Annotated in this window: 43 protein-coding genes (1 of these 43 running past the window's edge); 14 read left to right on the top strand and 29 right to left on the bottom strand. The window is 47.8% G+C overall.

Annotation, left to right across the window (positions count from 1 at the left end; genetic code table 11):
- Window positions 1-1,305, bottom strand: partial view of a staphylopine-dependent metal ABC transporter substrate-binding lipoprotein gene (gene cntA / locus AC0YN3_RS29160; protein ID WP_475778417.1) — the 5' portion only. Its footprint begins 303 nt before the window's first position; 1,305 of the gene's 1,608 nt are visible here — the first part of the coding sequence; it begins with the start codon at window positions 1,303-1,305; the stop codon falls past the left edge of the window.
- 231 nt (window positions 1,306-1,536) lie between these two features.
- Here cntA and AC0YN3_RS29155 point away from each other — a divergent pair, with 231 nt between their 5' ends.
- Genes AC0YN3_RS29155 through AC0YN3_RS29145 form a run of 3 tightly spaced genes read left to right on the top strand, consistent with a single transcriptional unit; the run spans window position 1,537 to window position 4,528 of the window.
- Entirely contained in the window at window positions 1,537-2,406 is an 870-nt protein-coding gene (locus AC0YN3_RS29155) for a histidine racemase CntK family protein (protein WP_475778416.1), read from the top strand.
- 56 nt (window positions 2,407-2,462) lie between these two features.
- Window positions 2,463-3,221 carry an SAM-dependent methyltransferase gene (locus tag AC0YN3_RS29150; protein ID WP_475778415.1) on the top strand — a complete coding sequence of 253 codons (759 nt, stop codon included), beginning with the start codon at window positions 2,463-2,465 and terminating at the stop codon, window positions 3,219-3,221.
- Complete coding sequence (locus AC0YN3_RS29145) at window positions 3,218-4,528, top strand: opine metallophore biosynthesis dehydrogenase (RefSeq protein WP_475778414.1); 1,311 nt, start codon at window positions 3,218-3,220, stop codon at window positions 4,526-4,528. The genes AC0YN3_RS29150 and AC0YN3_RS29145 overlap by 4 nt, the downstream gene beginning before the upstream one ends.
- Before the next feature lie 104 nt (window positions 4,529-4,632).
- Here the strand turns inward: AC0YN3_RS29145 and AC0YN3_RS29140 are convergent, their stop codons facing one another.
- The 6 genes from AC0YN3_RS29140 to AC0YN3_RS29115 form a co-directional block, all read right to left on the bottom strand.
- The gene (locus AC0YN3_RS29140) at window positions 4,633-4,764 is read right to left on the bottom strand and encodes a hypothetical protein (RefSeq protein ID WP_475778413.1); all 132 of its coding nucleotides are present in this window, start codon (window positions 4,762-4,764) and stop codon (window positions 4,633-4,635) included.
- Between the two features lie 76 nt (window positions 4,765-4,840).
- Window positions 4,841-5,992, bottom strand: a complete 1,152-nt coding sequence (locus AC0YN3_RS29135; protein ID WP_475778412.1) for a response regulator — start codon at window positions 5,990-5,992, stop codon at window positions 4,841-4,843.
- Window positions 5,973-7,802: a sensor histidine kinase gene (locus tag AC0YN3_RS29130; protein WP_475778411.1), complete on the bottom strand. Its 1,830-nt coding sequence runs from the start codon at window positions 7,800-7,802 to the stop codon at window positions 5,973-5,975. The genes AC0YN3_RS29135 and AC0YN3_RS29130 overlap by 20 nt, the downstream gene beginning before the upstream one ends.
- 739 nt (window positions 7,803-8,541) lie before the next feature.
- The gene (locus AC0YN3_RS29125; RefSeq protein WP_475778410.1) at window positions 8,542-9,150 is read right to left on the bottom strand and encodes a TlpA family protein disulfide reductase; all 609 of its coding nucleotides are present in this window, start codon (window positions 9,148-9,150) and stop codon (window positions 8,542-8,544) included.
- Window positions 9,151-9,282: 132 nt separating this feature from the next.
- Window positions 9,283-9,990, bottom strand: a complete 708-nt coding sequence (locus tag AC0YN3_RS29120; RefSeq protein WP_475778409.1) for a hypothetical protein — start codon at window positions 9,988-9,990, stop codon at window positions 9,283-9,285.
- A gap of 356 nt (window positions 9,991-10,346) precedes the next feature.
- The gene (locus tag AC0YN3_RS29115) at window positions 10,347-14,279 is read right to left on the bottom strand and encodes an S-layer homology domain-containing protein (RefSeq protein WP_475778408.1); all 3,933 of its coding nucleotides are present in this window, start codon (window positions 14,277-14,279) and stop codon (window positions 10,347-10,349) included.
- A gap of 576 nt (window positions 14,280-14,855) precedes the next feature.
- Here AC0YN3_RS29115 and AC0YN3_RS29110 point away from each other — a divergent pair.
- On the top strand, window positions 14,856-15,485 hold the full coding sequence (locus AC0YN3_RS29110; protein WP_441944460.1) for a YfbR-like 5'-deoxynucleotidase: 630 nt from the start codon (window positions 14,856-14,858) through the stop codon (window positions 15,483-15,485).
- Window positions 15,486-15,836: 351 nt separating this feature from the next.
- Here AC0YN3_RS29110 and AC0YN3_RS29105 read toward each other — a convergent pair whose 3' ends face one another.
- Both AC0YN3_RS29105 and AC0YN3_RS29100 read right to left on the bottom strand, forming a co-directional pair.
- Complete coding sequence (locus AC0YN3_RS29105) at window positions 15,837-18,221, bottom strand: polyprenyl synthetase family protein (protein WP_475778407.1); 2,385 nt, start codon at window positions 18,219-18,221, stop codon at window positions 15,837-15,839.
- A 269-nt stretch (window positions 18,222-18,490) separates the two neighbouring features.
- The gene (locus AC0YN3_RS29100; protein WP_475778406.1) at window positions 18,491-18,853 is read right to left on the bottom strand and encodes a DUF423 domain-containing protein; all 363 of its coding nucleotides are present in this window, start codon (window positions 18,851-18,853) and stop codon (window positions 18,491-18,493) included.
- A 190-nt stretch (window positions 18,854-19,043) separates the two neighbouring features.
- On the opposite strand from AC0YN3_RS29100, the gene AC0YN3_RS29095 reads away from it, so the two are divergent.
- The gene (locus AC0YN3_RS29095; protein WP_475778405.1) at window positions 19,044-20,297 is read left to right on the top strand and encodes an MFS transporter; all 1,254 of its coding nucleotides are present in this window, start codon (window positions 19,044-19,046) and stop codon (window positions 20,295-20,297) included.
- Here the strand turns inward: AC0YN3_RS29095 and AC0YN3_RS29090 are convergent.
- The 3 genes from AC0YN3_RS29090 to AC0YN3_RS29080 form a co-directional block, all read right to left on the bottom strand.
- Window positions 20,271-20,780, bottom strand: coding sequence for a TlpA family protein disulfide reductase (locus AC0YN3_RS29090; RefSeq protein WP_475778404.1), 510 nt, complete (start codon window positions 20,778-20,780; stop codon window positions 20,271-20,273). The genes AC0YN3_RS29095 and AC0YN3_RS29090 overlap by 27 nt on opposite strands.
- Before the next feature lie 209 nt (window positions 20,781-20,989).
- Window positions 20,990-22,267, bottom strand: a complete 1,278-nt coding sequence (locus AC0YN3_RS29085; RefSeq protein ID WP_475778403.1) for a BNR-4 repeat-containing protein — start codon at window positions 22,265-22,267, stop codon at window positions 20,990-20,992.
- Between the two features lie 396 nt (window positions 22,268-22,663).
- On the bottom strand, window positions 22,664-23,161 hold the full coding sequence (locus AC0YN3_RS29080) for a DUF2798 domain-containing protein (RefSeq protein ID WP_475778402.1): 498 nt from the start codon (window positions 23,159-23,161) through the stop codon (window positions 22,664-22,666).
- 281 nt (window positions 23,162-23,442) lie between these two features.
- Here AC0YN3_RS29080 and AC0YN3_RS29075 point away from each other — a divergent pair, with 281 nt between their 5' ends.
- The 4 genes from AC0YN3_RS29075 to AC0YN3_RS29060 all read left to right on the top strand — a co-directional run bounded on the left by AC0YN3_RS29075 (window position 23,443) and on the right by AC0YN3_RS29060 (window position 27,361).
- Complete coding sequence (locus AC0YN3_RS29075; protein ID WP_475778455.1) at window positions 23,443-24,120, top strand: response regulator transcription factor; 678 nt, start codon at window positions 23,443-23,445, stop codon at window positions 24,118-24,120.
- The gene (locus AC0YN3_RS29070; RefSeq protein ID WP_475778401.1) at window positions 24,117-25,493 is read left to right on the top strand and encodes a sensor histidine kinase; all 1,377 of its coding nucleotides are present in this window, start codon (window positions 24,117-24,119) and stop codon (window positions 25,491-25,493) included. The genes AC0YN3_RS29075 and AC0YN3_RS29070 overlap by 4 nt, the downstream gene beginning before the upstream one ends.
- 66 nt (window positions 25,494-25,559) lie before the next feature.
- Complete coding sequence (locus AC0YN3_RS29065) at window positions 25,560-26,684, top strand: ABC transporter permease (protein WP_475778400.1); 1,125 nt, start codon at window positions 25,560-25,562, stop codon at window positions 26,682-26,684.
- A complete protein-coding gene (locus AC0YN3_RS29060) occupies window positions 26,681-27,361 on the top strand; it encodes an ABC transporter ATP-binding protein (RefSeq protein WP_475778399.1) in 681 nt (226 codons plus the stop codon). Before AC0YN3_RS29065 ends, AC0YN3_RS29060 begins: the two co-directional genes overlap by 4 nt.
- 154 nt (window positions 27,362-27,515) lie before the next feature.
- Here the strand turns inward: AC0YN3_RS29060 and AC0YN3_RS29055 are convergent, their stop codons facing one another.
- The 7 genes from AC0YN3_RS29055 to AC0YN3_RS29025 form a co-directional block, all read right to left on the bottom strand.
- Window positions 27,516-30,335: a sugar-binding domain-containing protein gene (locus AC0YN3_RS29055; protein WP_475778398.1), complete on the bottom strand. Its 2,820-nt coding sequence runs from the start codon at window positions 30,333-30,335 to the stop codon at window positions 27,516-27,518.
- Between the two features lie 33 nt (window positions 30,336-30,368).
- A complete protein-coding gene (locus AC0YN3_RS29050; RefSeq protein WP_475778397.1) occupies window positions 30,369-31,967 on the bottom strand; it encodes a response regulator transcription factor in 1,599 nt (532 codons plus the stop codon).
- On the bottom strand, window positions 31,967-33,754 hold the full coding sequence (locus tag AC0YN3_RS29045; protein ID WP_475778396.1) for a sensor histidine kinase: 1,788 nt from the start codon (window positions 33,752-33,754) through the stop codon (window positions 31,967-31,969). Before AC0YN3_RS29045 ends, AC0YN3_RS29050 begins: the two co-directional genes overlap by 1 nt.
- A 90-nt stretch (window positions 33,755-33,844) precedes the next feature.
- Complete coding sequence (locus AC0YN3_RS29040; RefSeq protein ID WP_475778395.1) at window positions 33,845-35,545, bottom strand: type 2 periplasmic-binding domain-containing protein; 1,701 nt, start codon at window positions 35,543-35,545, stop codon at window positions 33,845-33,847.
- Between the two features lie 75 nt (window positions 35,546-35,620).
- Window positions 35,621-36,517, bottom strand: coding sequence for a carbohydrate ABC transporter permease (locus AC0YN3_RS29035; protein WP_475778394.1), 897 nt, complete (start codon window positions 36,515-36,517; stop codon window positions 35,621-35,623).
- Window positions 36,518-36,520: 3 nt separating this feature from the next.
- The gene (locus AC0YN3_RS29030) at window positions 36,521-37,414 is read right to left on the bottom strand and encodes an ABC transporter permease (protein ID WP_475775028.1); all 894 of its coding nucleotides are present in this window, start codon (window positions 37,412-37,414) and stop codon (window positions 36,521-36,523) included.
- Window positions 37,415-37,585: 171 nt separating this feature from the next.
- Window positions 37,586-38,320, bottom strand: coding sequence for a suppressor of fused domain protein (locus tag AC0YN3_RS29025; protein ID WP_475778393.1), 735 nt, complete (start codon window positions 38,318-38,320; stop codon window positions 37,586-37,588).
- Between the two features lie 298 nt (window positions 38,321-38,618).
- Between AC0YN3_RS29025 and AC0YN3_RS29020 the strand changes: the two genes are divergently transcribed.
- Both AC0YN3_RS29020 and AC0YN3_RS29015 read left to right on the top strand, forming a co-directional pair.
- Complete coding sequence (locus AC0YN3_RS29020; protein WP_475778392.1) at window positions 38,619-39,428, top strand: DNA-primase RepB domain-containing protein; 810 nt, start codon at window positions 38,619-38,621, stop codon at window positions 39,426-39,428.
- A 522-nt stretch (window positions 39,429-39,950) separates the two neighbouring features.
- Window positions 39,951-44,540: an endo-1,4-beta-xylanase gene (locus AC0YN3_RS29015; protein ID WP_475778391.1), complete on the top strand. Its 4,590-nt coding sequence runs from the start codon at window positions 39,951-39,953 to the stop codon at window positions 44,538-44,540.
- Between the two features lie 166 nt (window positions 44,541-44,706).
- On the opposite strand, the gene AC0YN3_RS29010 is transcribed toward AC0YN3_RS29015, so the two are convergent.
- From AC0YN3_RS29010 to AC0YN3_RS28975, 8 genes are all read right to left on the bottom strand, one after another.
- A complete protein-coding gene (locus tag AC0YN3_RS29010; RefSeq protein ID WP_475778390.1) occupies window positions 44,707-45,525 on the bottom strand; it encodes an SDR family oxidoreductase in 819 nt (272 codons plus the stop codon).
- Window positions 45,526-45,652: 127 nt separating this feature from the next.
- On the bottom strand, window positions 45,653-46,264 hold the full coding sequence (locus AC0YN3_RS29005) for a TetR/AcrR family transcriptional regulator (protein ID WP_475778389.1): 612 nt from the start codon (window positions 46,262-46,264) through the stop codon (window positions 45,653-45,655).
- Between the two features lie 155 nt (window positions 46,265-46,419).
- Window positions 46,420-46,923, bottom strand: coding sequence for an N-acetyltransferase family protein (locus AC0YN3_RS29000; protein ID WP_475778454.1), 504 nt, complete (start codon window positions 46,921-46,923; stop codon window positions 46,420-46,422).
- A gap of 224 nt (window positions 46,924-47,147) precedes the next feature.
- On the bottom strand, window positions 47,148-49,175 hold the full coding sequence (locus tag AC0YN3_RS28995) for an AraC family transcriptional regulator (RefSeq protein ID WP_475778388.1): 2,028 nt from the start codon (window positions 49,173-49,175) through the stop codon (window positions 47,148-47,150).
- Window positions 49,176-49,410: 235 nt separating this feature from the next.
- Window positions 49,411-50,049 carry a hypothetical protein gene (locus AC0YN3_RS28990; RefSeq protein ID WP_475778387.1) on the bottom strand — a complete coding sequence of 213 codons (639 nt, stop codon included), beginning with the start codon at window positions 50,047-50,049 and terminating at the stop codon, window positions 49,411-49,413.
- 295 nt (window positions 50,050-50,344) lie between these two features.
- Window positions 50,345-50,914, bottom strand: coding sequence for an RNA 2',3'-cyclic phosphodiesterase (gene thpR, locus AC0YN3_RS28985; RefSeq protein WP_475778386.1), 570 nt, complete (start codon window positions 50,912-50,914; stop codon window positions 50,345-50,347).
- Between the two features lie 253 nt (window positions 50,915-51,167).
- Window positions 51,168-51,929 carry an SDR family oxidoreductase gene (locus AC0YN3_RS28980; protein ID WP_475778453.1) on the bottom strand — a complete coding sequence of 254 codons (762 nt, stop codon included), beginning with the start codon at window positions 51,927-51,929 and terminating at the stop codon, window positions 51,168-51,170.
- 223 nt (window positions 51,930-52,152) lie between these two features.
- A complete protein-coding gene (locus tag AC0YN3_RS28975) occupies window positions 52,153-52,821 on the bottom strand; it encodes a TetR/AcrR family transcriptional regulator (protein ID WP_475778385.1) in 669 nt (222 codons plus the stop codon).
- A gap of 183 nt (window positions 52,822-53,004) precedes the next feature.
- Between AC0YN3_RS28975 and AC0YN3_RS28970 the strand changes: the two genes are divergently transcribed.
- Window positions 53,005-54,372: an MFS transporter gene (locus AC0YN3_RS28970; RefSeq protein ID WP_475778384.1), complete on the top strand. Its 1,368-nt coding sequence runs from the start codon at window positions 53,005-53,007 to the stop codon at window positions 54,370-54,372.
- 138 nt (window positions 54,373-54,510) lie between these two features.
- Here AC0YN3_RS28970 and AC0YN3_RS28965 read toward each other — a convergent pair whose 3' ends face one another.
- Both AC0YN3_RS28965 and AC0YN3_RS28960 read right to left on the bottom strand, forming a co-directional pair.
- On the bottom strand, window positions 54,511-54,894 hold the full coding sequence (locus tag AC0YN3_RS28965) for a VOC family protein (RefSeq protein WP_475778383.1): 384 nt from the start codon (window positions 54,892-54,894) through the stop codon (window positions 54,511-54,513).
- A 94-nt stretch (window positions 54,895-54,988) separates the two neighbouring features.
- Window positions 54,989-55,267, bottom strand: coding sequence for an ArsR/SmtB family transcription factor (locus AC0YN3_RS28960; RefSeq protein ID WP_475778382.1), 279 nt, complete (start codon window positions 55,265-55,267; stop codon window positions 54,989-54,991).
- Between the two features lie 479 nt (window positions 55,268-55,746).
- Here AC0YN3_RS28960 and AC0YN3_RS28955 point away from each other — a divergent pair, with 479 nt between their 5' ends.
- Both AC0YN3_RS28955 and AC0YN3_RS28950 read left to right on the top strand, forming a co-directional pair.
- Window positions 55,747-56,358, top strand: a complete 612-nt coding sequence (locus tag AC0YN3_RS28955; protein WP_475778381.1) for a class I SAM-dependent methyltransferase — start codon at window positions 55,747-55,749, stop codon at window positions 56,356-56,358.
- Window positions 56,359-56,362: 4 nt separating this feature from the next.
- Window positions 56,363-57,538 carry an ATP-grasp domain-containing protein gene (locus AC0YN3_RS28950; RefSeq protein WP_475778380.1) on the top strand — a complete coding sequence of 392 codons (1,176 nt, stop codon included), beginning with the start codon at window positions 56,363-56,365 and terminating at the stop codon, window positions 57,536-57,538.
- The last annotated feature ends 133 nt before the right edge of the window (window positions 57,539-57,671 follow it).

The following is a 57,671-nucleotide window of genomic DNA, read 5'->3' as shown; positions in this document are numbered from 1 at the left end:
TCCCCAAGTCTGGTTAAATAGCAGCTCATAATCGCCTGTTGAACGCCTGTTGGCTATCGCAGGAGATTCCTCGCCAACGAGTTCCAGCTTCATCCCAATCTTGGTTGTCTCGCTCTGCAGCAGCTCCGCCTGCGTTTTCTGCGATGCCGAGTTGACATCGTAATACAGCTTGATCGATAGCTGACGTCCGCCTTTTGTCCGAACCTCTGCGTCTCCATCCTTTGTCCAGCCTGCCTCCTCCAGCAGCTTGGCGGCCGCTTCAGGGTTGTACTCCCGCTTCTGCAGTCCAACATCGGCGTAATTCACGTTTAAAGAAAACAGCGTCTCCGCAGCGGTTTCCGTTTCATTGAATATCGTGCGGCTGATGGTCTCACGGTCGATTGATTGCCAGATCGCCTCCCTTACTGCCTTCTCGCTCACAGCGCTTGCGGCATTACTGCTATTTGCCACGATCATCTTCGTATTCATTGACTTACTTCGAACAATTTGGTAATCACCTGAATTAGCGAGCCGCTGCATGGCGTCTACGTCAATGCTATCGGCGCCTCGATCGTCAGTGAACACGAAGTTGACTTCACCCTTCTGCAACGCCAACAGCGTCGTCTCGCCCGCCGGCAGTACCTTTGCCGTGATCGTCTTTACTTGGGGGACTCCGTTCCAATATTGTTCATTTGCAGTAAACCTGGCGAATTGCTCCGTCACTTGCTCGTCAAGCTTGTAAGGACCTGTGCCGTTATAACCTGTTACGCCGTCTTTTGTCTCTCCGTTTAGAAAGTCCTTTGGTGAGAGGAACACATATGGACGCGTCATCGACAGTTCAAGCAGCGTTGGATAATAAGGCTCTTTCAGCTCAAATTGAACGGTGTACTCGTCGATTGCGACGACGTGATCAAGCTTGGAAGAAAGCTTAATCCACGCATGTTTGGCCGCGTTGCGCTGCACAGCTTCGATGTTCAGCTTGACCGCTTCGGCATTAAATGGCTCCCCATCATGAAACTTCACGTTCTTCCGCAGTTGGAAGGTATATACCTTGCCGTCCTCCGAGATGCTCCATGATTCCGCCAGTAGGGGCTTGATGCCTTCCGGTGTATTCTCTACCAGGGATTCGTATACAATGCCTTGCGCTGCCAACGATCCCGGATACAGATGCGGATTCATGTCGTTAACGTCTTTCGCGGTGGCATACACCAGCTCCGGCGCTTGCTCCTCCCCCGCCTTTTTACTGTTGTTGCCTTCACCGCATCCTGCCAGCAGCACGATGGCTAGAAGGAATGCCAGCAGCACGGCTGCTCTGCTTCTTATCATTTTTTTGACGCTCCTTTTTAAATAGTAATAGTTACGAATAACAACCACTTGATTGTAATAATAACTATTATCATTGTCAATTCATTTTTTTTGTTAGCTTCTACACCAAAAAGAGGTTGACTGGTTTCCAATATCTTACTATGCTATAATCAGGTTTATTCGTAATTATTACAATTAAATATGGATGCTATGCCGTCCGTATTCTGTATGACTTAACGGAGGATTGTCCGCATGAATCATGAAATGGATTTCGTCAAATGCAATCCCGCGAACAACATGACGATTCTCGTCATGGGCGAGTTCCCGGCAGAACAGCATCCCCGAATCGCCTCGCAAATGATGGATAACAGCCACCTGTGCGCCGAACAGGTCGGGTTTGTCGAAAAACCTACGCGTTCTGGCTTTGATGCTAAGCTCCAGATGGCGGGAGGCGAATTCTGCGGCAATGCCTGCTTGGCGCTGGCCGCTTGCCTCGCATCTGAGCGAACGATGAAGACGGGCGAGACGATGGAGCTATCGCTGGAGGCTTCCGGTTCGGAGCTTCCTGTGCTCTGCCGCGTGGAGAAATTGGAAAACAAATATTTGTGCGAGGCTGGCATGCCGGTCCCCAAAGAAGTGAAGGAAGCCGTCATCCCTTTCGAAGGTATGATGCTGGAGCTAGGCATTGTCCGTTACGCTGGCTTCTTCCATCTCGTGATTGACTGTGAAAGATTCGGAATCGAACGGGCATCGGCCGAACGCCTGGCGAAGCTGCTTGGTGTCGCTTCGGGAGATGCACTGGTCGGTGTCATGCTGTACAGCCCATCGACGCATGAGCTTACTCCACTTATTTACGTCCCTGCACTAGGCAGCTTGATTTGGGAACAAGGTTGCGGTTCGGGAACGGCTTCGCTGGGCTGTTATCTCGCATCAAGTAGACGTTGCACCGTAGACATGCCCGTGCGTCAGCCCGGAGGCAGCATTCATGTAAACGTTGGTTGGAGCGTGGGAGAAATAGTCGGCATCACGATAAAATCCGCCGTCAGCATCGTTGCCCGAGGCAAGGCCTATATAGACGATTGCATCCACTATTCTTTACAAGGAGGACGATCATCATTATAAATCGATTCTATCCATCACTCCTTCTATTCCGTGACCGATTCGTACAAGCAGCCGCCTTGTATGATGGTACTATCCTTAATAGCTCGGAGCTGCAGCACACGATAGACGACTACGCCGCCTTTATAACCGACGAGAAAAATCAACGGTTATGGTCTGAGCTAAAAGCAGGCGACATCGAGGAGTTCCATCCGCTTATTAAGCAGTTGCGAGATACCTCCGCTCATTGCGTCGCCATTATGGAGAAGTATCGCGCGCTCAAGCTGCTGCGTGATGGCGATGGCATGCATGAGTACTTTCACCATATCGAAGCTTCAATCGAGAAGGAGTTCGGCAGCTTTACTGTGACAGCAAATTCCAAGGTGCTGCTAATCGGCTCAGGCTCGTTCCCGATGACGCCGCTGCTCATAGCGAAGCGCACGGGTGCGAAGGTGACGGGAATAGACATTGATAGCGAAGCTGTGGAATTAGGCAAGCAGGTAATCGACCGGTTAGGACCGGAACTTCCTATCTGGCTGGAGAACCTTCCACTGGAGCGGTTGCCTGATATCGGCACGGTTAGCCACATTATTTTCAGCTCCACCGTACCAGTCAAATATGCGCTCCTCGATTGGCTATATGATGTGGCCTGCCCCGATGTCATTGTGGCTATGCGTTATGGAGATGGCTTGAAAGCACTCTTCAATTACCCTATGAAATCAGTTGATGAGCACAAATGGCAGCTCTCCGAAACGGCGGTTCGGCCGGGACATGTGTTCGATGTCGCTTTGTATCGCAAAACGTTGTCACCCGCCTGGGTAAGGGAGGCTGCGGAATGAACCTGCTTCGCAAAGTCCTTATTGCTGGAACGGGCCCTGCTGCCGTGCAGCTCGCCGTGCTGCTTAAACGATTGCGAAGCAGCCGTGTCGGCATAGCCGGACGAAGGTCCGTCCGCTCCGAGCCATTCTTTAATGCGCTTCGTCAGAGCGCTGGCGCCGTTTCCGTCGAGGTGAGCCATTCGAGGCTGGAAGTGCTTAAAGGCGAGTGCTTCGTAGACGCAGTGTTCCATGACTATAGGAGCATTGAAGGACAGTGGGATACGCTCATTCTGTCAGTGACGGCAGATGCATACATGCCTGTGTTGGCGCAGCTACGGACTGAGCTTGTGCAAAACCTGTGCTGCGTGGCACTCCTCTCCCCGACGTTTGGTTCCAACGCGCTTATTCGGAATTATCTAAGGGAACAAGGCTGCAACGCCGAGGTAATTAGTTTCTCCACCTACTTGGGAGACACCCGCTGGATAGAGGGCAGAGAGCCGAGTCATGTGCTGACAACTGCTAAGAAGCGCAAGGTGTACGCCGGAGCGGCAGGAGGCTCTTCCGAATCCGTAGAGATGTTTTGTCAACTCTACGGCGAGGCGGGCATTACGCTGAAAGCGCTGGATACGGCGCTCGAAGCCGAGACGCGCAACATCTCCCTGTACGTGCATCCGCCTTTATTTATGAACGAGTTCTCCCTAGATGCCATATTCGGCCGACCAGCCGTTCCAAGGTTTGTTTACAAGCTGTTTCCGGAAGGCCCGATTACTCCGGTCCTCATACGGGAGATGCTGGAGCTGTGGAAGGAAATCTCTTTACTGGTAGGGAAGCTAAACTTGAAGGCTGTTAACCTTCTTCGGTTCATGGTCGACGACAATTATCCGGTTAGGCCGGAAAGCCTGGCACGTCATGATATCGATGCATTTCCAGAGCTTCATCCTTCTCACCAGCAATATTGTTTGTATGTCCGTTACGCATCGCTGTTAATCGACCCGTACTCGGAGCCTGATCGGAATGGTCGATACTTTGACTTCTCGGCCGTTCCGATTCGGCCTGTATTTCTCAACCACGAAGGAGCTTGGGAAATTCCCCGAATGCCGAAGGAAGATTATTACCGAATCAAAATCATTCAAGGCATCTCCCGCTCGAGCCGCGTGTCTTGCCCTACCATCGACACGTTTCTCGCGCGTTACGAGCGGTATCTGCTAAACGCTGCGGGATCGCTGACGGGCAATTCCCTATCGGAAGCCTTTACGCCCCAAAGCTTCGAAGAGGATATTAGGCGAATTTGTACGGAGTTGCAGCTTACTCACGCTTTTGAAGCGTGAACGGATTGTCATGGATCGGATCAAACTTGCATAACAGAAGCATGGCCGCTCATGATGAACGGCCATGCTTTTTTTACTTTGCCCTCGCCGTCTCCATCCAACTGCTATCGGCAGGCTTCCAGCCAATTTTTTTCCTTTTCTTGTAAATCGCTAAATAAGCTTCCGTCCAGCGCAAAAATAAAAATGCCCTCTACCTCGGTACGCTCATAAAAGACCGAGCTTATCAATTGCGACATTTTGAACAGCTCGTCTGATCGCAAGTAGCTGTTGTCATTAGCGCTTTCATTCGAGCATGCTCTTAAGCTTTAGCCTTTATGTAATGCTCTCGGATAAACCGCTAATGAGTGAATCATACAGGAGAAGCAAGTCCATTGACGGACGAATGCCAAGCTCCCGCTTTAGAAGCTTGACGTAATCCGTATATTGAGCGGTTAACGCTTTCTTGTCGCCGACCTGCGCGTGCTTCCTCATAAGCAGCGCAACGACGGGCTCGTCCATCGGATTGCGGGCATTTAGCTTTAAAAGCAGCTTCGCCGCGGCTGCCGTGTTTGCTAAGGCGAGAAGCGCCTCGGCCAATTGCTTAACGAAGCGCGCATACCGTTCAGCTAAACGATCCGTTTCGTATATCGCCCACACATAGGCTTTGCTGCCAAATAGGTCTCCTGTATACAGTCTTTCGACAGCCAGCGCTTCCTCTACATTGTCAGCCCGTATGCTTCCGAGCTTGTCGAACAGCCGCTCAAATTCCACGTAATCAATAACCGCATCGCTTAACTCGAGCGCATAACCGTCATTTTCTGATCGAATGGCCTCCCGAAGACCAATGGGCTCCAATGACTTGCGAAGCTGATAAACCGTCGTATTTAAATATTTTTCGGCATTGGCGCTTGCCATTCCCGCGAATATATCCATAATCAAGCGAGAGCGCGAAATCCATTTGCCGCGGCTAAGAAGCAAGTAGGCGAATAGCTCGGCGCTCTTGCTGGATATCCACTTTACGCGTCCCTTTTCGTTTCTCACGAAGAAATCGCCTAACGTCGCTATGCTAACCCGGCTACTTGCTTGATTGGCGGAATCCGTGGAATCTATCGTTTGCGTACTTTTCCTGCTCTCAAGCGCTCGGCGAACCGTCCGCTCCAATCGCTCCTGCGTAACGGGCTTCACCAAATAATCGAGCACGGACAGATCGAATGCTTCCACGGCATAATCCTTATGGGATGTCACGAACACGATTTGTGCTTTGCACCCCGTTTCCTCCAGCTTGGCTGCAAATGCCAGCCCGCTGCCGCCTGGCATGGAGATGTCTACGAACGCTAGCTCCACATCGGGGTTATCGCTTAGGAAAGCGGCCGCGGCATGCGTATCCGCAAAAGTGCCCGATACTTGCAGCTCCGCGTATTTAGCTAACATTTTCCGCATAATTAAGTGCATGACCGGCTCATCATCAACCAATATGACTTTCATTCGCTATCACCGCCGACCTCTCGTTTTCATTCAGCACCTCGCGGCCCATTGATCCTGGCAGCGTAAATATAAAGGTTGATCCTTGCCCAGGCAAGCTATTAAAGCTTAGGCTGCCGCCGTGCATACGAAGAAACTCACGGGTCAGTACAAGGCCGAACCTCATATTGCCGCTGTCTTCCCGGCTAGCAAAACCCGGCTCCTTGAAGTACATCTCATCGTGGCGCAGCATCTCTGCCGTTTCTTCATCAATTCCGCTTCCATTGTCGCTTACCGACACCGTAACCCAATCGCCTTCCAAGGAGGCGCTCAGCTCGATCCGACCGCCGATATCCGTATACTTGATCGCATTCGACAATAAATTTCGGAATATAAGATCGAGCATTTCTTTATCCGCATTCACCGTTAGCCGCTCATCGATTTGTTCTGCAATGCGGATATTCTTCATCGCTGCCCTTGCTCCGGCTATTGATAGAGCTTGCCTGACCACCTGCTGCAAATTCCAAGCTACCGGTCGAAACGCCACCTCTCCGTTCTGGCTGCGATACCAATCGAGCAGGTTGTCGACTAACAGGAACGTGTCTCGCACTTGCCGCCTTATTTCCTGAAATACTTCAGCACTTGCAATGTCACTATCTGTCGGTTCTTCAACGAGAAGCTCCGTGAGGCTGACAATCAGCGCAATGGGATCGCGAATATCATGAGCCATTACAGTGAACAACTTGTCTTTGAAGGTGTTTAGCCGGGATAGATGCTCCGACTTCTCATGCAGTCTTTCCTCATTTTCCTTCAGCTCCGTGATATCGTTAAACATAACCATTTTACCGATTGGACCTGCTCCGGTATCGTAAATATAAGTCAAGCTGCATATATAATGCCGCTGCTGGCCGTTCAGTGAACGTTGGAGCGAAAACCGGTCATCCCGGTATTCCCTTGACACGATGCGAGTAAGCAGTTCAGGGCAAGCCGACAGCACATCCGCGCTAAGCACCGGCAGAAGCTTCGCTAAACCCAGCTCGGGGAATACCTCTTCGGCAGCATGGTTGTGGTTCACGATTTGATCCTCATAATCCAACAGGATGACGCCATCGCGTATCGTATCGAACATTTTGGCGTAGGCAAGCGGAGTGAGGCGGAGCAGTCTAAAGCGGAAAATACCCCAAGCATAGACAACGCCCGATACCGCGAAGCCAAACGGCGTAAAGTCGATAATTTGTCCGAACATATACACAATATTTAAGAGCATCGGGGCAGCCGCTCCTAGAATAAGGGCGACGATTTGCTTGCGTACGATAGGCAGTGCCCGCATGTACATCGGAATAAACAGCAAAATGCCAAGCAGCAATATCGTGTAATTATAGATGGCGTGTACGGCATACCAAGGACCTTTTATTGTCGTAAACAGAGGTATCGAATGGTTTGTGCTCGGGATATACTCTAAATAAACCAGATGATGCCACTCGTTCGTGAGATGCAGGAGAAACGTTACGGTGGGGACGAGAAATACGAGAAACGTTAGCCACTTCCGATAACGGGCAGCGAGCCCGGTAAACTGGATAACGAGCAGAAGCCAAAATGCAGAAACAAAGGGAATACCCAAATATTCAATCTGAAGCGACAGCTTTACGCCGCTCAAGCTTTCACTTACAATCTCGAACGCGTAGCCGAGCGAATAGCAGGAGGCCGTTATCATCATGTAAATCATCGTTCTGGCCACCTGCAGATGTCGTTTCCGGTAGGATAGAAAGGACACAAACAGCATGATTGCCGTCGCGAAGCATAACAGTATAGACATCCATTGCTTTGTATCCACGACGGTTCCTCCCCACTTCTGATCTGTCTAACATTCGACAAAATAACTGAAAATCCTTGTAAACACAAGCCTTTATCACCTATTCGCTGCATTTGCAGCGGATTATCGGCTTATTGGGAAAAAGCTGCGGAACCTACTCTTTCATATCTATGAGCCATAAGCCTGTTTTGAGGATGACGCGAGCAAATGCAATGAATGACCAAATTCTGTTTCTGCAGATGTAATACTTAGAAACACTTAGTAACACTTTACAGATCATATAGGTGCTTACAGCCCCCTTTAATGCTCACTGCTACACCAATCTGGCACCATAAGAACACATGTGTGCTTACAGATCACTCAATAAAGTTACTTGGCTGTTGTGAGAACATATAGGTGCTTACAGCCCCCTTTAATGCTCACTGCTACACCAATCTGGCACCATAAGAACACATGTGTGCTAACAAGTCACTCAATAAGGTTACTTGGCTGCTGTTAGAACATATAGGTGCTTACAGCTCCCCTTCAATCTCACCCCTACATCAATCTGGCACCATAAGAACACATGTGTGCTAACAAGTCACTCAATAAGGTTACTTGGCTGCTGTTAGAACATATAGGTGCTTACAGCTACCCTTCAATGCTCTCCCCTACGCTAATTTGGCTCCACATGCACACATGCTTGCTCACAGCTACCGGCTTTGCACCATTTCCTAAACGATAAAAAAGCCGCAAGGATACATATCCCTGCGGCAGCGAGCTAGCTGCTTATGAGCAGCCCGTCAATGACCTTCTTCAGTTCTTCCTCGTACATGGTACCGAGCTTTCGATGTGCGATTTTGCCATTCTTATCAATGAAGATTGATACCGGAAGAGCGGTGACGCCATACTCCTGTGCCACTTTTTTATCCGGGTCTACGAGGGTTGTCAGATCATAGCCATGCTCTTGCATAAAACCGCTCACCTGTTTTTGACTCTCGCCCACGCTTACGGCAAGCACTACCAGGTCTTTATCTTTGTACAAACCATTTACCTTGTTGATATCAGGAAGCTCTTTCTTGCACCACTTGCACCATGTAGCCCAGAAGTTCAAGTAAACACTCTTGCCTCTTAGGTCCTTCAAATTCACTTCGTTTCCATCGAGATCAGTCAATGTAAAATCAATCGAATCCTCTAGCGAAACGGTTTCAACCGGAGCAATGCTCTCGGCAGGCGCAGCACTTTCGCTCACTGCGTCAGCCGTTATGGCTGCGGTAGGCTGCGGAAGCTCGCTCGTTTCCGCGCCGCTAAAGCTGTATTGATTGGTTGCATAGGCTGCAATTACGAATAGCAGTAGGGCTATACCCCCTATAATCACGTTCTTTTTCATGTCATTTTCTCCTTTAGCGGTAGGGAACGCCTATCCTATGGGCGCAACTATTCTCCATTGTTTGTAGCGAAAGAATAAAAATAGGGCAGCGCATGCACTGCCCCATCCTTGAGTTTGTTAACGAGCTGAAGATTAACAGCCCTCTTCGCAGAATTCCTCATTCGACGAGGATTCTGACGACGTTGAGGATGAAGTCGCCTCAACTGCCGGTATAACCACTTTGGTTTCTTGCTTCTTGATAACGGTAATCGATTTTTTTGTCTCTTCTTGCACGGCTGGAGCTGGCGCCGCAGGCTGCTCTTTTTCCTTCTCGACAGCCTTTGTCTCCTGCTTTGGCGTCGTTTTAACAATCGGAGCAGACTCTTTGTCAGACGAAGCAGCCGCCTTGTTCACAGGCGCGCTTACTGCCTGCTCTGTCGTCGCTTCCTTCTTGCTTGCCGTGCTGCTCGATACGGCCTTTTCCGTTGCCGAGGATTTTTCTACTGTTTTCACTTCAGATGCTTTGACAGTTGTTGCCGGCTTTACTTCATCAACGACCGCTGGCTCTACTGCTTGATTTACTTCTTCAACGTCTGCTGACTCTGCTGCTGGTTTTACCTCTTTAACGACTGGCGGCTCAGCCGCTTTTACTTCTGCCGCAACCTCTACTGTCGTTGCCGTTGTTTGTACTTCGTCTGTTTTGACCGGTTCTAACCGCGGTTTTTCTTCCGTCTTCGCTGCTGGAGCCTCCACAGCGTTCCCGCTGCCTGAGTCACCCTTCTTATTGGCAGACACGACGGCATAGGTTAAGGATAACAAGGCTACGGCTGCGATTATAATAAATACAGTCAGCTTTTTCATTGATTCATAACATCCCTTCACGTTTGATGATCTTCCATTTCTTTATATGGATCCGACATGCAAATTTCACATAAAAAAAAGACACAAAACGTGTGCTCATTCGCACTCCGATTGTATCTCTGGTGGTCCAGTAGATCAGCTGGCTCTAGGCCATTGTCTCGCTATTCAGTTGAATCTGTAATCTTATTGTATGAGTACGAAATGCGTCTGTCAATGATTTTATTCTTATTTCCTATAGATTTAATCGGATTAAACGATAATGACCGAAGGATGCTCGCTTTGTTCAGCCATTAAGGAAAGAAAGGACAGCCTTAGGCTGCCCTTCCCATTCCAATATCAACATGATCCTGCGGTTCTTAACGGGATAACAGATTGTATAGAACCTGTGCGACTTCCGCTCTGCTGGACGCATTGCCTGGAAGCAGCTTTCCGTTCGTGCCCGAGATAATGCCCGCTTCAACAAGCGCTTTGAATGCCTCATCCGCATAACTTGGAACCTTCTCCGCATCCGTAAAACTCGATACTGGAGTCGATCCAGCTTGTGCGGCAGGCAGCTCTCCAAGCTCGCTCAATGCTCTGTACAGAAGCGTGAATAGTTCCTGGCGGGAAATCGTTTGATCTGGCGCGAATCGGTTTCCTTCAAAGCCGTTTGCGATACTTAGCCGTTTCGCGGCTGCTAGATAACCCGTGTAGTACGTGTTGCCAGCATCGGTGAAGTTGCTTGCACCTTCAGCCTCCGGCTCAATGCCGTAAGCTTTCAATAGCAGCACGATAAATTGACCGCGGGTTACCGTTGCTTTTGGACTGAAGTGAGTATCGTCCGTTCCGCTTGTAATATCGCGTGCTGCCAAGAAGTTAATCGCCGGAGCGAACCATGCCGACGCAGAAACATCGGAGAAGTCGATTTTGTTGTATCCAATAATATATTGGGAGAAATGCTCCGTTGCATATTCAACCGCGGCGTTCGTTTTGTTGTATTGACCTCTAATCACTTGCAGCTCGCCTTCATCCGTTACGTAGTAGACGATTACGGCATTTGGATCTTCGCCGGCTTTTAGTGTGTATGGCAACGAAACGAATACTTTCGAGCCGCCAAAGGCAGTCACGATCGTTTGTCCTGCAAATACGTTCAAGTCATATACCGGACGGTCTCCAAGCACCTCTTTATTTTCTTCCGCAAGCTCGGATTTCGAAATAATGAAGCTGATGTCGCCTGAATCGCTGTTCGCGCTGATCAATTTCAACGTGCTCGCATCAAACGAAATTGAGCCGATGCCAACCGTAACTTTCAATTCTGCGTTTGCTCCCGATACAAGTCCATTGAACGCGCTTCTCGGAATGGTCACTTGAATGTCGTTCTGCTGCTGTGAATCTTCCACTTTAATTTCTAGGACGGCTTTCTTGCCTTCGCCTTCCGCTTGTTTCGCTTTATCCAGCAAACCCGTCACGGTAGCTGCAGGTACTACTGCAACAGCTGTACCGGAAGCTTCATCCACTTTGGAAGCAATTGTAGCGACGACCGTATTACCGGATTGCGTAATGTTGCTTGGCGTCGTTGCTCCGCCGCCGCCAGTGCCGCTTCCGCCTGTTGGAGGTGCAACATATACAGGAACAACAACCGTTGCCGTTGCGCTAGGCAGCGTGCTCGCCGTTTCTTTGTACCTCACCTCGTAGCTGCCTGTCAGCAAGCCGGTAATCTCAGCGCCTGTCACAGGCAGATAGCTCGATTGGTTGCTTGAACGATACTCCAACTCCGCATTTGCGCCTGTAATTTTACCATTGTTTTGCAAAGTGCTGGTTGGCGCTACGCCTGCAAGCCCTTGTGGCGCAGCTACATTTGCTTTAATGCGAAGCTCTACAGCCGGACTTGCGCTATAGTCTTCGTAGGTTGCATAACGAACCGTGTATAGGTCAGGCGTCAAGCCTGTAAGCTTGCCTGCGCTAATTGCCGTTTCAGGAACCGTTACGTACACTTCGTCCGTGCCGTTTCCTTTTTTGTATTCCAATGTGTACTCGGACTTGTACTCAAGACCTGCTGTCAGGCCTTCAATTTGTCCATCGTCATTGGCAAGCGTGGACGGATGTACCGCATTCAATGCTGATGGAGGTCCAAGCTCCTTGTAGCCGCGAGCATACACAGTAACGAATGCGCTTGGGGCAACCGCGTTTCCGTTATCTGTTTTGGCAGCAAACCGTACAACATATTCATGGCCCGGCTCAACGCTAATTGAATCGCCTGTCACAGGCTCGTATGACGTGTCCGGATCGCCTTTCAGCTTATATTCAAGACCAGCTGGAAGAGCGACTACCTCACCGTTCACAATCCTTACGATTTTACCTTGACCAGAAGCTGTTTCAGGCGCCAAGTTAGCTAGATCGGTTGGAGCCGCTTGGAAATCCGGAACGACGATCTCTACTGTCGGCCCTGCAGCATAATAAGTTGGTGCCACGGTCGTGTAGCTGCTATTTTCTGAGTCATAACCTGGTTTGGAAGCATAGCGGAACTCATATACGCCAGCTTTTAAACCGTTGATTGAAGTACCCAGCAAAGGTGTTTCTTGTGATGCTTGGAATGGTACTGGAATGTACTCATTTGGTTGCTGTCCTTCTGCCACTTTCAATCTGTACTCTAGCGATTTGGTCGAAACCACTTGGTTTCCGCCAACCGTCGTTATTTTAGCAATCCCTTCAACTTTCGCATCCTCACCGCCAGCAGTCGTAGGAGGCACGGCAGTTAAGCCGCTCGGTTTCAATTCTGTTCTGGAAAACAGAGTTCGAAGACTGTTAACCTTCAAGCTCTTTGTAGCTGCGTTACTGTGAGTAGCACGCCAATATCCCATAATCTCAACATGCCCTAGGATAGGGGCTGGGTTGCCGTTCGCGTCTTTATTGTCCTTGTTGTACACCAATACATATGGAGCTTGTATTCTGCTCGCTTTGGTTGGCGTATTGTTTGCTTTGGCTGCGTCGTTTGCAAAGTAAGAAATATTGGTGCCGGCTTTCGTATTCTCAGAAGTAATATTGGTAAGGAAAGAATTGATTAGATTCGTGTAAATAGGCGTAATTGATAGAAAATTATCCCTTGTGTGCAGGAAATTACCACCACTGCCATCGCCCCAGGTTGGGCGGGGATTCGTCGCATACGAAGGAGCACTGCCAATACCGCCATCTAGCTTCGCATCGAAGTTATATACTTTTTCAACGCCATATTCATTTGCCACTTGGTTTACGTATTTAACGATACCTTGTGTATCTCCGCACCAAGCGCAGCCAACGAGCAGCACATACGTACCTTCCGAAGAAAGCGTATATTTCAGCTCATCAAGCGTAACCGAGTCCAGAACAATCTTGGGATCCTCATTGGTGAAAATAACAGGCGTTTCCTGGCCACCAGATGCGGCTGATCTAAACTCATTATACGAACCGGAAATATAGCCTTGGTTCGTAAGCACTTTGTATTTCGCATTTTTCGTGCCTGCTGGGGAGATTTTATCAAACACGCCCCGAAGTGCCGTTTTGTATGATTCTGCTCCGCTGCCGTTCTGCAGTGCAGTCAAGCTTCCTGCGCTGCTTATGCCCTCAAGGGAGGCAATGATAGGAGTCGGATTACCTTCAGCATCCTTGTTGTTCTTGTTGTAGATAAACAAGAACGGGGAATCCACAACGTTTACTTCCTGTACCCCCGGAGAACCTTCGCCCGAATAAGTAAAGGACAGCTTGCCTGAATTGCCGGCAGTAACATCGTTAAGGTTGGTCAAGTAACGAGCTCCCAAATCCACGTAACGTCTAGTAAAGTCCGTATTTAATTGGGTAGCGGTAGCCGCTTTGGTCGGTTCCGTCAAAGTTCCACCCGGGCTAACTTCATACGTTAATTGCGGGTTCGTTTTAGTAATGTCCAACCAACCCTCAGGACCGTCCAGCTTCGTATCAAAATTTTTGATCGACGTTACGCCGTATTCCTTAGCTACATCATTGATATAACCGATAGCGGCTTGCGTCTCCGGCTGCCATGACCCGCCGAATAGAAGGATATAGTTATCATCCGGCGCTGGTGCCGTGCCATCCGTAGCATTTCTTAGCAAATAGTCCAGCTCATAATACGTGAGTGTTTCGAATACATGGTCTTTGCCCGCAAGCGCTTCATAGCGTGAGCCAAAATAGTCCAGCTTGGCGCTGCTTCCTGCCGATTCAGGGGCAGCAACCGCGCTGCTTGCTCCGAAGACCGGCAATGCCAATACAGCGGCAAGCAGCAAAGCGATCCATCGCTGTGATTTTATTGCTTTTCTCATCTTTATACACCTCTACCTATCAGAATAGTTGGAATTATTATTGAAGAAAAAGACCTGTACTTCCTTTGCAAGCCCTTTTTCAACAAGCCCGCATACGCTCTTATGTATCTGTTAGAACGTTATTGCAACCTCTGCAAATGACGCCGCCCCTCCCTGTTACGGAATATGTGGATAAAAAAAGAGATTCGTGGCAGGTGTGCTTGCTCCTGCATCGAATCTCTGGTTGTCCAGTGGATTATTGTGCTCTTTAATTATCCGACGAAATGACTCGTAATTCATTCCATGCACCCATCATAAAACGTTGTTCCACCTGCTGTCAATGGTTTTTACTTATTTCGCATCAGATTAGTCGGAATTAATTATTTTGATATCCGCATAAGCTAATTATTCAATTATTATTTTATAGTAGGTAGTTCAATTATTGATAACTCTTTCAACTGCGATGGTGGATTAATAATTCCATTCTTCGCATATTTACACTTACCATCAAATTGATTAATCGTCCATTAACAAAACATCATTATACTAGCTGTAACACACTGCTTTATACTTGGACTATAGAGAGGATTTGCTTGCATGGGAATTCATACGTACTTTCAATCCCTTAACGATCTCGAACGCATTATCCGCTGCCCTGGTAAATTCAAATTTGAAGAGCATAGCGTATCCGCTCACTCCTGGAAGGTTGTGCAATACGCCAAAACATTGGCAGATATCGAGGAAAGCAACGGCGTCACCATCGACTGGAAGAAGCTTTATGAAATTACGAGCAGCCATGACTATGGCGAAATCTTTATTGGCGATATCAAAACGCCCGTCAAGCATTATTCAATGGAGCTGCGCGGCATGCTTCAGCAGGTAGAAGAAGGAATGATTGCTCTCTTTATTGAAGAGAATATCCCTGAGGAGCTTAAGCCTATCTTTCGCAGACAGCTGCGCGAGGGCAAGGACGATTCCGTCGAAGGACTCATTCTCGAAGTCGCTGACAAATTAGATCAAGTGTACGAGGCGCTGACCGAATTGCAAAGAGGCAACACCGAGAAGGAATTTGTCATTATGTACCGCGAAGCGCTTGTCAAAATCAAAAAAATCAAGCTGCATTGCGTGGATTACTTTTTAAAGCATATTTTACCCGACATCGTGAAGGAAAGCTCTAATTGCCCCGTCGATATCCAAAAGATTACAAAGGAAGCTTTGGCGCTTTGACCACTGCTCCCCCTTAGCACCAAACCCCTGCGTACTTCCGTCCTTTCCTTCATAACCGCATCCCGATTCACCCTGAAAGAAGTTCCGCTCCATCATCTAATCCGACATGAAGAACCCTCCTCTCTTGGACGGTTCTTTGCTGCGTCAACCTTACGATCCGTACAGGCTGGTCCTATAAATGCCGCATAACTCGTTTCCCCCATCGTAAAGAATCGATATGCCCATGGCGCCAGCCGAATGCAAATACAGCGCGCTCCCTAAGGAAACGCGCTGTATTTGTCTTTATTTACTAGCCATAGCAGCTCTATTGCTCGCGTTAGTGGCTTCAGTGCCCCCGTTGCTCTAAAAAATCTAATGGTCCCGGTGAACGATATAATTCAATAAATGCTCCAAAAAAGAGGTACGGCGCGGCATGCCCTTCAATGCGCCAATTGCAGAGCAATAGTGCTCCCACATCGCTTTTTGTGCGCCCTCTTGCCCGAGGACCGTAACGAAGCTTGACGTATTATTCTCAACATCCTGGCCGACCGGCTTGCCAAGCAGCTGCGCATCTCCTTCCAAATCAAGCAAATCGTCCTTAATTTGAAAGGCAATGCCTGCGTGGTAAGCGTATGTTTTCAGCACAGCGATTTCCCGCTCGTTCACTTGGGCAAGAATCGCGGGCATGACGAGCGCAGCCTCGAAACCAATGGCGGTTTTGTAGAAACAAATCGTATTCAATTGCTCCAAGGTAAGCGCTTTTCCTTTGGAGCTCAAATCCATTGCCTGCCCCATGCATAGATCCTCCGCCTTCTGTGCGGAGTATCGCATCAAGGCGATCACGGCTTTGGCATCAAACGCCTCTAATGACGATTGCTCCTGAATCGCCTTCTGAATGAGCACCAGGCCGGTTAATTCTGCTGTCGCGCTATCGTGCATCTGATGCAGCGTGGGGCGCCCCCTGCGGGTAGACGCATCATCCTGAGACGGAAGATCATCGAATATGAGCGATGCCGTATGCATGTATTCCAATGACCGCAGCAAAGGCATTAATGACTGTGCTTGCAAGCCATATTCTTGCACGCCCATGACCCATGACAAGATAGGACGCAGACGTTTGCCATCCCCTCCGAGACTGTAATTCGCCGCTTCGATTAGCGTTTCATTCATGGGCGGCGTGCTGCCCTGCTTAGTAATTAGCAGATTGCTGTTAATCTGCTCGCGAGCCGCTTTGATCGTCTCGAAAAAAGCTTCCTTCTCCTCGCGGTCGCTTTTGAGCGTGGTAACCAGTTCGTCCCGTAGCAGCTTATCGAAGAAATCTACGTCTACCGCTTTCTTAACCAGTTTTTGAATAAGACGGTGAAATGCCGGGTCTCCACTGGCAAATATGTTCATTATGCTGTCGTACTTTTCCGTGCCATGCTTTATTTTAAACCGTCTCAGCCCATTGATGGCACGATCCAGAATCACCTCGCGGGTGCTCGGATCGGATTGGTACACGTTATGAATGAGATGGGCAATGACCGTCCAGTATAACTCATAGGGATTAATGAGATCCTCGCGCTGATCGCGATAGGTTAAATAATACGTATAAGGAGTCACCGCGCCGTCTTGCATGTCGTCGAACATATCCGCGAAATCATCAGCAAGCTGGTTGTAGATGCCGTAATAGAAGGTTCGGTTCTCAAAGCCCTCATCCTCGGGAGCTTGAATGACGGAACGGGCGATCAAACGGGAAGAAGAGGACTTTAATATAATCGGAATATAAAGCTCATCGTTCGTATAGGACGCGTTGGATAACGCCTTGGCGCGATCCAGCTCCTGTGAGTGGAAAAAAACATAGGTCTGATCGAAAAATAGCTGCTGCGTCTCCGGTTGCTGATGCTGCTTAATATACTCAAAGGCTTCCCGCAGTTCCGCATGGATGTACTGCAGCATGGCTTTGTTGGTTGCAGCCCACTCGCCCAGCTCAGGTACCGACCCCGTCAGAAGCGCGCTGCGTATCATATCGGAATATTGGGCTTTTTCCTTGTCGGTTAACGCCTGCGAATCCAGCAGATCGTCTATGAACGGATACGTCAGACCGTAGGAATAGCCTAATCTCATCGCTTCATCCAGTTTCCTGGCACGTTCCACAGGAGACCGTTCATCGCCAAGCTCCTCGAACGCATGGAGCACTACGCCAATAATAATTTTAATGAGCTTGCGCTGGGCATGCTCGGCATTCAATTCCTCAGGAATGTTGGTCGATACCGCCTTAAGCTTATCGATCACCCAGATAGCGGCCGTTTCGATGCCCTCCTGCTGAGCCCACCTGTACAGTCCAGCCAAGCTTATGAAATCCGGCTTTTCTTCCCCCTTTGCGGCGGCGGGGGGAACCAGGCGATGTTTGATGTCGGCAACGACTCGTTGTATTCTTGCTTTCGTATCGGGGGAATTTATTGCTTTGCCAAGATCCCTCATATAGATGTAGGATATGCTTCTGTCCAAGTAATCATCTAACTTGCCTGTATGTTTCAGCCATAGCATGTAACGATTATAATTCGCTTGGTCGGCATTCTTCTTTCCGCCTGGCAAGAACGAAAGCCAAGCAAGACTTCGAATATGACTTCGTTTCCACAGCCGGATGTCTTCTGTTAAGGCGGGTACGTACTTTCTTGCCTTAGCCTGCTCGTAAAGAGAGGCGAAGTATTGCGCGGCCTTCTGCTCAGCCATCCGATAGCTGGTATTGGCCTGAACCGTTAATTCCTTATTCATAAGGTGTATGACCTCAGCTTCTATTATTAATCTAACGATAGGATCATAGGAGGAGAAGGTTCTCCACTCGTCGTTATCGACGGGAGCTCGTATCCCTTAGCGCCTCTTCAGAACCATCTTCATCTTCTACATACGGGAAATGCATTTATAGGTTACGGAAAAGCAAAATCCACAACCTCGTACGGTCATGGATTTAGGAAACGGAGTTGAAACGCAGCCATACGTTTGCTCCTGCTCGAGCGATTCCCGCTTGCGTGCGAGTGTTTGCCCTATAGCACGCCCACAGCAATGAGCACCCATCCAATCATAAAGGAAAGACCGCCTAGCGGTGTAATAGGACCAAGAAACCGGGCTTTGGCAACGCTTAGCGCGTATAGGCTACCTGAGAACAAAATAATGCCGGCTGCCAAAAACCAGCCGCCCGTAACGATAATCCGAGCGTCCGGATAATGGCTTACAAGCATACCGACCAGAATCAAGCCCAGCGCATGTGCGATATGGTATTGCACGCCCACCTCGTATACCTTCAGCTTATCCGGCGTTAATTTGCTCTTCAGTGCATGAGCGCCAAAGGCGCCAATCGCAACCGCGAGCACCATAAAAATACTGCCAAGCACAACAAAAGTTTGCATGGAAAACGTTCACCTCATTTTTCGAATCGTACCTCTAGCATATCATGATTGTAAGGGAGTGGGAATTATGATCCTGCCGGGCTTTTCTTTATGCAGGACCTGGCTATCTATTTCACATGGAATTAATTTCAATTGATTTGCGGAGGCCGGAATAGTAGAGTTGCTTTGTACATCATCAGGAGGCCCTTACATGAAATTCGTTCATTCTACCGCCGCAGAGTGGCAAAGCTGGCCGCGAAACATCCGGCTGTTCTTTCTGGCTAACATGCTCTACCAAATCGGGACGGGAATGTTCTCCGTCCTTTACAATTTATACATACATGAGCTCGGTTATCCCGATGCCATGACCGGGACAATCGTCAGCGTGCAATCACTCGCGACAGCGCTATGCTTTATCCCGATCGGGTTTTTCGGGGATCGTGCCAGCCGCAAGCGGCTGCTCGTTATCGGCGCATTATGCAGCGGCATCGTATTGGCGGGCCGCACTTTATTGGAGTCAGAGAGCAGCCTGCTTGCAATGGCCGTTCTAACTGGCTTATTTGCCGCTATTTTTCAGGTGCTCGCCATTCCCTTTCTTGCCGAAAATGTAGCAAAAGCAGACCGGCTGCGCATATTCAGCTTCTATTCCGCGTTTGTTCTCGCCTCCCAGGTGGCGGGCAGCCTAGGCGGTGGCATTATTGCCGATGTGATGCAATCCGCAGGACTAGACAAGCTGCTGTCCTTTAAACTCGTTTTGCTTGTTGGCAGCTTTGCAACCATTGCGGCGTTTCTGCCTTTGCAAGCTATTCTGGAATCAGCACCTCCCAAGCTTCAAGCCGCCAAGCCGCCCGAGCATCATCAGCAGCCGGCAAAAAATACCGCCCAATCTCATGGTGATCTGAAGTTTATTGCCAAATTTGCCGGCATACAGCTCTTGATTGGGATTGGATCGGGACTTGTGGTGCCTTACTTGAATTTATATTTCACCAACCGATTCTCGGTCTCCCTTAGCGCCATGAGTCTCTTGCTTTCGCTAGGTCAGGTAATGACCATCATCTCCATGCTCATTGGCCCCACGCTCGCTAATCGGGTTGGACAAGTAAAAGCGATCGTTATTTTCCAAACGCTTTCGCTGCCGTTTCTGCTGCTTACAGGCTTTACGAATCTGCTGATCGTCGCATCGATTAGCTTTCTCTTCCGCCAAGCGCTGATGAATGCGGCTAATCCGCTGCAATCCGCTATTCTGATCGACCGGGTCTCTGCCCCGAAGCGCAGCCTTGCTAACTCCTGCATGCAGACTGCCTTCATGCTTGGATGGGCTACCATGGGACCGGTGCACGCTCATCTCATCGCTGCCCACGGCTACTACTGGGGATATGCGATTACGTTCAGCATTACTGGACTATTATACGTCACCGCATCGCTGCTATTCTTTAAGTTATTCCGAGAGAAGACTCGCAAATGACGCATCGATCACGTCTTGATCCACAGAACCGATGATGGAATCCACTACGATGCCATCGGTATTTATGAAATAAAGCGACGGAAATCCTTCTGCGCCATAATACTCGTATACAGCTCCATCTTCATCAAGGAGGACGGGATATTCAATGCCATGCTCCTCCACGTAGCTCTCCACCTCTGATCGTTCATCACGGTTCGTAACGTTAATGCCGTATAGATTAATCCGATCCTTGTATTTCTCATGCAAATCAACCATTTTGAGTGCATCCTCATTGCAATAGGGACACCATGACGTGAATACGGATAAGACCGTTGGCTTCTCTGCAAAATCAACTTTTATTTGCTCCCCGCTGCGCAGCTCCGATAGCTCCATTTGAAAGTCGTTTGCGTTTATTCTGCTCGTATCCTGTAAGGTCAGGTAGAGCATTACACCCACTACTAGAATAAAGATCGCGCCTGTCGTTATTTTGGCTATTCTGTCCATCGCCGTTCATCCCTTCCCGCTCAGCAATCGTAAGTATATGAACCATCGCCCCATTTATCACCTATTCTAACAGAATTATGATGAAAATAAATCAAAAACCCGACCTCGCACGGTCGGGTTCTTTCCTCATATAGGCGGTAAAAAAACGACAATGCCGTTTAGCCTAAGCCGGGCGCTCAGAACGCCCGGCCGATTATTCGATCCGCTAATCAATTCCTGCCGTAATACAGCTTCCTATTGACCACGTCAACCAAATATAAAATGTCGGTTCCATTCGCGTTCCGCTCTACGCTAAGCCGCTCAATGGGTTTGCCCGAGGCTATGGATGCAAGGCTCCAGCCCGTGCTGCCCGAAGGGACGGCCATATAGGCCCGGTCCGTGCCGCTATACTTCGTATAGTATACGCGAGGTGCTGAACCCGACCACGTAATATCGATTGCTGCCCTCGTCTGCGTAAGGTCGTAGACTGTCTGCAGGCTCCAGCTGCCGGAAACGAATGAAGCATATTTGATCGAGAAGTTGGTACTGCCCTCTTCCCGGTACCGGTAGACGATCTTCGGGCTGCCCGCCGAATCGACGGCAAGCTTTGCGCTTTGGACGCCTGGTCCGCCGGGGTCCCCTCCGTTCTGTACGTAAGCCTCCGAAGGAGCAAGCGGCTGCACGATATCCGCTGTGCCAAGAGAGACGGGAACGGAAACCATGCTGCCGTCCGCTTTGTAGAAGGAGCCGTTGGAAGGCCTATATTTAATATAAGACAATTCATGGCGCAGCCCGCTCGATACGAAGGCCGACCACTCGAACAAGATATGCAGATCGCCGTTCGCATCAAACACGAGATCATCCGGATAAAATGACCGGCCTGCATGCGTACCGACAACCGCTGCCTGGCTCCAAGTCGATGCTGCGTTGTTCCAACGGAACAGCCTGCCTGAGCGGTAGCCTGCCGAGTCATCTCCTGATCGGATCAATAAGTATACATCGCCATTCGGGGCTGTGGCCAGCACCGGATAAGTCCCCTTGAACGATGCTGCGGTGGGCATATCGGCTGAGTGATTCTGCGGTGCTCCGCCTACCGTGTCCGAGCGGAAGTAGCGCCAGCCGTCGTTGTGCATGGAAGCGAACACATGAAACCTGCCGCTGCCGTCCCGTGCGATCGAAGGCTGGTTATGGCCAACATCGTCGTTGTATTCGGCCACTGCGCTGCCATTCATGACGGGAATATTCGACCACGCTCCGGTACCGTCGCGCCTGGCAATATACACTTTATGGGTACCCTCCGTGCTGCCAGGCGCATTGTATGCCATATAGGCATATTCAAGGCCGGTGCCGTACGTCTCCAGAGGTGTCCACCACCCTGCCTGATTGCTCGAATCAATCGCATACGGAACCTCCGTTAACGCTGCAGCTGCATTTCCGACGCCTGCCGGCAGCAATGAGGCCAGCAGCGCGCCTACGGCGAGTATTTTACACAACCTGCTTTTTACCATTATCATTCGCCTCCTTTGAAATGGTGTGACACGAATGGAAAAAACGGCATTGCTCTCCGGCCGGGAGAAGTGAAGCGCTTACATTTTATTTTGCTTATGGCGCCACGGCTATCATAACATAGCGATGATTTCGCGCGTCATATACAAAATCATGCTTCTAATAGAACAAAACGTTGGAATTTTCACCGCGTTATGAGCACCGATAGAACATTTACACGACGTTTTCTGCGTACACCTTCGCTAGGAAAAGACCATGCCCGTATTTACTTGCAGGTCAATAATGATAAAAACCGCTACATGGCGTCAAATCCCAAAAATCCCGACCGCGTGAGGTCGGGGTTTTCTTCGTGTGATGAAAACGAGAGATTTATTTTTTGTTCTAACGATCCTGTCATCTTATACATTCAAGCTTAAAGGATTTGCCATTGCTTTAGCTTTCATAAACTTACTAAATACATACCGGACAAGCGGCCCTATGACGATGAGCTGCAGAGGGAAAGCGAAAACCACATTTTTAAAAACGATCGATACATAGCTCTCAAACAAGGATTGTCCAACCAAACTGTTGGAAAGATATGCATTCAGTAGTCCATAGACAGACATGCAGAGAACCATTCCGATCACCATGAAAAAGGAAAGGGATAGAACCACGAGCAGCTTCTTCGACTTGTCATAAGGTAGCGAAAAAGCCAGCTTCTTGGCAATTGGACCGACAATAAATAGTTCTAATAAGAACGCAACGGCAAACCCTAGAAGCAGCTGGATAAGTATTCCTTTCAGCGATATTTTACCGATTAAATCGTTTGTGAATAAATTGTAAACGGTCATGCAGATGACCATCCCCAAACACATCATCAAACCAAAATAAAAGTTTTCTTTCTTCGTTGTTGGCATTTCCTTCATCCTTTCTCTTTACCTTTGTCATTATAACGATCGCGGCAGCCTCCGCATAAGTGAACAGTCTGTGAACATTTCCGCAAAAAAACTGCTTTCCTTCGATACGCTTCACCAACATCCCTAATCATTGCTTCAGGATGGAAGCAGCGTATTCCTCATGCCATTAAAAATGCTATAATCCTGAAAAGCATGAGCGGTACCTTGAGTAAGAGAACGACTTGAACGAAAAACAGCTGGTGCTCTCTAGCACTTAAAATGAAGGGTATGAGGGAATAATGATGAAGCAGTTGCTTCTTGTTGACGATGATGCAAATATAAGGACGCTCCTGCGGTATTTCATGAGCAAAGAAGGCTATCAATTGCACGAAGCGAAGGATGGATTGGACGCGGTCAAGCTGATGAAAGAGACCCCTATTGACCTAGCCGTTATTGATGTTATGATGCCTCGAATGGATGGTCTCGACCTGTGTGAGCATATCAGGAAAAATTACGATATTCCGATCATTATGCTCACTGCAAAGGATCAGCTGCTGGACAAAGAACAGGGTTATCTGCGCGGCACCGACGATTATGTGACGAAGCCCTTTGAGCCCGAAGAGCTCGTATTCCGGGTCAAAGCCCTTTTTCGCCGCTATAATCGCACCTCCAATGACATCATTCGGATGAACCGAATCGTGATTGACCGAAGAAATGTTGAGGTTTCCGACGGCCAATCCATCCTCTTTCTCCCGATGAAGGAATTCGAGCTTCTCTCCCAGCTCGCGCAATATCCAGGACGGCTGTTCTCGCGCGATGAACTGATTCACCTCGTATGGGGAGCGGACTACGTAGGGGATGAGCGCACAGTCGATGTCCATATTAAGCGGCTCCGCCAACGCTTTGCCGAATACGCGGACGACTTCACGATTCAGACGGTGCGGGGGATCGGCTACAAGATTGAGGTGAAGGAACGTTGAGATCGTTGTACTTCCGTGTCTTTCTCATGACCATTGCGGTTATCCTCGTCAGCAGCATGCTGAGCTTTCTATTAGCGAACACCTACTACCATGTGAAGCTGAAGCCCTTTAATGATAAGAAGCTGATCGCTATCGCGCAGCAAATGAAGGCTTATGTAGAGAGCGATCCTAACCGCTTGGAGCCCTATTTGCAAAATGCCGCGGCGCTTGGCTATCAAATCTACTTGACTGACGGTCAAGGCGATAACCGTTTTTTTGGGAGCGGCTTCCGCGAACAGGATTTGGACGAGCATGCCAGAGACCTGGTGATTAACGGAGGCTCGTACCACGGCGTTGCCGAGTTCCCGAACAAACCGTTTATATCCGGCTTTTTCGATAACCGATTAAGCAATACGGTCGGGACAGGCGTCCACGTCAATGATCGCAAGTATGCGTTGTTCATGCGCCCGGACGTGATCCTGCAGTTCGGTGAATTGCGCATATTTTTTGCCATTATCGTCCTGCTTACAATTGTCATAAGCATTATCTTATTTTTAGTCAGCACAAGGTATTTGGTCAGTCCGATCGCCCGCCTGTCTGATGCGACCAAACGCATTGCCCAAGGCAGCTACAACCTAAAGTTGCCGACCAACAGACGTGATGAGATTGGACAATTAGCCGAACATTTCATGACCATGAGCCGTGAGCTTGAGCGAGTCGACCAGTCACGCCAACAGTTTGTCTCGAATGTTTCGCATGAAATTCAATCCCCGCTCACTTCAATTCAAGGATTCGCTAAAGTACTGGCTGAGCGCGATCTCCCGAGGGAAGAGCGTGAGCATTATGCATCCATCATTGAGGGAGAAAGCCGGCACCTGTCCTTGCTCAGCAAGCAATTGCTATTGCTCTCTTCGCTGGAACAAGGACAAGAGACGATCCATAAAAAGACGTTTTCCCTGCAGGGACAAATCCGCCAAGCCGTTCAAGTGCTGCAGTGGCAGCTAGAAGAAAAGGAGCTGCTCATTAAGATTTCCGTTCCTGCTGCCATTAAGCTTCGCGGGGACGAGGTGCTGCTTATGCAGGTGTGGATGAACTTGCTTAGCAATGCAGTCAATCATATTCCAAGCGGAAGAACCATTGAGATACGTGCCGAGCAGACGCATTCGCAATGCGTGATCCATATTGCCGATACCGGCAACGGCATTGCCGTAGAGCATTTACCGTTCTTATTTGACCGTTTCTACAGGGCCGATCATTCACGTGAGCGCTCTTCCGGCCGAACGGGACTTGGACTAGCCATTGTTAAAAAAATCGTCCAACTCCACGATGGCAGCATAGAAGTGGCCAGCTCTGCCGAGGGAACGCTCTTTACGATCGAATTTCCCCAACTGTAACATGCCATTCACGCGCCGTTCATTTTCGCTTCCTATACTTAGGTCATTACGAAGGAGGGAAGCTTCATGTATTTGGCTATTCGGGAAATCAGATTCGCTAAGGCTCGTTATGCGTTAATCGCAACCATTATGGTGCTGGTAGCATTTCTTGTTTTGTTTGTGACCGGTCTTGCACAAGGGCTTGCCTATGATAATGCGGCTTCTATTAAAAATATGGCTGCCACTCATTTTGTCTTGGAACAGCATGCTGAGCACCGACTCACCCGTTCTCAGCTCAATCAGAGCCAGCTGCAGAAAGCCAGCCTGATCGTCGGGAAAGAGAACGTTGAGCCGCTTGGCGTGAGAATGACAACGGTCAGCCCTTCTGGCGATTCAGCCAAAATAGACGTCACTCTGCTCGCGGTGAATCCGGAGGGTTGGCTGGCGCCCGCAATAACGGAAGGCTCGCCGCTTTCGGATCAGCTAGCAGGTCATGTTCTCGTTGATGACAAGCTAGCTGAGGCTGGCATCACGCTTGGTACAGTCCTTGTCGATCAAGCTTCGGGCACGGAATGGACAGTGAATGGATTCGTGAGAAACGAGTCATTCAGCCATACGCCGGCCGTTTTCCTCCATAAACAGGATTGGCTTAGCCTCCAAGCACAAACCGTTACTCATCAGGAAACCGGAGACGCAGATCAACCCATTTACAATGCGATTGCTATTAAAACAGACAACGAAAACGTTCAGAAGCTACGGGCTGCGCTGCCCCGCACGGAAGTAATTAAAAAGTCTGAAGCTGTGTCCGCGATTCCCGGCTACAAAGAAGAGCAAGGCTCGCTCATGATGATGATTGTATTTTTGTTTGTTATTTCTGCTTTTGTACTGGCCGTATTCTTTTATGTCATTACGATTCAGAAAACGAGCCAATTCGGTATTCTGAAAGCGATTGGTACACAATCCGTTTATTTGGTCAGAAGCGTGGCTCTGCAAGTACTCGTCTTATCAATCGGCAGCCTAGCCATCAGCGTCCTGTTGGTGCAGCTGTTCGAGGCCGTATTGCCAAGCTCGATGCCCTTTCAATTAGGCTTCGCCACGCTCGCCATTACTTGCCTGTCCTTTGTCATCATGTCGCTGGCTGGCTCGCTGTTCTCGGTGTGGAAGGTCGCCAGAATCGATGCCCTGGATGCGATCGGGAGGACAGCCGCATGAGAAACCGACTAGAATTGCAAGCAATCACGCAGACTTTTGAAGATGGCGGTATCGAGAGGACGATTCTGAGTCAGCTTAGCCTTGAGGTTGCCGAAGGCGAGCTGGTCGCTGTAATGGGGCCTTCCGGATCGGGCAAGAGCACATTCCTATCCATTGCAGGAGCGCTTCTCGAGCCAACGAGCGGACATGTTCTGCTTGATGGGGAATCTATCGCCGGTAAAAGCAAACAAGAGCGTTCGGAGATGCGGCTTCGGAAGATAGGCTTTATATTTCAAAACGCCAACTTGATTCCGTACTTGAAGGTAGAAGAACAATTGACGCTGGTAGCCAAGCTTGCCGAGATGGATAAGGCACAGGCAGCCAAGCGAGTGGGCGATCTGCTCGATAGAATGGGGCTGTCTCATCGACGAAAGGCCTATCCCGACAAGCTTTCCGGCGGGGAGCGGCAACGGGTCGCTATTGCAAGAGCTTTGATGAATGACCCGGCTGTCCTGTTTGCAGATGAACCGACAGCAAGCTTAGATGCATCACGGGGGCTCGATGTAGTGCGCATAATCGCGAAGCAAGTCAAGGATCAGGGAGCGAGCGGGGTGATGGTCACGCATGACGACCGAGTTTTACAGTTATGTGATCGCGTGCTTTATCTAGAGAATGGGAAGCTGAACCGACAAGCGTAAACGGCTGTTGCCGTCCGCTGGCGGCTAAGCTTACGTTTCGCGTAGATATATAAGCGCATTTATAGGTAAAAACATATAAATGCGCTTATATAAATAAAACAAACCTCCACATCGCTTAAGCGTGCTGTGGAGGATTTCGATTTGATGCCGTTAGCTAGTTCGGATACGAAGGATTCATAACCGCTTGGCCGCGATGCGTCTCGCGTTCGCCCTCCACGCTCGGGTCCAGCACGCTGCGTATCTGGTCATAGCTGAGTTCAAAGGACGGTTCGAACTCGGGAGAGGCCGCATATTGCTGCAGGCTATGCAGAAGCTGGCGTACCTCCGGCTTATCTTGCTGGCCGATTAGGTCACTTGCGCATATGAGCAAGCTTCCCTTGCCCACCTTGGCTTCAACGATCAAGCCGAGCTTATGATTGCGCTCAAAGTTGTCAATGACCTGGACGAGGGGGCGGAACGCTTCCGGCCACTTATCCAGAATAAGCGAATGGGAGTGGATTAGAATCGGCCACCACTGCCAGTTGCTATGAAACTCGGTTGGAAATGCCTTGAACGCGGGATGCTTCTCATCGCATAGGATTCCGAGCGTTCCCGGTGCGGGAGCCGCGTCTTTTCCCTCACAGATGGATCTAAACATAGGATAACACCAGAAGTCCGAAGCAAACGCTCCATCGATATGGGAGGATAGCTGCTCTTGATGGGGAATGAGCAACACACGTCCGCCTTCTTCGAGAATATCGCTTGCCTCTTGATCGAACGCTCTGCGCAAGTGAAATTCAGCCTGCGGCTTGGCTTCAGCCTGCGCCGACGGATATACCCAGATCGGATAATGATTCGTAACGTCGCTTCCCTTCCATTTCAGCGTAAGCTCAAGCTTGGCGGGAGCCTCTGCTGCGGAAAGGTCGATCTGCAGCGTACCCACGTTTTCCAATGCCCCTTGCCGAACATGCTGTGCCGCCGTTAATCCAGCCTCGATTAGCCGGTCCCCTTGCTTGAGCGACCACTCCAGCTGTACGTCTTCAAGAGAGTCATATCCGTAATTCGCGATCTCCAGCTCAGCGACCAACTTCTCCTCCTGGGTATACGTAAACTTTGGAATTCTTGCCAGCAGAACGATTTCCGAGCAAAACTCGCGCCACTTCTCCGGTTCTATGAAGCCCTTGGATTCCATGAACGCGTCCAATACGCCAACCAATGCCGTTCCTTGACCCGGAAAGTCCTGCAGATCAAGCAGTTGGAACCCGCCGAAGCCAGGCGTACGCAAAGCGGCTTCAATCTCTTCGCGGTAGCATATGACCGCGAGCTGCCCGGATGCCCGGAAAAATTGATCGGCTTGGTCGAGCATTCCCGCAGCCTCAAGCCTCTCGCGAAACACTTCAAAGTTCCTTGCCTTCAAGACGCCTGTGTATTTCTCTATTTCGCCAAAGTTCGGAAAGGACTGATATTGGCCAATTTCATGGCTTATCGTAGGCGCTTGAATGTCCGGAAGGTTATCCCGATAGTCCGTTAAGGTTGAAGGGTAGCTGTCTTGCACATGTCCAAGCGGCAGGTCCGCATGGGAGAACGAAGCACGAACCATCGATTCGCCATGCCCTGTTCGCATGGTCACCCAGAAATCGGAGTCTTCCGAGAAAGCCGGCGCCCAGAAATAGTTATTCGCCCCTTCCGCGTATAAGCGCCTGTTATCCTGTTCCCGATATTCCTTCAACAGGCTCGACATGGCGTTGCGGCTTCCATGCAATTCGTTGCCTAGCGTAAACAGAGCAAATGACGGGTGATTGCCATAAGCCTTTAATATGCGTAAGCCTTCCTCCCGCAAGTAGTCCGATCTCGCCTCATCATAGTCCTCATCCGCCGGATCTTGAAATGCGCCCCAATACGGCAGCTCAGGCTCGAAATAAATACCGAGCAAATCCGCGGCCATAAATCCCGCTTCCGGCGGGCAGCAGGTGTGGAAGCGATAATGGTTAATCCCGTAGGACTTGGCGGTAGACAGCACCTTAACCCATTCTTCCACCGTCATCGGGGCATATCCGGTTAAAGGAAAGGCCAACGCGTCATGTTTTCCCCGCAAAAAGACTTTACGGCCGTTATTCGTAAACTGTGTGCCTTCCGTGCCGAACTTGCGCATCCCAAAGCTTACGAATTGCTCATTCCGATACGACTGCCCGTTGGCGCTCGCCTCCAGACTGACAAGCAAGCGATATAATACGGGGTTGAACTCATCCCACAGCATGATCTCTTCGCCAAGCTCATAGTCCAGTTCAACGGACTGGGTGCCCGGCACGGAGTGAATCATAGCCGTCTTTACTGCAGCTGCAGCGTTCCCGTTGCCTTGGATAGCCCCTATTAGGCCTGCTAATGCGATTGATAGATTAGCGTCCGCATTGCCCCTCGTATCGTTGATCACTTGAAACCTGAGCTGAACGGACTTACTCGCAGCATCGGGGAATGCCTGGACGTTTTCTATTCGGATCAAATCCGATGCCTGAATCTCGATTCTGCCGAGCAGTCCGTTCCAGTTCGTCTGCGTATCGGGTGATGTCATATGACCGCCTTTTAACGGTAGGCCGCTGTTATCGACCAATATGGTTAACGTATGCGTGCCAGGGGGCATGATCCCGAATTCATAGATATGGGGCGCGCTTACGCTGTTCTGCTTGCCTTGCAGCTCATCGCCCATCCACACCTGCGTCACTCTTGTCCGCTCCACGTATAGCTGGATATGCTTGTTCGCCCATTCCGCCTTGATTTCAATCTCGCGTTGGTACCACGCATAACCGTTTAGCGGATAAGCCTCTGTCAGATGGGCGACTTCTCTCGCCGTGTTGTATTCGCCTTTTTGATGCTCCGAGGTAGTCCCCGGCAGCTGGATGTGATCCTGCAGCCGCTCGTTATACCATTTTTGTTCGATGCCTTGCTTGGTCTCGTCCAAGCCAAATCTCCACGTTCCCGCAATTGACTCTATCATCATATTTTTCACAGCCTCCAGCTCTTAGCAGATGCTTTAACGGTAATCTCTATATTCTTGCGGCGTATAGCCCGTCGACTTCTTGAACAAATAGGCAAAATAAGCAGAGGTCTGAAATCCGACCTGTTCCGACACCTCGTACACCTTGATGCTCGGATTGTTAAGCAGCTCTTTGGCTTTGTTCATTCGCGTTTCCTGAAGAAAATCAGATATCGTTTTGCCCATTTCTTTTTTGAACAGCACGCTCAAATAACTTGCATTCAAATGATGAATTTCGGCGATTTGCTTTACCGTAATATGCTCTTGGAAATGCGCCTCCAAATACTCGGTAACCTTGCCAATTAGATTATGCCTTTGGCTCGCCTCACTCTTCTTTTCATTGACCATATGGCGTTGAACGTAATCAAGCACGACCTCGCGGATTTGAGCCTCGCTTCTGCAATCGATAAGCTTCTGCCACATCTCCAAATTCATTTCGCCGCCAAGCTCTTTGTTCCATGTCTGCTTACGGGCCAGTTCGCTGAGCAATGCCATGCCAAACGCCTGTACATACGTAAATAGCGTAGAAGATTGAGGCAGCAGCATGTCAAACACGTTATTCACGTAGTCCACAACCTTATGGGCATCGGCAGCGTCCTCCGTCAGCTGTATAATCTCGGGTATGATCTCTTCACGAAGACGAAACTGTTGAAATTCCGATTCGTCCAATCGATCGTAATGCAAGATTTGCCCGCCCTCCATTAAGCGGAATCTCGCCATCATGAATTTCACTTCCTTATACAACGACGGCACATCTTCCCAAGCCGTGCATATCCTGCTATTGCCAATGGTAACCGTTGAACCGTACTGCTCATGCATCACGTTCTGTATGAAAGCAAGCTGTTTCTCGATCGACGCTCGTTCAAGCGGGCTTAGGTTAATATGCAGGGCGACAATTTCGTCGGTGCCGGTCTTTGCGACATAAACATGGTCATAATCGCTTAAGCCAATATGGACCGTTTTCAAAAATCCGTTGCTGATCACAACCCGCTCCCTTGCATCCTGCACCGAGGAGTGAAAGTGATCATAGCCTAAAACGATTAATCCGATTTCTTGATTGCTTGCGGGAAGATCCAGCAGTTTGCCCCATGAATGCAGCATTTCGACATGAGTGTCTGCTACCCCAATTACATCGGATACGAACCGTTCTCTAACGATATCGAGGCTGCCGGATACTTTCTGCTGCAGCTCCTGTGCTTGATTCTCGATTTGCTTCAGCTTTGTTAGCGCCTTCCGAAATCCGGTTAGCTTGCTCTCAACCTCCTCCACTTTAATCGGCTTCAATACGTAGGCTTGCGCCCCAACGTTCATCGCTTCCTGAACGAATTCGAATTCGTTGTAGCCGCTGATCATAAGCACTTGAAGCTGCGGCTGAATCGCTTTAGCCTTTGCAACTAGCTCGATTCCCGTCATAACCGGCATGGATACATCGGATATCAGCACATCAATAGAAGCATTACGCAATATGTCGAGCGCTTCTTGACCGGATTCTGCAGTGAAAGGCATATCATAGCCTAGCTCTTCCCACTTGATATAACGCACAAGCCCTTGAATATGGGTTGGCTCATCATCCACGATCAACGCTGTTAACAACATTACATCACCTTCCTAATCTGCGGCTTATGAACGCTTGCAGGTATTCGGATCGTCACCGCCGTCCACTCGTTCTCTTTGCTGTCTATCGTAAATTCATGCGTATTCTCAAAATAAAGCTGGAGCCGCTCGCGTATATTAGCCGTGCCGTAGCCGTTGCCGTTCCCCACCTGTTTGCCTAATCGAATTTGTTCCAGCATCTCGCTGGTGATGCCTATCCCGTTATCGAACACCTCGAATCGAATATTATCTTGCTCCAGCTGCGCCGAAATGCGGATGACGCCGTTCTTTCTGCCTGTAATGTTGCCATGCAAATAACAATTTTCCACAATAGGCTGCAATAGCAGCTTGATCGTATAGAGCCCCAGCAGCTCCTGATCAATATGCCATTCAATGGTCACCCTGCCCGGATAACGCATCTCTTGAATGTCTAAATATGCTCTTACATGCTCAAGTTCGCCCTTTATTTGTATAACATTAATTTTATTGTCCAGCGCCAATCGGTAAAAGGCGGTCAGTGCATCTATTGTTCGCAGCTGCGTATCGTCTTGCATATCCAGCGCTCGCCATCTGAGCAGACTTAACGAGTTGTAAATAAAATGCGGATTGATCTGTGCCTGCAGCGCTTTGAACGATTGCTCGCGTTCCTTGAGCTTCGCCTGCGTGATGTCCTCAACAAGCATGCCTAGACGGCCGGACATTGAATTAAACAAAATCTCCAGATCGCCAAGCTCGTCTTTAGCCGTGTTGCGGATGCTGACATCGAATTGGCCTTGACTGACATCGTACATACGCGTTCCCAGCTTATGAATGCGCCAGACGACATTTTTCAAAACCGTCATAATCAAAAAAATGGAACAAAGCAGAAATAGAAAGATAACAGCAATAATGCCGTATAAAATCGTCTTGGACTGACTCTCCAGCTGATCCATCTGAATCAATGCGGCAACATGCCAATTCGAATCAATCGGCCTGACCATAAGCAAATTGCCATCCACAATGACGCCATCAGACAAGCCCGCTTCTTCCCAGTGATGGTTCAGCGTCGTGGATTGCACCTTTAATCCGATTTTTTCCGGATCGGAGGAAACGATAATCGTGCCGGAATCGTCAATAATCGATAATTCGCCTGAACCGCTAAACGGCTGATCGAACAGATTGCCAAAAACCGATTTATAATCTAGCAGCATATAAATAATGCCCAGCAAATTGCCGGTCGAGCTCATCACTTTATGAGAGATAACAAGCTTATCCTTATTCACGTTGCTCCATATTAAAGAGCTGGAAGCCTCGCTCGTTTGGGTAAACCAATCCGTCTCATTCAAGTCAGGCTGCAAGATCCGCCCCTCTGGCTTCCACAGCAGCCGTCCGTCCTGCACAAGCATCGGATTCGTGTGATATATCCGAAAATCATCGATACCCGGCAAGTATTTACTCGTATATACAAATGAACGGTCTACGTACTCAACCGTGTTCAACTGCTCGAACATATCCGAGTAGGTGCGGCTTAGCCTCGAGATCAACTCCCCATCCGTTGCCGTACGGGTAGCAAGCACATCGTAGCTCTGCTTGCGGAATTCTATATTTTGAACGGTTTGGCGCATCGCTTCATTAATGGTGACCAAGTAATTGTCCCTGAAGCTTTCAAGCGCAAGATAACCCGCAACAATGCCTAAAAAAATCGTTGGAACAAAAATAATGGCTCCATACAGAATTAATATTTTTCGGCGCAGGTTCATTTTCTGGGTGTACTTGATAACGATTCGTTCAAGGCTGCGGCGTATTTGCATCGTATCCCTCCTTTCCGTATTGTAATCGTATTCGTAACAATGGAAAAGGGAGCAACCTCCCAGAAGGGGTTGCTCCGTTATGGTGTACTGCTAACCTTGCTCTTCCAGCAGTACTTCATATTGCTCCTGCCATTCTTGCTTAACCTCAGTCCAGTGCCCACGTTTCTCAAGGGCATCACGGAAAGCCATCCAGGTTGCTTCGAACTGCTCGTCGCTTTTGGACATGATGAATTTCGCTCTATACTCTTTGCGAATGTTTTCGAGCTCAGGCAAATATTTCTCTAGCAGACCGCCTGCCTTCGCTTTAACCAAGTCGTAGGTTTGCGTGCTGCGCACGGCGCCCATCTGTCCTACCGCAGCCGTGAATTCCGACGTTTTCTCGTTTCCGACTTTATCGCCTGTGCCGAAATTCCACCACGGATACCAGTCGTTATTGTAGGAAGAAATCATGTACAGCTCTGGCGTTACTTTCGCTTTCTGTGCAGGCTCGCCAGAATTACGCGCTTTATCATATTCTGCATCAATATAATTCCATCGTCCTAGCGGCTGATCGATCCAGCCCCAGTACTTTCCTTCCGGTCCTTCGTTAATGACTTGCTGCTGTTCCGCTCCAGGCTTAAGCGAGTAATCAAGAAACTTCAAAACCGCCTCTAGATTTTTGGAATCTTTGCTAATGTAGACGTCATATCCTGGATACGGATTGATGACCGTGTTCGCGCCAAGCTTCTCGACGCCCTCTACCTTAGGGAATGGAACGACTTGATAGAACCAGCCTGGCTCAGTCGGGCCTTCCAGCGTCTCCCAGATCGAATTATCCACGTTAAAGAAGGAGCCTACGTTCATGGCTACGCGTCCTGCTTTGTTTTTCTCTTTGTAGCGTTCCTTTTTATCGGTTACGACCTCTGGGTCCACCAGATTGGAACGATACATTTTATTCATCCATTGGTAAGCCACTTTATACTGTGGGTCGTCATACAAGAGGACAAGGTCGTCACCCTTCTTCTCTGCCGGGATAATGCCGCCGCCCGTCGTTACGCCAAACGTACTTAAAACAGCGTTTTCATCATTCCAAGTTGCCGTATCGTTAGGATCCATTAAGAAGCTAAGCGGAATTAGCGGCTTGCCTGACGCGTCTTTTTGCGCAGCGGCTTTTTTCAAGTACGCTTCAACGCCTTCAATCGTAGCCAAATCCGCCGTGGTCATTCCCGCTTTCTCAAGCACGTCCGTACGGACAAGCCATGTTTGCGATGCCCAGCCCGGCCATGGATTCTCAGGGTTTTGGTCGAACCAGGTTGGAATGGACCAAATATGCCCATCCGCATCCTTCATTTGGTCCAAGTATTCCTTAGGAATCGCTGCAAGGTTGGGATATTGATCAGGCATATCGAAATATTGCTCGACTGACAGAATTTTATTGGAGCGAATCATCGCTGCTTTCACGATTTCACTGCGGTTGAACACCGCTGCATCTTCGAAGCCGCCCGTATTCAGCTTCAAGTTAAGCGCCGTAACGGCATCACCTTGCGTAGCTTCAAGCACAACTTCAATGCCTGGCTCCGATTCCTTCCAATTTTTTTGGACGAGGCTATCATTATTAACCGTTGCTGACCAGCCCAGCCATAGATTGAATTTGTTCGAGCCTGTTGCCGTTTCCGTACCGCCTTGTGCCACATTCGTGCTTTTCGGATCATTTTTGGATGCGTTCGAACCTGAACATCCTGCGACCACAGACAGCAATACGACCGCCGACATAGCCATTAAACCGGTCTTCTTAACCCATTTGCTCTGCATGCTTCTTTTCTCCCCTTTTCGCTTGCCTAAATAACGGTATGTGATGAAGCCCGAATACCCTCAAAGTAACGGCTCTTATCCTTTGACGGAGCCGATCAATACGCCCTTCACGAAATATTTCTGAAGGAACGGATACACACATAGAATCGGAATCGCGCTCACCATGACGGTTGCCATTTTGACCGACATGAGTGTCACGTTCTGCATTTGCGACCCTCTAGCCAGCGCTTCCTGATTCGAGTTCGAACCTAGAATGGCTGACATATCCTGCGCCGACAATAACTGCTGGAGAAACGTTTGTACCGGGATGAGATCCTGCTTAGTGACGTAAAATGCTCCGGCGAACCAATCATTCCAATGGCCGACCGCGGTGAACAATCCGATCGCCGCGAGCATCGGCTTCGACAGCGGTACGATAATTTGGAGCAGTACGCGGAACGGCCCTGCACCGTCCAGCTCCGCCGATTCGACAAGCGCCTCCGGAATGCCTTGAATGAACTTCAGCATGACAAACATATTCCAAGCCGAGAACATGCCGGGTATGATATAAACCAAGAAGTTGTTAATGAGCCCCAAATTATAAAGCTGAATATAAAGAGGTACAAGCCCGCCGCTGAATAGCATCGTCAGCAAAATATAGCTTAGAATCGATTTGCGGAATGGAACCTTCGTATACGACAAGCCGAATGCTACCATCAGCGTGACCATAAGGCCGGCTATCGTACCCGCGATCGTACGCAGGATCGTAATGAGATAAGCGTGCTGAATCACTTCGTTGCCGAGTACGATTTCATAATTGATTAGCGTAAACGCCCTTGGCCATAAATATACGCCGCCCTTCGCTGCGTCGGTTCCCTCATTTAGCGAGATCGCCAGCATATAGGCAAACGGATACAGCACGGACACACATAGCAGAATCATGAGAACGACAAGGATGCTTTGCGAGACGATTTCTCCCGTTGTACGTTTCATCGGTTACCACAACCCCTCGCCGTTCAATTTTCTAGAAACCTGATTCGTGAACACGACTAGAATAAGACTGATCACGGATGACAGCAGTCCGATAGCCGTAGCCATACCGAAGTACCCCTGCTGCAGGCCGGTTCGAAGAACATACGTATCAAGAACGTCCGCCACCTGCATGTTTGCCGGATTCAATAGCGGATAAATCTGATCCATGCCTACGGTGATCAAGCTTGGAATGCTAAGGATAAGCACGATCGAGACCGTTGGGATCATGCCTGGCAGCGTGACATGCCGAATCTGTGCCCATTTGCCCGCGCCTTCCACCTTTGCCGCTTCATACTGCTGGGGATCGATCGCCGTAATGGCCGCGAGATATAGAATCGTATTCCAGCCCACCTCTTTCCATAAACCGCTGGAGACGATCATTGGCCGGAACCAGCTCTCCGAGCCTAGGAAAAAGATAGGCTCTCCGCCCATTTTCGTAATCAAATCGTTCGCCAAACCGCCGTCTAGCGTAAGAAAGGATTGTAGAATATACGCGACGACGATCCATGAGAAGAAATGAGGCAAGTAGCTGACCGATTGAACGAATCTTTTAAAGCCTGCGCTCACCAATTCATTAATCATAATGGCCAATACGATTGGAGCCGGAAATCCGAATACGAATTTCAATACCGAAATGAACAACGTATTTTTTACGACGATCCAAAACTGAGGCTCTTGCAGAAACGTAAAGTTTTGGAACCCAACCCACGCGCTGTCCCATATAGAGGACCCGATCTGAAAATCGCGGAATGCGATTTGAATGCCCGCCATCGGAACATAGTTAAATAGAAACAAAAGCAAAACCGCCGGTAAAATCATGACATACTGCCAACGATATTTGTATAGTTGTGCTAACATGATGTCGCATCCCTCCTTCTGTTATACATTGTAAGGGGATTCAATTAGGCAAACCATATAACGATGATTGGATTTTCATCGTAATGATTTGCTCTTTGTGCGGGAACAAAAAAAACAGGCGGCCATGAGGCCACCTGTTACTGTTTCGTTTTTATGCATAAATGATTGTTGTTACCTTATCCATTTAGAAAAAAAGGACTGCTTACATGCGTTTTTTCGATTTAAATCAATTACATCATCAATTTGATTGTTTGGAAACTTTCTGGCAAGCGCTTCGGTTCCCTGATTAAGTTTAAATTTCATCTCTTCATCGAATAGTGGAGCAAGGCAGTAGAAGCGTACACTGCGTTCGTCGTCCATCTTCAGTTCATGAAAGGCCTGATCCGTATGATTGGGAGAAAGGAGAATGATGCCCGTCATCTTGGTGTTTGTAGACAAAGGTTCAGCTGGATCTCCATTAGGTATGGTATGCCCTTCTCCGAGCCATGTATGGTGTTCATGAGGCAATCTGGCCAGCATTTTTAACCAATAGATTGGCCAATAGTGATCGAAATCTTTGAATGCCTCATCCGATAGCGGCCAATTAGGCGGAAGTAACACCATTAGCTCCGCATATCGGTAATCTTCCCTGCCCTCCGGCGTATTCATGGGCAAATAGCTCATCCCCGTCGTAAACAATACATGATAGGGTTGACGCGGGGTCGGCTTAATATGATGCACATCAATGTGAATCAAATCCGACATGACTTCATGCAGAACCGTTTCTACCTCTCCGTAATACCTCTGCATATGCTCTTCGATTTTCTCGCTCCAGCCTTCGTCGCCATAAGCTGGCGCGGTCCATTCCTTCTCTTTGTCTTCGTAGCGATAGATGCGATCTCCCGCTTTCGTAAGCTCATCCGCCATTTCAAATATCTCCTTTGTTGATCGTGACTGCGTATGTACGATAATTTCCTATACTATTTGGTTATTATACTGCGGATACCGTTTCTGCAGATAGGATATTTTTCCACATTGCGGGCCTTTGTCGAAAAATGGGTACTCTCCTTTACACTCGCGACATCCCGGCAGAATATGATTGTTTAGATAAGCATCGGATATGCAACGCAAACGTAGAAGGGACTGTGATCCGTTGGCACAAAGCTCACGTTCATCTCAACCACCAAGATCATTGAGGCATTTTTCAAGCCACGCGCGCCATTTTATGAAAAAACTTGGCTGTAAGCCAAACGAGCTGCTGCATTTTATTTTGGTCTATGATCCTAAGCATAATAACAAGGTAAACAGCCGTTCTTCCCCTCCCCCCGCGATGACGCTGCATAAACCTTTAAAGCTGCTAGAAAAGCGCACGCCCCGAATGACCCTCTTTTCCAAGAGAAACGAACCCATTCATATCCTCGGCCAAAACAAAAAAGGCTACGCGGTTTTTATGGAGATTAATGATCGCGAAACCTGGAAAGGCGAGTTCAAAAAAATCAGAGCACAGTTCATCGACGTCGACTTAAATAAAATTTCAGAGAAATTTCGCACGAACGAGCAAGCCCAGCAGCGAATCGAATCGCTGCAAGCAGATCCTGAGGAGCAGTTTGCATCCATTACAGTAAAAAAAAGCAAACAAGGACAATATCGACTTTTGGCTGAGCGAACGAAAGAGAGGGTCGCCTATTTAAAAAAAGAATATATAAAAAAACATAGGCGACGCATTAAAGATACGCTGATTATCGAAACAAAAAACGGATATCATATCTACTGGGTCCTTCAAGGCGGATCGATTAACAAATTCGTTCCGATCCAAAAGGCTTTAGCCCAAAAATTCAGTTCTGACCCCGTGATTACCAATCTATCCAGAGTCATGCGCGTGCCTGGCTTCTACCATATGAAAAACCCGGAAAGCCCCTTCATGGTTCGCATTAAGCAATGGGGCAGGAAAAAATCGTTTACGCAAAAAGAACTCGTTCGCTCGCTAGCATTAAAGCCTGTTTTCACCGCGAGATCTAGGCAGAAGCCTCATTAACGCAGCATGCTTCAACGTCCATTATCTGAGTGACCATTTTGAAAAACGGCTACGCGACAAGTTGAATAGTGCAATAGGCTGTCTCAAAGGTCGGTTTTGCAGCATTCCGTGTCCGATCATTACGTAACCCCTGGTTAAAACGGGCCTTCGGCTCACTTTTAAAGTGGCGTTGAAGGCTCTATTTTTTCATTTCACAGGCTTAGCCGGCTCCTGGTTCCCGTTTTGGGACAGATTCTTGGCATACGCGAGTGAAACTTAGCCGTTATTTCCATTCCATACAAGCGTAAACGGCTGTTGCCGCCCACTGTGGCAAAAGCCGTCCTTTCGCGGAGATAGATAAGCACATTTATATGTGAAAACATATAAATGCTTATATATTAAAAAAACACAGTAGATTCTATAGTTCTTCTGGTCAAACGATTTTTGGATACGCGATATAATAAAGCTCTGGAAAGGAGAACCAATTCATTAATGTAAGCGCTTAACTTGCTTCGCCAAATTATTTTAGGGGGAATATAACCCGTGCGTACACATTTCAAAAAGGTCATCTCGATCTTGCTTGCAGCAGCTTTGCTTCTGCCTTCAGGCTGGCCCTTGCCTTCTGCGGAAGCTGCAGAGCAGGAAATACCCGTTATTTTGTATCACCGGATTGTCGCTAACGCAACGGATGATTGGACTCATACAAGTGTAGACCATTTCACAAAACAGATGAAATATTTGAGCGACAACGACTATAACACGTTGTCTGCAGAGCAATATGCCCAAATTCTCGATGGAACCGTGGATGCCCCTGAGAAGCCGATCCTGCTTACCTTCGATGATGCAACGCCAGATTTCATCACCCATGCACTCCCTGTATTGAAGCAATATGGCATGCAGTCCGTGCAATTCGTTGTAAGCGATTGGATTAACGGCGATTACAGCATGACGACGGCGCAATTGCAGGCCCTTGCGGCAGAGCCTAGCGTAAGTCTCCAGAACCATTCCCAGACGCATAACGGAGCTAACGATAGCGCAGCCGGAGAGATTTGGACGAGCATGATTACCAAAGAACAAGCTTCAGGCGAGATTGCCGCAGCGAACGCCTACCTGAAGAGCATCACGGGAAAAGACCCCGTTCTATTGGCTTATCCCTACGGTGCTTTTAAAGCGAACGCAGAGACAGCGGCACAAGAGAACGGCATTAAATATGCCTTTAAAGTTGGCTACCCGAATCAAGGCAGCTACGCTATGGGTCGTCACTACATGATGAAAAACACGACATTGAGCGAATTTGCTGCAAATGTTGGCGGACCTGCCCCGACTGAACAAGCGGATACGATTACGGTTTACCATGAAACCTTTGCGAACGGCAAAGGAGCTGCGACGCAATCAGGCGGCGCCAGCCTGTCGCAGACCACCGATAAATTATTCGCTGGCAATGATGACGGGGCTGCTTTATCGGTAAGCAACAGAAATAACGATTACGACGCGGCAGATTTCAAATTCAGCGATATCGGACTCGGCAACGGAAAAACCTACACGGTAACCGTTACGGGCTACGTAAATGCTGACGCAGTCGTGCCTGCCGGGGCACAAGCCTTTCTTCAAACGGTGAGCAGCTACAGCTGGTTGGCAGGAGCGAATTTCACGGCCGGAGAGGCTTTTACTTTAACGAAAGAATTTACGGTTGATACTGGCAAAGATACGAGCCTGCGCGTTCAATCAAACGCTGATGGGGCGACTGTTCCGTTTTATATTGGGGACATACGGATCACCGAGAAGGTAGCAATGGGTGGCGGCGAAGAGGAGACCCCTAGACCGCCGGCAGCAGACTTCGACACCATCACCTTCGAGGATCAAACGGCGAGCGGCTTTGTAGGCAGAGCCGGTACCGAAACGCTAACGGTCACCAATGAAGCCAATCATACCGAAGGCGGTTCCTATGCTTTGAAAGTAGAGAACCGATCCGATAGCTGGCATGGGCCAACCTTGCACGTGGAGAAATATGTGGACAAAGGCGCCGAATATACGATTTCGTTCTGGGTCAAGCTGATATCGCCCGCTAGCTCGCAGCTCCAGCTGTCTACGCAGGTAGGCGAAAGCAGTCCAAGCTATGTTAATCTTTCCTCCAAAACGATCAGCGCCAGCGACGGCTGGGTTCAGTTCGAAGGCACCTACCGTTATACTAACGTAGGCAACGAATTTCTGACTATCTATGTGGAAAGCTCCAATAATAAGACAGCCTCATACTATATCGACGATATCAGCTTTGAAAGCACCGGTTCGGGTCCGATCGCCATTCAAAAGGATCTAACCCCGATTAAAAATGCCTATCAGAACGAGTTCCTAATCGGAAACGCGATATCATCGAGTGATCTGGAAGGCGTTAGGCTCGAGCTCCTCAAGCTCCATCACAATGCTGCCACGGCAGAAAACGCAATGAAGCCGGACCAGATGCAGCCTACAAAGGGCAGCTTTACCTTTGCCGCCGCGGATGCACTCGTGGATAAGGCTCTGGCTGAAGGCATGCAAATGCATGGGCATGTCCTCGTATGGCATCAGCAGACGCCGGCGTGGATGACTACGTCAAACGATTCTCCTTTGGGACGGGACGAAGCGCTCGTTAATATGAAGACTCACATCGAAACGGTCATGGAGCATTACGGCAGCAAAATGATCTCATGGGACGTCGTCAACGAAGCAATGAACGACAACCCTTCTAATCCATCGGATTGGAAAGCGTCGCTTCGTCAATCTTCTTGGAAAAGCGCCATCGGATCAGACTACGTAGAGCAGGCGTTCTTAGCGGCAAGAGAAGTGCTCGACGACCATCCCGAATGGGATATCAAGCTTTATTACAATGATTATAACGAGGATAACCAGAATAAAGCCCAGGCTATTTACAGCATGGTCAAAGAAATCAATGACAAGTATGCGCTTACTCATCCTGGCAAGCTCCTCATTGAGGGCGTTGGCATGCAGGCGCACTACAATGTAAACACGAACCCGGACAACGTTAAGCTGTCCTTGGAGAAGTTTATTTCCTTGGGCGTAGAAGTAAGCATAACCGAGCTGGACATTCAAGCGGGAAGCAGCTACGAGCTCCCCGAGCAGCTTGCGAATGCTCAAGGCTACTTATATGCGCAGCTGCTTGATATCTATAAGGCTCATGCCGCTAATATCAAGCGCGTAACCTTCTGGGGATTAAACGACAGCTCGAGCTGGAGGGCCGCGAACAACCCGCTGCTGTTCGATAAGAACCTGCAGGCCAAACCGTCTTACTACGGTGTCATTGATCCCGTTGCATTTATGGAAGAGCATGCGCCCGTTACTGCAGATGCCAAACAATCAACCGCCCGTTTTGCTACGCCAACCATCGACGGTACAGTCGATGCCGTTTGGAGCGGAGCGGCCGAGATACCGGTTAATCGCTATCAGATGGCATGGCAAGGCGCGACAGGAGTCGCAAAAACGCTCTGGGATAATCAAAATCTGTATGTATTAATCCAGGTTAGCGATGCGCAGCTGGACAAGAGCAATGCAGCCGCATATGAACAGGACTCCATCGAAATCTTTTTGGACGAGAACAATGCAAAAACATCGTTCTATCAGGATGACGATGGACAGTACCGAGTTAACTTCGATAACGAAACATCATTTAATCCGTCAAGCATCGCGGAGGGCTTTGAATCCGCAACTAAAGTTTCCGGCACAAGCTACACGGTAGAAGTGAAGATTCCGTTCAAGAAGGTAACCCCAAGCAGCGATAAGAAGCTTGGCTTTGATGTGCAGATTAATGATGCAAAAGACGGTGCCCGTCAAAGCGTTGCTGCATGGAACGATACGACCGGCAACGGTTATATGGACACGTCCGTATACGGTGTGCTGACCCTTGCTGGTCTAACGGTTCATCCAGGCGAAGCAACTAGCAGCGGATCTAATTCCTCCTCAGGAAACGTAGAGGTTAAAGACGGCCTTGTTACGATCCACCCTGGATTGAAAAATGAGGGCGGCCTCGTAACGGCCTCGGTTTCCAACGAAAATCTGAGAAGAGCTTTTGAACTAGCTGCGCCAACAGCTAACGGCAAAAAAACAATCGTAATCGATGTTCCGAAGCAAACCAACGCCGATTCGTATGAAGTCCAATTGCCGGCTCAAAGCTTGAAAGGCCAACAAAGCTTTGTACTTTCAATAAAGACGGAGCATGCAGCCCTTGGAATCCCAAGCAACATGCTATCGAGTGAAGTCGAGAATGCGGAGCAAGTATCCATCCGTGTAACGAAGGCCTCTACCGCTAGTCTGGATGCAGCTTCTCGCGAGCGGATTGGGAACCGTCCGGTACTGGATCTTCATATGATTGTCGATGGAAAGATCACGGCATGGAACAACCCGAACGCACCTGTTACGATCTCTGTTCCATACACGCCGACCGCTGAAGAGCTTAGCAATCCGGAGTCGATCGTCGTGTGGTACCTCACGGGCAATGGCGATGTGACATCGATCCCGAATGGACGATATGATGCCGCCACCCAAGCAGTCGTATTCCAAACGACCCATTTCAGCAGCTATGCTGTGGCTTCCGTCGTCAAAACCTTCGGAGACCTGAATAACGTGCCGTGGGCAAAGCAAGCGATTGACGCAATGGCAGCCCGCGATGTTATCAAAGGAATCTCCGTGGACAGCTTCTCTCCTGGGGCTTCCATTAAACGGGCAGACTTCATTGCTCTCCTTGTAAGAGCGCTTGAATTGCAAGGTACAAGTAAAGAACATACGATGTTCAGCGATGTTCAGGAAACCGCTTATTATTACGATGAGCTGGCCATCGCGAAGGAACTTGGAATCGCAACCGGCTTTGACGATCTTACGTTCAAACCAAACCGCGATATCTCCCGTCAAGATATGATGGTGCTGACGACGCGCGCGCTGGCGGCAGCCGGCAAGCAGCTTGAAGCGAGCGGCGCCTTAGAGGCTTTTCCTGACGCGGCGAGTATTTCCGAATATGCGCAGGACAGCGCAGCCGGCCTAGTGAAAGCTGGTGTTGTGAACGGTAAAAACGGCAACATTGCGCCGAATGATTCGCTTACTCGCGCAGAAGCAGCCGTTATTTTGTATCGGATTTGGAATTTGTAGTCAAGGCCGATAAAGACGAACGCATAGACGGAGCGCCTATGCCTTATCCGATGATCTAAACATACATGTTAAAGAGTTATGTGAAGCATATTGTCCCGTGCTAGCATCAAATGAGCCAAGCCATCTTTCGAATGGCTTGGCTCATTTCATTTTTCGCTTTATTCGATTAATTATAATTCTGAGCTATGGTTTCCAAATATTGCTCGATAGGAACGGAATTCCGTAGAGCTAGCAGCCCATTCCCTGATTGGCCAATTACGGTTCGGAATTGCTTGTTCTCTCCCGTTGCTTGTGCCGCAATGGCATCTACTATCGTCTGCGGATCATCCAGTTGGGCACTGTCCGGATTAGCCATCATTTTTTCGATTTTGTCCATTAGACTATCGTAAGCCGTTATCGTTTCATCCTTATTCCAAATGATGCTGTTTTTAAAATTATTTCCGGATGAACCGCCTTGCTCGATGAGCCGGAGCTCAATATTCAACGGTTTTAACTCGTAATAAAGTCCCTCCGTTAAGCCTTCCAATGCAAACTTGGACATATTATAAAGCGAGCCCAGCGGTACAGCAGTCGTTACTCCCATAAATGAGCTAATATTAATGAACATTCCCCCGCCGTTCGCTCTGAAATGAGGCAGGAATTTGCGGATTACATTGATCGGTCCTCGCGTATTAACAGCAAACTGCCAGTCGATCGTATCCTCTGCCGCTAATTCCAATGCTCCGTAGGAGCCCATTCCGGCATTATTTACAACCACATCGATTGTGCCAAAAGCGGTAATGGCTTGTTCAATAGCTGATTCAACCTGCTCCACATCCGTAACATCCAGCTTAAATATTTGAATGTTGGGATAATTAATCAATTCCGTTTCCTTCTCAGGCGTGCGCATCGTTGCCGCAACATTCCATCCCATCTTTGCAAAATGTATCGCCGTTAGTTTACCCAGTCCCGAGCTTGTTCCCGTAATAAAAATCGTTTTAGTCATTGTGAATCCTCCTATTATAATTGTATTTGTATGATACATTGCCAATTGCTTAGCATCGTCGCCTTACATTAGAATGAACGTTCATTCAATGTGAGTTTAAAAAATCCAAGGTATCATGTCTCAACCATCATACCTTGGCAGCAGGCTTGGATTGCCATTTTATTTTGCTCAGAGAGTTCCAACAGGACTGAATGGCCGTTTGCATAATCTCTTCGGTCAGTTCATTCTGGTTATTGAGGCGACTCTTTATTAAATACACCATCATGCCGTAATGCATTTGTACCATTAATCTTGGAGACGATACAATAAACCGATCCTGCTCCATTTCTTCCTGATACATCAAACCGACATTGTAACACCAATTCTTCTCGTAGACATCCTGTTTCGTCTCTTCTTTAATATAAGGCGAGAAGGAGTACTGCTCTAGAAATTGAAAAGCGGGCAGGTTCTCGATGCTGGCCCTCAATAAATTATTCCATACCAGGAAAAAGCGATCCTGAATGGGCAGATCGGCCTCAAAACCCTCTAAAACAGAAGAAGTGAAAGAATCGGCAATCGCTTTGAATAGCTCATTAATAATTTCTTCCTTGCTTCCGAAGTTGTTATAGATGGTTCCTGTTGGAATGCCCGACTCTTTTGAAATAATCGACATCGACGTAGCTTGGATATCTTTCTGGCTCATCAACTTCAGTACGGTCTCTAAAACGGCTCTTTGAGCACTGCTATACTTTTCAAACATACCTATTTGTCCTCCATTGCATTCACGAGGATTAAACTAATCATTGAAGTGAACGTTCATTCATGTGATTATCATACCGATTGTTTATTGGATTGTCAACTGCCATGTATGGTGATACCTGTGCCTTAGAAAGATACCCGTTTGATTAGCGAGAATTAAACGATTAGTATCATCAGGCATTCGTCAAAATACTCACCCTTGTACTTTAAAGCGTTATTTTCCAGACCATATGCCTTGAATCCTAAGGACTCATAAAGCTTTTTCGCCAAATCATTGCCGGATATCACTGTTACATTGATATGTTCTAATCCTTCGCAATCACTTGCTCTGCTAATAAGCTCATTCATGAGTAATTTCCCCAAGCCTTGCCCTCTCTGTTCCGGAGCCACATACATCCCATAAACATTGCCTTTATGAGCCGTCTTTTGGCCGCTCTCCCTTACAAAGGACACTATTCCTACGAGCGAACCTTTACCGTCAAAAGCCCCAAGCACGAACTTATCTCCAGCGGGTTTCAACCTTTCTCTTACTATATCCATTGGAAAATCCGCTTCCCGCTCGTACGTTGAGCCAAAGGCTTCCGGATTGCATTGCAAGGCATTCAATCTTAAAGCTTGATACAGTGCCGCATCGGGCTCATCCAACACTCGAATATGCATTCCCAATCCTCCCATCTCTTATCATTCTATTCCTATGTCGTATCATCTTATATTTCCAATTAAAAAAACACCTCCAAGCCGTACGATTAATTTTTCATAATCGCATCATCAACTGGGAGGTGTTTCATATGGTATCTGGTATTTCATCTACTTATATATTCCACTGCAATACGTAATTGCTCGCGTACCCGCTTCCAAGCTTCCAAGCTGTAACGGATTTTCTTTTACTTATTCCCCGTTAATGCTTGTAAGACATCGTCAATTTTCATGCTGTCGGAGATTGGGCCGTTAAGCATCCAGTGCCTCGCTGAGATTTTATAGACGTGGTTTTGCTTCACTGCAGGTATCGCTTTCCAAACCTCGAGCTTTTCCAATTCCTTCACGTTGCTCAGCTCTTTTTGAAAATCGCTTTCCAAGGAGCCGGAGTACCCCGCAGTCACAAACAGATAATCCGATTTCAACTCCGGAAGCATCTCCAAGGCTAACGTGTAGCCCCAATCTTCTTCTGTTTTCTTCTGAAAATCAGCAACGCTTGCCGAAGCGGTTAATCCTAAATCATTATACAGTACGCCGCCGTACGGAAAACTTGGAAAGAACAAATCGGCTTCTTTCTCTGAAGTGCGAATCAAAGCAACCGTTTTATCCGATCCAACGGTTTGAACAATCGTTTCCCTGGCCTGCTTCAATTTATCATCGTAAGCCTGGATGACTGCGTTCGCTTTCTCCTCGCGATTGAGCGCTTTGCCGATTTCGACGATAGAAGCTTTCCAATCATCACGGTCATAGGCAAGAGTAGGAGCAATTTGGGAAAGCTTTTCATATCCCGTTTGATCAACATATCCGTTAATGATGATAATCAAATCCGGTTGCGCGGCTAAGATGGCTTCAAAATTAGGCGTTGCCGACGAAGTAACGACCGGGATCTTCTTCCCCGTCAGCTCTTCGTACAGATAATCGCCTTCTGTTCCGCCCGCTTGTACGAGAGGTGCATCCAGCGATAATAGCATATCCTCGAGACCGAGACTGACTATATGCTTAGCCTCTGTGGGGATTTCCACATCTCCGAGCACCGTTTTCACTATTTTTGTTCGTGCCTCCGCTCCCGCAGCTGGACTTGCTTCTGTTTTGCCGCTATTGCTGCTGCCACTGTTATTCTCCGATTGGGATGGCTGAGCGGAAGCTGTTGCCGAACCTCCATTTGCGTTTGAATTGGACACATTGCCAGAGCATGCTCCGAGCAATAAAGTTAAGCACATTAGCAAGATGGCAAGCGTAGATGACTTTGCATTTAAATACATAGATAAATCCCCTTCTCTCTTAAATAGATAACGATTATCATTATCAATATACCGTCTATTCCTGCGAGAGCCAATGGACAATCTTTTAGAAATAAAAGCACTATCTTTTACAGCTTTATCGCCTTTCGCTCTGGACCTGAACTTTCCTGGTGAAATTCCTTTTTCCTTTTTGAACATACGGCTGAAATAGTTAACGTCCGCATATCCGATGCTGGCTGCGATTTCATGCAATGCTGCGTCTGTCGTGAGCAAAAGATCTGCTGCCGTGGATACCCGGACTTGAATGAGGTAACCAATCGGACTAAGTCCTATTTTATTCTTAAATTGAATCGATAAGTGGGAGGAGCTGTAATTCAAGCCTTCCGCCAATGACTCGAGCGTAATCGGATTCGAATAATACTCATGAATATACCGTACTGCTTGAGCTACAAGCTCCGGCTTCTGCGTTTTGATGCCTTGTGCTTCCAGCTGGCAGAGCAGCTGATGAACAAATTGATAAAACAATACTTTTACGTGAAAATGCTCCAACGAGGCTTGCTGCCGCCATCCTTGTTCCATCTCTCTAACCTTATGCAGTAATGAAATGGATTGCTGTGGAACAAATCCATATTGAATATGAAACGGACGGTTCTTCTCGATCATGCTTACGATTTCCTGACGGCATGGCATAGGCAGACTCGCTCTGTAAAAAACGATATAATACTCGAATTCCTCTCCGGTAAGCACGATATCCAGAGATAGCCCTTTGCCCCCATGAAGCACATGAAGGCCTTCAGAAACATACTCCGTACCATTCAGCAGGATTCGAGCACAGCCGCGTACGGTAAACAAGAAGCTGCTAGCGGGAAGATGGTAACCACGCAATTCCTCGCCATGTGCCATATGGGTATGGCGAACGTCCAAGATTTTAATCGAAGCATAGTTCCACGACTTAATATGTTCGTCCAGATTCATAAGTTCATCTCTCATATCCTCATCGCAACGTTTCGTGCGACATACTAGGTTTCGGCTTTCGTCCAGCCAAGCGCAGATCCGATTCATGCATAAACACGCTATCAAAATCATCGTATTCGATAACCATTCTCAGTGTCAATCAAATATGTAGTTTGGGGGATAATGTTTTAGTTTAATAGAGATCCATTTCTGAATACAATTATATGAGTTTTGATGTCCCTTCAGAATGAACAATCTATTGGGCTGCTTTCACCAGCTTCTTCGCCGCCTTTTGGACGGAGCTTTTGGAGTGAGCTTCATAATGATAACCATACTTTAAAACTTCGGCCGCTAAACTAGGGGATACTTTCGCTATTCCGATCATGGCGGTTAACAATTTAGATATATACTTATCACCTAGTTGGGAGAGTCCCTGCTTTAATATCGGTAGGACCATCTTAGCTTCCGCTTCACCACAGGATGCCATATTCCCCAAACAAAGTATGGCATAGTCTTTTACTATTGTACTTTGGTCCGAAAGCAGCCGTTCTTGTATTTCATCAAGTACAGTCATGATTCGGCCTGATATAAGTGGGCTTATGTTGGCAATAGCATGCATAGACTCCCATCGTACCCGTGTATGTTTATGATGAATTGCGGCGAGGAGCCGTTCGACATATAGCGTAACTAGTTGGGGGTGAGTTTCTGCTACCTTTGTGAAAACCTCCGCGCAATCTCCCGCAAGCTTTACGTCCGAATGTAGCAGACCCTCTGCAATTTGATTCAATAAAACCGGGTTTTCTTTGCACGCTAACGCTACGTTTTCATTCGCTTGCTGCGTCGAATCTCCTGTCTGCGAGGATAACATCAAGACTAGTGTCCCACTCTTTTCCATTTTAAGATCACACTCCTTAATTACCAGTAAATTCATATTATTTACGGAATTATTTATTGGCAGTTCATTCCCTCATTGAGCTATTCCATTAACATAGGTCGCAATACCAAGGTTCTATGTACTTGAGGATATGAAGTTTAGTACTTACAATCATCCAATCCCTCCCGGTATCGATTATTAACCTTAGTATAATTCATTCTATTATTAACCTAAGCATAATTCATACTATATTCCCTTTACTGCTATCATCTCCTTCCCCCTGAGTATTTGCAAATTATCCCGATAGGAAGTAGAATCATGCAAATGTAAATGTCGCGATAGGTTTATACATGGGGGCCGTTTCCAGGTTACTTTCATACAGCTGTATTTCTTTAACGAACCAACGGTTATCTGATTCTGTATCAACAGGAAAATAATCTTCAATTGCTGTTTTCAGCTGATCTTTCCCTTTATAACGGCGAGCTATCGTTAAATGAGGACTAAATGCGCGATTCTCCCTCGGGTAGAGTCCCTCCAAGCTGTTTTCTATTCTTCGTTGCAAATCTGCTAAGGCATCTAAGTTTCCACCTACGCTTGCCCAAAGAATATTAGGTGAGGTTGGGGCTCCAAAAGTTCCCCACCCTTTCGGCCTTAATTCAAATGGTTCAGTAGCGAGCGCAACGTTGGACATTAACTTCTCAATCTGTTGTATGTTAGATATCGACGTATCACCTAAAAATTTTAAAGTTATGTGATAATCTTCCGGGTGCGTCCATTTCTGAAAATGAAGGTTTGACTTGAGTCGTCTAGACTGTTCAGTCAATCGCGCTCGCCATTTTTGATCGATAGGAATTGCAATAAACAATCGTAATGTTTCAGAACTCATTGATGAAAACCTCCCGTGTTATATAGCATTCAAACATAGTCTCTCCTAGAAATGATGGATACGGAAATATATAGGTAATTTTATTAAAAAGTTTTTTCTAAATACGATTTATACATTCGGACTGGGACAACAAAAAAACCGCTAGCCGTAGCGGTTTTCTCAAACAATCGGTATGGTGGATACTAAAATTTCTATGCCTTATTGCTATCCTTCCGCCCCATTATTCATTGACAAAAGCTTTTGGTCATACCCCTTACAGCAGAGTCTCAGCTCCATCGATGTAAATTTCCGTGCCTGTAATGTGGCTGGATCTGTCGGAAGCAAGAAACCACACCAGATCGGCCACCTGTTCGGGCTTCCCCTGTCCATGCTCAAGAGGTTGCGATCCTTCCGGGTACACAACCGGTATGCGGATTTTGTCCACTTCCTTCGAGCTATTTGTATTCTCTCCGATATTCGTCTCGATTCCTCCCGGGCAGATGACGTTGACGCGAATCCGGTAACGGGCCAATTCGAGTGCTGCCATCTTGGCGAAGGCTACCTGACCGGCCTTGGAAGAGCTATAGGCGGACATACCGAAACCGGAAAATTTCCTGTTACCGTTGATCGAGCTCGTCACGACGATGCTGCCTCCCTTCGCTTTCATATGAGGCACAGCGTTTTTTACCGTCAGGAACGTTCCCCTCAGGTTGATTGCCATCGTATCATCCCAAGCCTCCGGCGTTAAGTCCTCGATCGGCGCGAGCGTGCCGTTAATCCCTGCATTGGCGAATACGATGTCAAGACGTCCAAAGCGCTCTGCCGCAGCTCGGATGGCACGCTCCATTCTAATCGGATCAGACACGTCGACATCATAAAATTCGGCTTGCCCGCCCATGCCACGTATCTCCTCTTCAACATCCGCGGTCCGTTCGTCAATTAAATCGAGAAGGCAGACATTCGCTCCGGCACGGGCAAGCTTCAACGCGGAAGCCCTGCCGATTCCCGAGCCGGCTCCAGTCACCAGTGCCGTCATCCCTGCGAGAATAAGCTCCTCCGCTGGCGTACTTCCTCGTTCCTTGTCATCTAGTCTTCGGTTCATCGCTCATCTCACCTTCCAGAGAAATACTTCCCGGTATAATAACTGCTGACAGTTATTGTATCCCCATCTTTAAAGGTGAATACACAGAAGGCATTTACTTGCGAATAAAACCCAACCTCACGAGGCCGGGTTTTTATTCCACCATATTCTATTAGTGTTACAGCGTTCGATTAAATTTCTCCACAAGATGTTCTATGATCGGCTTAATCCTTGTATCGTCAACAATCGACAGCTTTTCCGCTTTGAATAATTGAATTTTTTTAAACTGATAGTAGTCATTGAGAACTTGCTCAATGGACATTTGGTTATAGAGCAAATACTTCATATCAATGATTTCTCTAAGCAAAATATCGTCCTGAAGCAAAATGAATTTTTCATTTATCTTATTAAAAATGCCTTTTTCTTTTCCATCCTGGTAAAATGCCAAGGTCATTTTTTCGCGTTTACTCAGAGTGCTTTTCAAATTATCGTATAAATCGGGGTAAACCGCTTGAAGATCCTTTAAAAAAACGTCTGTAATTTTGCCAACAAGATTAACTGACTGTTCAAATAATTTCTGAAACCAGATTCCGAACCATTTTTCGTCGTCTTCCTTTGCCCCGTCTTCCATCTTTTCTAAATAATCGATAAAGATGCGTACGACTCCCTCAATCACCTCTTCTTTTGAAGAAAAGTACTTGTACATGGTAGCCCTACTTACGAACATGTTCTTGGCAATGTCTTCCATCCGCAAATGTTGAAAACCATCCTTCACGACAGACGAAATTAATTTTTTCAGTAATTTATATCTTGCTTTATCCTGCTGGCTCTCAATAATCATATTCATTGGATAACCTCCTGCAAACGCTTCTTCTCATTATACGTAATTTATCCTCAAAAATACAATAAGAACTAAATAGACAAAATATATATAAAATGTTTACTTTGAAAAAGTTGTATGTTATGATCCTAATCGACAACTTGAATTTTAGTCGAAAGGATGATTATTATCAGTAAGTCTAAACGGATCATGTTAACCATTATCATTGCATGCCAGCTTATGATTGTACTCGACGCATCCATCATGGTGACGGCCTTGCCTGAGATTGGCCGCACCCTTAATCTCACTACAGCCCATTTAAGCTGGGTGCAAAATGCCTATATTTTAGCTTTTGGCGGACTCATGCTGCTTGGTGCACGGGCGGGGGATATATGGGGACGAAGAAGAATGTTTAGCGTTGGGATTGCATTGTTTACATTGGCCTCCATATTGGTTGGCATCGCGCAGTCAGCTGAATTTTTGTTCGTTACCCGTGCGATGCAAGGCCTTGCTGCAGCAATTGCAACCCCCTCCACACTCTCACTATTGGCGGTGACCTTTGTGGAACCGAAGGAACGCACCAAAGCAATCGCCCTATACAGTGCTGTAGCAGGAGCAGGCGGAAGTATCGGCCTCATTCTTGGCGGAATCCTGACCGATCTCATTTCTTGGCGGGTAGGGATGTTTCTCAACGTCCCTATCGGGATTGCTCTGCTCTTCATGGTTCCACGCTTTTTGCCGGAAACGGAGAAAAATACGGGTCATTTTGATTTAATGGGCGCAATAACTTCCGTTTTTGGAATAACCGCACTTGTATATGGCTTTGTTCAGGCAGCAGCTATTGGATGGGGAAAAGGGGAGACCCTGCTTTCACTTATCATTGGAGTAGTACTGTTAGTGGCATTCGTGTTTGTCGAGGCTCGTGCGAAACAGCCGATTATACCGCTGCGCCTGTTTGCTAGCCGCCAACGATCGGGTGCCTATCTCGGAAGATTCTTATTTTTATGCGGCAACTTTTCTGTGTTTTTCTTCATACCTCAATTTTTGCAGAACGTGCTTGGTTTCACTTCTTTTGAATCGGGGCTGGCATTTCTCCCGTTCACAGTAGTGCAATTTGGGATGATGTACCTTATGCCATGGCTAATATCGCGGTTTGGAAATTTAAAAGTGCTGGTCGGAGGCCTGATCATTGCGATAATGGGTACAAGCTGGCTGAGCCAAATCTCAACGGACTCACCATTTTTCCCGCACATTTTTCTACCTTTGATGGTCATGGGTATCGGCGCCGGGATGGTCTTTCTTCCATTTACAACGATTGGACTATCCGGTGTAGATTCCCGTGATTCAGGTGCTGCTTCCGGTCTTATCAATGTTGCCCATCAAACAGGAAGCTCATTGGGTATAGCCGTTCTTATTACGGTCTTTGCAGCAGCTAACCCATCAGCAGCATTTCCTTCCAAGCAGCACTTTGCTCACGCCACTTCTGTAGCAATAACGGGTTCATCCCTATTTATTGCCGCTTCCCTGGTAGTCGTGCTATTCTGCTTCCTCCCGAGACGCAGCGCAGTCAAAGGATAAGCCCTGAAAGCTGCTTCATATAGAGCATTGCAAAAAAGACGATTTTCCATTCGTTTCTTGAATGGAAAATCGTCCTTATTTTTATTATCACTGATGGAAAAAATGTTTGAGTAGCCTTGTAAAAGCTACTTCATATCGTTACTTCTGAATAATCTGAAGAAGGTTGCCGCATGTATCGTCGAAGACAGCTATCGTAAATTCGCCCATTTTTGTCGGCTCCATCGTAAACTTCACGCCGTTTTCCAGTAATCGATCGTACTCTTTATGAATATCCGCAACGCCAAACATCGTTGCAGGAATGCCATCGGCAAATATCTTCCTTTGGTAGTCTTTGGCCGCAGGATGTTCATTAGGTTCGAGTATAAGCTCGGTACCATCTTGCTGATCGGGAGAAACAAGCGCTATCCACCTATGTTTCCCCATGGGAACGTCATGCTTTATTTCAAAGCCCAGCGTTTCCGTATAAAACTCCAAGGCCTTGTCTTGGTCTTGCACGAATAGACTGGCAACTATAATATTCATCCTGTTTTTGCCTCCTTTGATATTTGCAGCGTTAATGCTCCACTCTGACACGCAGTCAGATAAACCATGCATTCTTCAGAGCTTTAAATTAGAATTACTCTATCCAACCCTTCAGCAAATTTTTCAGTGGTTCGTTATTGAAAATAATAATTCGAAATTTTCCTTTTTTCTTCGAGCTGACGAGCTCCGCATCCTCCAACACAGACAGATGCTTAGCGATCGCCTGACGCGAAATGACAAGGTTGTGCTTCGTAATGAGACGTACCGTAAGCTCATACAACGTCTGCTCGTTGCGCTCGGATAGTTCGTCTAATATAAGCCGCCGAGTCGAATCGCCAAGCGCTTTGAATATAGTGTCTTTGTCCCATTTCATATTTCAATTATATGCAACCCATGGGTTGCTTGTCAACAATAAGCAACCCGTAGATTGCATATTTAAGAAGCATTAACATACAATTATTTTCTTAAGTGAGCGTATGTTTCAAACATTATTTCATAAGGTCACCTATGATTCATAACAACATATAAACCTATATGGTTTGGTCATCATCCTCTCGCCATACTAATTTCCCTCTATGGCCCCAATCTTTAAAGGACTTTAATATCTCAATAGAGAAATACTAAAGAGGAAGCCCTCTTTGTGAGGGCGTGATTGATGATGCTAACCATCGCAACAGGTAAGTACGATTATAAAAGCAATAAAACGATTGCGGGTCACTTCAATGCGCTGCTCACATTTGTTGGAAGAGGTTAAAACATCCTGCGAACAAAACTCCATCGAAGGCGGTGTTCATCATTTCTAACTTGAACGTAGAAACTTGGAATTCCATTTATTCGCAAGGCAGAAGTTTATTGCAGTATCCTGATGAAGAAGTCGTATCCTTTTTTAACCGTAACAAAGGCAAATTTAAAAAGGGCATCGACATTGCTTGCGGAGCAGGCCGACATACTTTTCTTATGGCTTCTCATGGTATCGAAGCAGTGGGAGTTGACAGTTCCACGTCCTCGATTGAATACGCAAAAGCAACAGCTGCAAATAAACAAATTACGAATGTATCCTTTGAGTGCAAGTTAGCCCAAGAGCTGAATTTCCCAGATCAAACGTTCGACGTTGTCGTCGTTTGGGGGCTTATTCATTACCTAGATTTGGAAGCTCAACAAACTACGTTAAAGGAAGCACATCGTATTTTGAAAGCCGGCGGTCAGCTTCTTTGCACGCTTCGCTCCGAACAGGATACACGGGCGAAAGAAGGAATCGAGACAGAGCCGAATCGGTATTCCGTTGAGTATTTCGATGCCGGTTCTACAGACCCGAAAAAAACACTCATGTATTTCTGGGACGAAGCAGGCGTTCGTGCAAAGCTAAATGACTTTCATTCTATCGAGCTTGGCCATCGCGTAATCGAACCGATCAGTAAATTAGGCAATAAAACCGCACATTGGCTTATCTCCGCGACGAAATAACGGTATGATATCCGAACGTTTCGTAATCAGCGTAGGTGCGGGTCATCACCAGTTGCCGTTTATTAGGCGTATGGCTGAGTTAAATATTCCGATTGTAGCTTTCGACTTAAACCCGGAAGCCCCTGGAAAAGATTACTGCCAGCATTTCAAGGCTATAAGTACATGGGATTATTCCGAAGCGCAAAAATGGTTACTCCAGCTAGATGTGGAATACATGGGAGTTGGGTGTTTCTCTTACGGTAAAGCGCTAGTTACGCAGCAAAAAATTGCCCACTATTTCAACCTTGCGGGCGCATTACCTGAGAAGACGCTCTTAATGAATGACAATAAAATAACGTTGCGCCAAGAATTAAAAGCTGAGGGTCTTAGCCATCTCAAGGAATGGCACGCAAGTGAATTACTTAATGGCTGGCAAGGCATCATTCAAGTAGATTCAGATTATATCGTCAAGCCCATAATGGGTGGGTCCAGCCGTGATATTCAAATGTTTAACGGAGAGGCATTAATACATCTTTTAAATTCGAATGAACTTGACTCATCTGCTGTCGTTCAATCTTTTGTGCCAGGACCGGAATATCGAATCATTGCCATGATAGAAGATGATGGTGTTGTGTTCATCAGCATGATGCAAAAAGAAAATCACCCTGGCACTTTTTGCACCGGTAGGCTTATTCCGGATCATTCGAAGGAGGCTTGGGGAAGACGCATTGTCGAATCGCTAGTCTCTCGCTTCGCTCTGAAGAGGACTGTATTGAAACTCGATATCATTGATCAGGATGAAAAGTTTGAAATTATCGAAATGGACTTCGGCATTCCCGGTGATTACTTCGAATCCGACTTCTCGCTTTTCTCTTATGGGTTCGAGTACATAGATCGTTACATTGAATTGGTCTGCAACAAGGAAGTGCAACCTCACCAACAAGTTGTAAGGAATAATTCGATGTGTTTTGATTATTTGTATTGGATGGACGAGCAACCATCCGTAGTTAACAACCATTTAATCAAGCAGAAGCTAATTTCCATGTTAGGAGAGACTGCTCTCATCATTCCAAATAAGCTTGATGGACAAGTTGCGTTCAAGCCGAATAGTAACATGGATAACGTGTCTGCCGTTTTGCATCACAGGCCTGAGATACCGCATTCTGTGGTATGTAACTACCTACGTTCTGCCTTACAATAACCAAAAAGACAACCGCCCAATGTGAACTGAACCCCGTCAAGTAGACAGTACAAAAAATAAAGATCTATGAAGCGGCCTTAGCCCTAAATTCAATAGGACTGAGGCCGTTTAGCTTTTTCTGCAATCGTTCGTA

Source organism: Paenibacillus sp. J22R232 (genome assembly GCF_056269165.1).
Note: the sequence above shows the minus strand (reverse complement) of the source record. Positions and strands in the feature narration are given on the sequence as shown.

Coding starts and splice junctions, on each gene's coding strand:
- AC0YN3_RS29110 (WP_441944460.1), top strand. CDS start 14,856: ATGGGAATTCATACGTACTTTCAATCCCTTAACGATCTCGAACGCATT.
- AC0YN3_RS28960 (WP_475778382.1), bottom strand. CDS start 55,267: ATGAAATGGGACAAAGACACTATATTCAAAGCGCTTGGCGATTCGACT.
- AC0YN3_RS29140 (WP_475778413.1), bottom strand. CDS start 4,764: ATGTCGCAATTGATAAGCTCGGTCTTTTATGAGCGTACCGAGGTAGAG.
- AC0YN3_RS29045 (WP_475778396.1), bottom strand. CDS start 33,754: ATGCAAATACGCCGCAGCCTTGAACGAATCGTTATCAAGTACACCCAG.
- AC0YN3_RS28995 (WP_475778388.1), bottom strand. CDS start 49,175: ATGAATCTGGACGAACATATTAAGTCGTGGAACTATGCTTCGATTAAA.
- AC0YN3_RS29105 (WP_475778407.1), bottom strand. CDS start 18,221: ATGAATAAGGAATTAACGGTTCAGGCCAATACCAGCTATCGGATGGCT.
- AC0YN3_RS29115 (WP_475778408.1), bottom strand. CDS start 14,279: ATGAGAAAAGCAATAAAATCACAGCGATGGATCGCTTTGCTGCTTGCC.
- AC0YN3_RS29020 (WP_475778392.1), top strand. CDS start 38,619: ATGAAAAAACTTGGCTGTAAGCCAAACGAGCTGCTGCATTTTATTTTG.
- AC0YN3_RS28950 (WP_475778380.1), top strand. CDS start 56,363: ATGATATCCGAACGTTTCGTAATCAGCGTAGGTGCGGGTCATCACCAG.
- AC0YN3_RS28975 (WP_475778385.1), bottom strand. CDS start 52,821: ATGAATATGATTATTGAGAGCCAGCAGGATAAAGCAAGATATAAATTA.
- AC0YN3_RS28965 (WP_475778383.1), bottom strand. CDS start 54,894: ATGAATATTATAGTTGCCAGTCTATTCGTGCAAGACCAAGACAAGGCC.
- AC0YN3_RS29055 (WP_475778398.1), bottom strand. CDS start 30,335: ATGATGATAGAGTCAATTGCGGGAACGTGGAGATTTGGCTTGGACGAG.
- AC0YN3_RS29000 (WP_475778454.1), bottom strand. CDS start 46,923: ATGCATATTCGAGTGTTGGATGAGCCCGATGCGGCACTGTATCAAGCT.
- AC0YN3_RS29095 (WP_475778405.1), top strand. CDS start 19,044: ATGAAATTCGTTCATTCTACCGCCGCAGAGTGGCAAAGCTGGCCGCGA.
- AC0YN3_RS29060 (WP_475778399.1), top strand. CDS start 26,681: ATGAGAAACCGACTAGAATTGCAAGCAATCACGCAGACTTTTGAAGAT.
- AC0YN3_RS28980 (WP_475778453.1), bottom strand. CDS start 51,929: ATGACGGCACTGGTGACTGGAGCCGGCTCGGGAATCGGCAGGGCTTCC.
- AC0YN3_RS29075 (WP_475778455.1), top strand. CDS start 23,443: ATGAAGCAGTTGCTTCTTGTTGACGATGATGCAAATATAAGGACGCTC.
- AC0YN3_RS29050 (WP_475778397.1), bottom strand. CDS start 31,967: ATGTTGTTAACAGCGTTGATCGTGGATGATGAGCCAACCCATATTCAA.
- AC0YN3_RS29085 (WP_475778403.1), bottom strand. CDS start 22,267: ATGGTAAAAAGCAGGTTGTGTAAAATACTCGCCGTAGGCGCGCTGCTG.
- AC0YN3_RS29025 (WP_475778393.1), bottom strand. CDS start 38,320: ATGGCGGATGAGCTTACGAAAGCGGGAGATCGCATCTATCGCTACGAA.
- AC0YN3_RS29120 (WP_475778409.1), bottom strand. CDS start 9,990: ATGAAAAAGCTGACTGTATTTATTATAATCGCAGCCGTAGCCTTGTTA.
- AC0YN3_RS29135 (WP_475778412.1), bottom strand. CDS start 5,992: ATGAAAGTCATATTGGTTGATGATGAGCCGGTCATGCACTTAATTATG.
- AC0YN3_RS29145 (WP_475778414.1), top strand. CDS start 3,218: ATGAACCTGCTTCGCAAAGTCCTTATTGCTGGAACGGGCCCTGCTGCC.
- AC0YN3_RS29100 (WP_475778406.1), bottom strand. CDS start 18,853: ATGCAAACTTTTGTTGTGCTTGGCAGTATTTTTATGGTGCTCGCGGTT.
- AC0YN3_RS28970 (WP_475778384.1), top strand. CDS start 53,005: ATGTTAACCATTATCATTGCATGCCAGCTTATGATTGTACTCGACGCA.
- AC0YN3_RS29155 (WP_475778416.1), top strand. CDS start 1,537: ATGAATCATGAAATGGATTTCGTCAAATGCAATCCCGCGAACAACATG.
- AC0YN3_RS29125 (WP_475778410.1), bottom strand. CDS start 9,150: ATGAAAAAGAACGTGATTATAGGGGGTATAGCCCTACTGCTATTCGTA.
- thpR (WP_475778386.1), bottom strand. CDS start 50,914: ATGAGTTCTGAAACATTACGATTGTTTATTGCAATTCCTATCGATCAA.
- AC0YN3_RS28990 (WP_475778387.1), bottom strand. CDS start 50,049: ATGGAAAAGAGTGGGACACTAGTCTTGATGTTATCCTCGCAGACAGGA.
- AC0YN3_RS29080 (WP_475778402.1), bottom strand. CDS start 23,161: ATGCCAACAACGAAGAAAGAAAACTTTTATTTTGGTTTGATGATGTGT.
- AC0YN3_RS29005 (WP_475778389.1), bottom strand. CDS start 46,264: ATGTTTGAAAAGTATAGCAGTGCTCAAAGAGCCGTTTTAGAGACCGTA.
- AC0YN3_RS29090 (WP_475778404.1), bottom strand. CDS start 20,780: ATGGACAGAATAGCCAAAATAACGACAGGCGCGATCTTTATTCTAGTA.
- AC0YN3_RS29010 (WP_475778390.1), bottom strand. CDS start 45,525: ATGACTAAAACGATTTTTATTACGGGAACAAGCTCGGGACTGGGTAAA.
- AC0YN3_RS29035 (WP_475778394.1), bottom strand. CDS start 36,517: ATGAAACGTACAACGGGAGAAATCGTCTCGCAAAGCATCCTTGTCGTT.
- AC0YN3_RS29030 (WP_475775028.1), bottom strand. CDS start 37,414: ATGTTAGCACAACTATACAAATATCGTTGGCAGTATGTCATGATTTTA.
- AC0YN3_RS29065 (WP_475778400.1), top strand. CDS start 25,560: ATGTATTTGGCTATTCGGGAAATCAGATTCGCTAAGGCTCGTTATGCG.
- AC0YN3_RS29040 (WP_475778395.1), bottom strand. CDS start 35,545: ATGCAGAGCAAATGGGTTAAGAAGACCGGTTTAATGGCTATGTCGGCG.